The 48,957-nt window shown below is 40.7% G+C and carries 44 protein-coding genes, 1 tRNA gene and 2 pseudogenes; 31 read left to right on the top strand and 16 right to left on the bottom strand.

The features are described from left to right. Window positions 1–53: 53 nt before the first annotated feature. The 5 genes from OGM63_RS12745 to trmD all read right to left on the bottom strand — a co-directional run bounded on the left by OGM63_RS12745 (window position 54) and on the right by trmD (window position 4,339). Complete coding sequence (locus OGM63_RS12745; RefSeq protein ID WP_263745944.1) at window positions 54–1,841, bottom strand: ABC transporter substrate-binding protein; 1,788 nt, start codon at window positions 1,839–1,841, stop codon at window positions 54–56. A gap of 20 nt (window positions 1,842–1,861) precedes the next feature. Next, entirely contained in the window at window positions 1,862–2,467 is a 606-nt protein-coding gene (locus OGM63_RS12740) for a PIN domain-containing protein (protein ID WP_263745942.1), read from the bottom strand. Window positions 2,468–2,470: 3 nt separating this feature from the next. Beyond that, a complete protein-coding gene (locus OGM63_RS12735) occupies window positions 2,471–2,941 on the bottom strand; it encodes a hypothetical protein (protein ID WP_263745941.1) in 471 nt (156 codons plus the stop codon). Window positions 2,942–3,023: 82 nt separating this feature from the next. After that, a complete protein-coding gene (gene ispF / locus OGM63_RS12730) occupies window positions 3,024–3,503 on the bottom strand; it encodes a 2-C-methyl-D-erythritol 2,4-cyclodiphosphate synthase (protein WP_263745940.1) in 480 nt (159 codons plus the stop codon). A 155-nt stretch (window positions 3,504–3,658) separates the two neighbouring features. Continuing rightward, window positions 3,659–4,339 carry a tRNA (guanosine(37)-N1)-methyltransferase TrmD gene (gene trmD, locus OGM63_RS12725; protein ID WP_263745939.1) on the bottom strand — a complete coding sequence of 227 codons (681 nt, stop codon included), beginning with the start codon at window positions 4,337–4,339 and terminating at the stop codon, window positions 3,659–3,661. Between the two features lie 657 nt (window positions 4,340–4,996). Here trmD and OGM63_RS12720 point away from each other — a divergent pair. Further along, the gene (locus OGM63_RS12720) at window positions 4,997–5,860 is read left to right on the top strand and encodes a cyanophycinase (protein ID WP_263745938.1); all 864 of its coding nucleotides are present in this window, start codon (window positions 4,997–4,999) and stop codon (window positions 5,858–5,860) included. Window positions 5,861–6,042: 182 nt separating this feature from the next. Next, window positions 6,043–8,745, top strand: coding sequence for a cyanophycin synthetase (cphA, locus tag OGM63_RS12715; RefSeq protein WP_263745937.1), 2,703 nt, complete (start codon window positions 6,043–6,045; stop codon window positions 8,743–8,745). Window positions 8,746–8,796: 51 nt separating this feature from the next. Here cphA and OGM63_RS12710 read toward each other — a convergent pair whose 3' ends face one another. Next, window positions 8,797–8,973, bottom strand: coding sequence for a Sec-independent protein translocase subunit TatA/TatB (locus OGM63_RS12710; protein ID WP_263745936.1), 177 nt, complete (start codon window positions 8,971–8,973; stop codon window positions 8,797–8,799). Window positions 8,974–9,448: 475 nt separating this feature from the next. Between OGM63_RS12710 and OGM63_RS12705 the strand changes: the two genes are divergently transcribed. Then, window positions 9,449–10,339: a phytanoyl-CoA dioxygenase family protein gene (locus OGM63_RS12705; RefSeq protein ID WP_263745935.1), complete on the top strand. Its 891-nt coding sequence runs from the start codon at window positions 9,449–9,451 to the stop codon at window positions 10,337–10,339. 108 nt (window positions 10,340–10,447) lie between these two features. Here OGM63_RS12705 and OGM63_RS12700 read toward each other — a convergent pair whose 3' ends face one another. After that, a complete protein-coding gene (locus tag OGM63_RS12700; protein WP_263745934.1) occupies window positions 10,448–11,452 on the bottom strand; it encodes a zinc-dependent alcohol dehydrogenase family protein in 1,005 nt (334 codons plus the stop codon). A 177-nt stretch (window positions 11,453–11,629) separates the two neighbouring features. On the opposite strand from OGM63_RS12700, the gene OGM63_RS12695 reads away from it, so the two are divergent. The 3 genes from OGM63_RS12695 to OGM63_RS12685 all read left to right on the top strand — a co-directional run bounded on the left by OGM63_RS12695 (window position 11,630) and on the right by OGM63_RS12685 (window position 12,935). Further along, a complete protein-coding gene (locus tag OGM63_RS12695) occupies window positions 11,630–11,971 on the top strand; it encodes a type II toxin-antitoxin system RelE/ParE family toxin (protein WP_263745933.1) in 342 nt (113 codons plus the stop codon). Continuing rightward, a complete protein-coding gene (locus OGM63_RS12690) occupies window positions 11,968–12,276 on the top strand; it encodes a helix-turn-helix domain-containing protein (protein ID WP_263745932.1) in 309 nt (102 codons plus the stop codon). Before OGM63_RS12695 ends, OGM63_RS12690 begins: the two co-directional genes overlap by 4 nt. Window positions 12,277–12,464: 188 nt before the next feature. Further along, a complete protein-coding gene (locus OGM63_RS12685; protein WP_263745931.1) occupies window positions 12,465–12,935 on the top strand; it encodes a hypothetical protein in 471 nt (156 codons plus the stop codon). Window positions 12,936–13,032: 97 nt separating this feature from the next. Here OGM63_RS12685 and arsS read toward each other — a convergent pair whose 3' ends face one another. Next, window positions 13,033–14,028, bottom strand: coding sequence for an arsenosugar biosynthesis radical SAM (seleno)protein ArsS (gene arsS / locus OGM63_RS12680; RefSeq protein WP_263745930.1), 996 nt, complete (start codon window positions 14,026–14,028; stop codon window positions 13,033–13,035). 53 nt (window positions 14,029–14,081) lie between these two features. Continuing rightward, the gene (arsM, locus tag OGM63_RS12675; protein ID WP_263745929.1) at window positions 14,082–15,050 is read right to left on the bottom strand and encodes an arsenosugar biosynthesis arsenite methyltransferase ArsM; all 969 of its coding nucleotides are present in this window, start codon (window positions 15,048–15,050) and stop codon (window positions 14,082–14,084) included. A 245-nt stretch (window positions 15,051–15,295) separates the two neighbouring features. Here arsM and OGM63_RS12670 point away from each other — a divergent pair, with 245 nt between their 5' ends. The 3 genes from OGM63_RS12670 (at window position 15,296) to OGM63_RS12660 (ending at window position 19,040) form a co-directional block, all read left to right on the top strand. Further along, window positions 15,296–15,655: a papain fold toxin domain-containing protein gene (locus OGM63_RS12670; protein WP_263745928.1), complete on the top strand. Its 360-nt coding sequence runs from the start codon at window positions 15,296–15,298 to the stop codon at window positions 15,653–15,655. A 38-nt stretch (window positions 15,656–15,693) separates the two neighbouring features. After that, a complete protein-coding gene (locus OGM63_RS12665; RefSeq protein ID WP_263745927.1) occupies window positions 15,694–16,104 on the top strand; it encodes a hypothetical protein in 411 nt (136 codons plus the stop codon). A gap of 518 nt (window positions 16,105–16,622) precedes the next feature. Beyond that, a complete protein-coding gene (locus OGM63_RS12660) occupies window positions 16,623–19,040 on the top strand; it encodes a phosphoketolase family protein (protein ID WP_263745926.1) in 2,418 nt (805 codons plus the stop codon). 83 nt (window positions 19,041–19,123) lie between these two features. Here the strand turns inward: OGM63_RS12660 and OGM63_RS12655 are convergent, their stop codons facing one another. Together OGM63_RS12655 and OGM63_RS12650 are read right to left on the bottom strand one after the other, a co-directional pair. Next, a complete protein-coding gene (locus OGM63_RS12655) occupies window positions 19,124–20,272 on the bottom strand; it encodes a 5-(carboxyamino)imidazole ribonucleotide synthase (RefSeq protein ID WP_263745925.1) in 1,149 nt (382 codons plus the stop codon). Next, the gene (locus OGM63_RS12650; RefSeq protein ID WP_263745924.1) at window positions 20,260–20,793 is read right to left on the bottom strand and encodes a pentapeptide repeat-containing protein; all 534 of its coding nucleotides are present in this window, start codon (window positions 20,791–20,793) and stop codon (window positions 20,260–20,262) included. Before OGM63_RS12650 ends, OGM63_RS12655 begins: the two co-directional genes overlap by 13 nt. Before the next feature lie 820 nt (window positions 20,794–21,613). Here OGM63_RS12650 and OGM63_RS12645 point away from each other — a divergent pair. The 10 genes from OGM63_RS12645 (at window position 21,614) to OGM63_RS12605 (ending at window position 28,748) form a co-directional block, all read left to right on the top strand. Then, entirely contained in the window at window positions 21,614–21,934 is a 321-nt protein-coding gene (locus OGM63_RS12645) for a slr1957 family protein (protein WP_263745923.1), read from the top strand. 293 nt (window positions 21,935–22,227) lie between these two features. Then, window positions 22,228–22,380, top strand: a complete 153-nt coding sequence (locus OGM63_RS12640) for a hypothetical protein (protein ID WP_263745922.1) — start codon at window positions 22,228–22,230, stop codon at window positions 22,378–22,380. A 109-nt stretch (window positions 22,381–22,489) separates the two neighbouring features. After that, window positions 22,490–23,959 carry a glycolate oxidase subunit GlcD gene (gene glcD, locus OGM63_RS12635; RefSeq protein WP_263745921.1) on the top strand — a complete coding sequence of 490 codons (1,470 nt, stop codon included), beginning with the start codon at window positions 22,490–22,492 and terminating at the stop codon, window positions 23,957–23,959. A gap of 346 nt (window positions 23,960–24,305) precedes the next feature. After that, window positions 24,306–25,538, top strand: a complete 1,233-nt coding sequence (locus OGM63_RS12630) for a glycoside hydrolase family 10-like protein (RefSeq protein WP_263745920.1) — start codon at window positions 24,306–24,308, stop codon at window positions 25,536–25,538. Window positions 25,539–25,543: 5 nt separating this feature from the next. Continuing rightward, window positions 25,544–26,113, top strand: a complete 570-nt coding sequence (locus OGM63_RS12625; protein WP_263745919.1) for a hypothetical protein — start codon at window positions 25,544–25,546, stop codon at window positions 26,111–26,113. Window positions 26,114–26,545: 432 nt separating this feature from the next. Next, window positions 26,546–27,481, top strand: a complete 936-nt coding sequence (locus OGM63_RS12620) for a sensor histidine kinase (RefSeq protein ID WP_263745918.1) — start codon at window positions 26,546–26,548, stop codon at window positions 27,479–27,481. Between the two features lie 215 nt (window positions 27,482–27,696). After that, window positions 27,697–27,768, top strand: a tRNA-Lys gene (locus OGM63_RS12615). Window positions 27,769–27,938: 170 nt separating this feature from the next. Continuing rightward, on the top strand, window positions 27,939–28,082 hold the full coding sequence (locus tag OGM63_RS29810) for an Arm DNA-binding domain-containing protein (RefSeq protein ID WP_375340482.1): 144 nt from the start codon (window positions 27,939–27,941) through the stop codon (window positions 28,080–28,082). Between the two features lie 106 nt (window positions 28,083–28,188). Next, window positions 28,189–28,566 (top strand): hypothetical protein, encoded by a 378-nt coding sequence (locus OGM63_RS12610; protein WP_263745917.1) that lies wholly within the window; start codon window positions 28,189–28,191, stop codon window positions 28,564–28,566. 44 nt (window positions 28,567–28,610) lie between these two features. Continuing rightward, the gene (locus OGM63_RS12605) at window positions 28,611–28,748 is read left to right on the top strand and encodes a hypothetical protein (RefSeq protein ID WP_263745916.1); all 138 of its coding nucleotides are present in this window, start codon (window positions 28,611–28,613) and stop codon (window positions 28,746–28,748) included. 71 nt (window positions 28,749–28,819) lie between these two features. Here OGM63_RS12605 and OGM63_RS12600 read toward each other — a convergent pair whose 3' ends face one another. The 3 genes and pseudogenes from OGM63_RS12600 to OGM63_RS30100 all read right to left on the bottom strand — a co-directional run bounded on the left by OGM63_RS12600 (window position 28,820) and on the right by OGM63_RS30100 (window position 29,720). Beyond that, entirely contained in the window at window positions 28,820–29,086 is a 267-nt protein-coding gene (locus OGM63_RS12600) for a hypothetical protein (RefSeq protein ID WP_263745915.1), read from the bottom strand. After that, window positions 29,076–29,471, bottom strand: a complete 396-nt coding sequence (locus tag OGM63_RS12595; protein ID WP_263745943.1) for a transposase — start codon at window positions 29,469–29,471, stop codon at window positions 29,076–29,078. Before OGM63_RS12595 ends, OGM63_RS12600 begins: the two co-directional genes overlap by 11 nt. 21 nt (window positions 29,472–29,492) lie before the next feature. Then, window positions 29,493–29,720: pseudogene (locus tag OGM63_RS30100) on the bottom strand (DUF5895 domain-containing protein). A gap of 530 nt (window positions 29,721–30,250) precedes the next feature. Here OGM63_RS30100 and OGM63_RS12585 point away from each other — a divergent pair. The 5 genes from OGM63_RS12585 to OGM63_RS12565 all read left to right on the top strand — a co-directional run bounded on the left by OGM63_RS12585 (window position 30,251) and on the right by OGM63_RS12565 (window position 39,827). After that, a complete protein-coding gene (locus tag OGM63_RS12585; protein ID WP_263745913.1) occupies window positions 30,251–32,836 on the top strand; it encodes a GTPase family protein in 2,586 nt (861 codons plus the stop codon). Window positions 32,837–33,153: 317 nt separating this feature from the next. Further along, window positions 33,154–36,108, top strand: a complete 2,955-nt coding sequence (locus tag OGM63_RS12580) for an acetate and sugar kinases/Hsc70/actin family protein (protein WP_263745912.1) — start codon at window positions 33,154–33,156, stop codon at window positions 36,106–36,108. Window positions 36,109–36,200: 92 nt separating this feature from the next. Continuing rightward, window positions 36,201–37,298 carry a hypothetical protein gene (locus OGM63_RS12575; RefSeq protein WP_263745911.1) on the top strand — a complete coding sequence of 366 codons (1,098 nt, stop codon included), beginning with the start codon at window positions 36,201–36,203 and terminating at the stop codon, window positions 37,296–37,298. Between the two features lie 192 nt (window positions 37,299–37,490). After that, on the top strand, window positions 37,491–38,978 hold the full coding sequence (locus OGM63_RS12570; protein WP_263745910.1) for a DICT sensory domain-containing protein: 1,488 nt from the start codon (window positions 37,491–37,493) through the stop codon (window positions 38,976–38,978). Window positions 38,979–39,005: 27 nt separating this feature from the next. Further along, on the top strand, window positions 39,006–39,827 hold the full coding sequence (locus OGM63_RS12565; protein WP_263745909.1) for an SAM hydrolase/SAM-dependent halogenase family protein: 822 nt from the start codon (window positions 39,006–39,008) through the stop codon (window positions 39,825–39,827). 11 nt (window positions 39,828–39,838) lie between these two features. Here the strand turns inward: OGM63_RS12565 and OGM63_RS12560 are convergent, their stop codons facing one another. Both OGM63_RS12560 and OGM63_RS12555 read right to left on the bottom strand, forming a co-directional pair. Continuing rightward, window positions 39,839–41,053 carry an RNA-guided endonuclease InsQ/TnpB family protein gene (locus OGM63_RS12560; RefSeq protein WP_263745908.1) on the bottom strand — a complete coding sequence of 405 codons (1,215 nt, stop codon included), beginning with the start codon at window positions 41,051–41,053 and terminating at the stop codon, window positions 39,839–39,841. Between the two features lie 324 nt (window positions 41,054–41,377). Further along, window positions 41,378–42,787: a sensor histidine kinase gene (locus tag OGM63_RS12555; RefSeq protein ID WP_263745907.1), complete on the bottom strand. Its 1,410-nt coding sequence runs from the start codon at window positions 42,785–42,787 to the stop codon at window positions 41,378–41,380. A 541-nt stretch (window positions 42,788–43,328) separates the two neighbouring features. On the opposite strand from OGM63_RS12555, the gene OGM63_RS12550 reads away from it, so the two are divergent. From OGM63_RS12550 to OGM63_RS12525, 7 genes and pseudogenes are all read left to right on the top strand, one after another. Beyond that, a complete protein-coding gene (locus tag OGM63_RS12550) occupies window positions 43,329–44,489 on the top strand; it encodes an iron-containing redox enzyme family protein (protein ID WP_263745906.1) in 1,161 nt (386 codons plus the stop codon). Between the two features lie 201 nt (window positions 44,490–44,690). Beyond that, window positions 44,691–45,386 carry a class I SAM-dependent methyltransferase gene (locus OGM63_RS12545; RefSeq protein ID WP_263745905.1) on the top strand — a complete coding sequence of 232 codons (696 nt, stop codon included), beginning with the start codon at window positions 44,691–44,693 and terminating at the stop codon, window positions 45,384–45,386. A gap of 789 nt (window positions 45,387–46,175) precedes the next feature. Then, window positions 46,176–46,970 carry a dienelactone hydrolase family protein gene (locus tag OGM63_RS12540; protein ID WP_263745904.1) on the top strand — a complete coding sequence of 265 codons (795 nt, stop codon included), beginning with the start codon at window positions 46,176–46,178 and terminating at the stop codon, window positions 46,968–46,970. A 119-nt stretch (window positions 46,971–47,089) separates the two neighbouring features. Beyond that, entirely contained in the window at window positions 47,090–47,284 is a 195-nt protein-coding gene (locus OGM63_RS12535; protein WP_263745903.1) for a hypothetical protein, read from the top strand. Window positions 47,285–47,601: 317 nt separating this feature from the next. Next, on the top strand, window positions 47,602–47,754 hold the full coding sequence (locus OGM63_RS12530; protein ID WP_263745902.1) for a hypothetical protein: 153 nt from the start codon (window positions 47,602–47,604) through the stop codon (window positions 47,752–47,754). A gap of 12 nt (window positions 47,755–47,766) precedes the next feature. Continuing rightward, window positions 47,767–47,847, top strand: a pseudogene (locus tag OGM63_RS30030) (hypothetical protein); the annotation flags it as partial. Between the two features lie 13 nt (window positions 47,848–47,860). Then, complete coding sequence (locus OGM63_RS12525) at window positions 47,861–48,052, top strand: alpha-hydroxy-acid oxidizing protein (protein ID WP_263745901.1); 192 nt, start codon at window positions 47,861–47,863, stop codon at window positions 48,050–48,052. The last annotated feature ends 905 nt before the right edge of the window (window positions 48,053–48,957 follow it).

The raw sequence follows: 48,957 nt of genomic DNA, 5'->3' as shown, positions 1-48,957 counted from the left end.
CTCCCCATCCCCCCATCCCCACTCCCCATTCCCCACTCCCCATTCCCCATTCCCTAATTAGTAACTTTCAATTCGTAGAGGTTCCAGAATGGACCACCAAGAGCAGTGTACTTCACACCAGAGAAGCGATCGCGTACTGCTTCTAGATTCAACCGTTCCACCAAATGAATAAACGGCAATTGTTCTGAAGCAATCCGCTGATATTCGTAATAATATTCTTTGCGCTTGTTTTCATCAACTTCTTGCGCTCCCTTAATATAAAGGCGATCAATTTCCTTTTCCCAGTCAGCAGCTTCCCAACCAGTTATTTTCGATCTTCCCGGTTGTGGAGCAATATTAAATGCGTGGGATGCACCGTTAAGCCTCCAGATATTACTTGCACCATGAGGTTCAATTCCCCCTCCAGCAAAACCACCAAGGTAACAATCCCAATTTTGAGCGACTTTCAGTTTATCTAAATAAGCGTTGAAACTGAGGATTTGCAAATCAACTCTAATGCCTAGGCTAGCCAAATCGCGTCTAATTTGCGCTGCCATATCTCCTCTAACTTTCCTTTCAGCATTAGTTAGCAAAGTAAATCGTACTTGATTTCCGTCAGCATCCACTAATTGATTTGCCGAATTATATTTAAATCCAGCTTGTAAAAGTAATTTTTTCGCTTTTAAAGGATCGTGATTGTAGACCTTTAACCCTTTTTCTGGTGGTAAATAAAAAGGACTTTTTACATAAACAAAAGAATTTTGCAATACACCCAATCCCCGAAAAGCGTTTGTCTTCATTGTTTCGCGGTCAAGAGCATAAGCGATAGCTTGCCTAAATTCTTTTTTATTAAACCAGCGAGATTTGATTGGATCTACAAAAGGCTGACCCTTTGAATTTTTAGCTTTACTGAGGTTGAAAGAAATAAAAGTTGTACCTGTATCTGGTCCACCATTATATATTTGAAACTTCGCTCGTTTTTCCTCTTGCTTCAGCAAACTAAATCCTTCTGGAGCAACTTCCAAATCATCAAGTTGCCCAGAACGAAAACTAATTAACTGGTTATCAGTAGATTCAATAATTTGGTAAACAATTCGCTCAATATAAGGTTGAGGATTACCTTGAGCATCTTTGCGCCAATAGTATGGATTGCGCTTAAAAATCACCCGCTGACTAGGAGTATAGCTTTCCATTACATAGGGACCGTTACCGACAATTTCTTTGAGATTGGTTCCTGTCGTCCACATTGAGAGAAACTGGAGATTGCCATCAGAACCCTTGGTTTGGGTAGATTTTTGGAGAATATGAGCAGGTAAAATTTCTATTCCACCTACCAAGTTCAAAAAAGGAGCAAACGGTTCTGGTACTCTAAATTCTACTCGGCGATCGTCGAGTTTTTTTACTGTTGGCAATTTGCCGCTTTCACCAATTTTCAAAGCATCTTTGCTGGGTGCAGGGATCTTTGGGTTGAGGTAAACATCGTTGTAGGTAAAAAGAATATCATCAGCCGTCATTGGTTGACCATCTGACCACTTAAGTCCTGGTCGTAGGGTAATTACAATCCGCTGTCCATTATCAGTAACTTGCCAAGATTCAGCTAAAGCAGGTTCTAGCTTAGTGGTGAGAGGGTTTAGCGAAATCAATGAGTCAAAAATAAAACCAAAAACGCTATATGCCGACTCATTCAGCGCTGGGTTAAAAGTTGAAGGCTCACCCAACGCAGCGCTGACAAGTTGCGGCACCTGAGCTGCTGCGGTTCTGAAATTAGCCGGGTTACAGGCAGTAACTGTCAGGGCTGCAATCATCAGAATTACGAGTAACCAAGAACGTCTAATTGTGGGAAAAAGACTAGGAAATTTCATAATTTGAATATTTGCTTTTGCTAAAGTAATTGAGATTGTAGCCAACCAAGGAAGTTTTGAGTTTTGTTAAAATACTGAATACCAGTATTTTGTAATATTTCTACAACTTCCCGTTTCCCAAATTCTTTGGAGTTGCTACTTAAAAATACTTTTGTTTCACTAAAATGTAAGCGGGCATGGTGAATTATACACTCTAAAATTAATTTGTCTATCAGATGTTTTTGAAGAATATTTCTTTCCAAGCTTTCTTGAAACATCGCCGGATTTAATGTAATGATTTCTGCTTGGCTTGAAAGCTGATTAAATGCTATGTAAAATCGTTCCTTAATATCATTTGTGCGCTCCACAAAACTAACTTTAGATTGGTCTAGCAAAGAACGCAGCAATTTTGCATTTTGTGAAGTTTTATCTCGTTCTGCTTCATTGATTTGGATATCTAATCTGCGGATAAAATCTAGACTGTATTTATCTTCTTGCTCTAATGTAGTCAGAGCTTCTACATAACAAATGCTTGGCATTGTTAGACGAACTAATATGGGCGTATTTTGCAGAAAATTTTCTGCTTGGGAATCTTGACCTTTAGCAATACCCATCAAAAAATTAGTTTCAACGTAAAGTATCACCATTAATCAATAATATGCTTGAGTAGTTCCGTCTTTTAATAGTTGTAATAAACCAATATCTGTCATCTCTTTTGTAAAAGGCGGTATTTCTGAGTACCAATGATAAGCTAAATCACGCAACCAAGCCTCTGTTAAGGTTATTAGGTAAAGTTTAAATATTTGTTTACTACGGAATTTTGGCTCGTAATGACTCAGCACATCGGCAGTGTTAAAGCAGATGATTGGTTCTGATAAATTATTGCCATCCCATCTAAAAATGAGAAGGTTGTCTGAGTCAACAAACATAGCAAAGGGAATTAGGAATTTTTCAGCTTGCAAAAACTCAATAATTTGCCAGATAGCATTTTCTTTTGTCTTTTCTCTATTGGAATCGAATGGATTACCTTTTACTTCGGCTATGAGAAGAATTTTTCCTTCTTTGTCTAATGCCACAAAATCAGGACGGTCTACTTCTGGTTCTAAGTTGATAGCTAACATTGCTCTTATTTCCTAACAAGTTTAGGTTGGTTGTGTGCGATCGCCTAATAATTCCATCCTAATTACTATTAAACAAAGTTACTCAGCAAAAGAGCAAAACAACAGCATAAGCACAAATACCTTCTTCGCGTCCCACCGGACCTAATTTTTCATTAGTGGTGGCTTTGATACCAACTTGATTCGGTGAAAGATGCAAAACACCTGCTACTTTGTCACGCATTTTCTCAATATGTGGTTTTAATTTTGGACGTTCTGCGACTACTACCGAATCAATATTGCCAATTTGCCAACCGCGATCGCGTATCAGTTTATCTACTTGAGCTAATAACATTAAACTATCAGCCCCTGCCCATTGAGGATCGTGTGGTGGGAAATAATGTCCAATATCCCCCAAAGACAAAGCACCCAACATCGCGTCCATAATCGCGTGTGTCAAAACATCAGCATCACTGTGCCCCAACAACCCAACTTCGTGAGGAATCTTAACACCTCCTAAAATCAAAGGGCGATCGCTTACCAGTCGATGAATATCATAACCGTTACCAATACGAATATTAGTCATTTGTTAGTTGTTGGGTAATGGGCATGGGGCATTGGGCATGGGGCATGGGGCAATTTTGTTGAGGGGGAAAGGGACTTATGGAAAAGGGTAAAGGACTCATGGTAAGAAAGAAGAAATATTTTCCCCCTGCCCCCTGCCCCCACTCCCCTACTCCCCTACTCCCCCGAATTCAATAAATCGGGACGACGTAAGCGTGTTCTTTTGATTTGTTGTTCATAACGCCATTTCGCGATCGCTGCATGATTACCGCTAAGTAGCACATCAGGTACTTTCCAGCCGCGAAAATTTGCTGGACGGGTATACTGAGGATAGTCTAATAATCCTTGCTCAAAACTTTCTGATTGTAAAGACTCGGCTTTACCGACAGTTCCCGGAAGTAGCCGCATCACCCCGTTAATCAAAGCCATTGCGGGAATTTCTCCGCCGGTGAGAACAAAATCACCCAAAGAAACCTCGCGGGTAACTAAATGCAGCACTCGCTCATCAACTCCTTCATAATGTCCGCAGATGACAATTAACTGGTCATAATTTGTTGCCAGTTCTCGCAACAGTGGTTGATTAATTGTTTGACCTTGAGGACTCATCAAAATAACCTCTCTGCGAGGTAAAATCGGCAGCGACTCCACAGCCTTAAAAATGGGTTCTGGCTTCATGAGCATTCCCACTCCACCGCCATATGGTTCATCATCCACCTTTCGGTGCTTGTCGGTGGTAAAGTCTCGTGGATTAACCAAATTAATTTCGGCAATTTTTTTGGCTAAGGCTTTACCCAGCAGCCCAGAACTGAGAACAGAAATAAACGAGTCAGGAAATAGCGTAACTATATCAAAGCGCACAGTAATTCGTATTCAAGGACACTAATCTTAAATTGGCATGTCTGGGAAAAGAGGGGGAAAGGGTAAAGGGTAAAGGGTAAAGGGAAAGAAAGTTTTTTTATTATTTACCCCTCCTTGCCCCTTACCCCTTGGACGACTGATATCGCGTACAAGACTTATGGAGCTTCATCAATAGTATCTAAAAGTACCAGACAAGATTGGATTTTCTACACAGCAAAAGTTTTTCTAATTACTTAATTTATGTTTAAATATTGTGACAACTACATTTAAATTAATAATCGAAGCAAGTTAACAACTTCCAGGATGCATCAAGCCAGCCTCAGAAAAAAGTGTGCGCTCGACCTGCTTTCCCCAAGCAGTATTTTGCCAGTCTGGAAAATTAGGACAGGTGAAAAACGCTCTTCTTTGCGCTCTCGGAACGGCAAGAGACATTCAAGCTCGTTGAAGTACGACACCTGCTGAAGGAAGCATAAATTTTCTCCATACCTTCAGCGCGTGTCAAGCACGTCAAGCACGTCAAGCAACAGAGCAAAGTTTCACACAAAAGCCTTTACCAGAGCGTTTGTTGAAGTGTCCTCCTTTGAAACGAAGCGGGAACATGATTACAACTACTGAACCTTGTTTTATTCACCCGAAGTTGTTGACAGGAGAAACACAATGCCGCAATTAAAAGCTAAATCGCTGGAAATGAGGACACCTCAAGTAACTAAGACCGCCGTTCTGGTTATCGGAGGCGCAGAAGACAAAGTTCATGGACGTGAAATCCTCAGAACTTTTTTTGGACGTGCCGGTGCTAGCAATGGCTATATTACAATAATTCCATCAGCCTCCCGCGAACCTGCCATCATTGGTGGTCGGTATACCCGGATTTTTGAAGAAATGGGTGCTAAAAAGGTTGAGATATTAGACATTCGGGAACGCGATCAGTGTGAAAGCGCTGAAACAAAAGCATCGTTAGAAGCCTGTAGCGGGGTGTTTTTGACAGGAGGCGATCAATTGCGCCTTTGTGGTGTGTTGGCGGATACGCCAGCGATGGAAATTATCAGGCAACGAGTGAGGGCAGGGCAGCTAACTCTGGCAGGTACTTCGGCAGGAGCAGCAGTGATGGGGCATCATATGATTGCTGGCGGTGGTAGTGGTGAGACACCAAAACGTTCTCTAGTTGATATGGCAACAGGTTTGGGATTTATTCCTGAGGTGATTGTCGATCAACACTTTCACAATCGCAATCGGATGGGAAGGTTAATTAGTGCGATCGCCGCACATCCCGATCGCCTGGGCATTGGCATTGATGAAGATACTTGTGCCATGTTTGAAAGGGATGGTTGGCTGCAAGCTATGGGCAAAGGCAGTGTGACAATTGTCGATCCCACAGAAGTGACACACACCAACGAACCCCATGTTGGAGCCTCAGAACCGCTAACGGTGCATAATTTGCGACTACATATCCTCAGTCATGGCGATCGCTTCCACCTCTACCAACGCACCGTCCTACCCGCTGTACACCGTATTTCCAGCTGACGGAATAGAGTATCTGAGGTTACACTGTGTTGACCGCTAACTTATCGCTAGCTGGAGAAAGATGTCAACAGTACCATGTAAAAAGAAAAAACTGTTTGTGATGAACAGTTTAGCGGTCAATTCCAGTATGAAACTAGTAAGAAACTAGAATTAAGGTTCCGAATCTCCATCTACCTATTCCCATGAGAATCCTCAAGATCCAGACATTACGCGGCCCCAATTACTGGAGCATTCGACGCCACAAGCTCATAGTCATGCGTCTCGACTTGGAAAATCTCGCCCTTGCGCCCTCGAATGAAATTCCTGGCTTCTATGAAGGATTAGTTGAGGCACTGCCAAGTTTGGAGGGTCATTATTGCTCCCCTGGCTGTCGTGGTGGCTTTTTGTTACGGGTTCGCGAAGGCACAATGATGGGTCACATCGTCGAACACGTAGCCTTAGAACTCCAGGAATTATCCGGAATGCAGGTAGGTTTTGGTCGGACTCGCGAAACCGCGACACCTGGGGTTTACCAGGTAGTAATTGAATACCTGAATGAAGAAGCCGGACGCTATGCTTCCCGCGCAGCCGTGCGGTTGTGCCAAAGCATAGTTGATCGAGGTCGCTATCCTAAAGCCGAATTAGACCAAGACTTACAAGACTTAAAAGAATTGTGGCGCGATGCTTCCTTAGGACCCTCAACAGAAGCAATTGTCAAAGAAGCCGAAAAAAGAGGGATTCCTTGGATGTCTCTGCCGGCACGCTTTTTGATTCAGCTGGGCTACGGCGCCAACCAAAAGCGGATGCAAGCCACAATGACCGATAATACCAGCATTCTGGGGGTAGAACTCGCTGGTGACAAAGAAGCCACCAAACGCATCTTAGCTGCGTCGGGCGTGCCAGTTCCCAGAGGGACGGTAATCAACTTCTTGGACGATTTGGAAGAAGCGATTGAAAATGTTGGCGGCTTTCCCATCGTCATCAAGCCTCTAGATGGCAATCATGGACGCGGGATCACTATTGATATCCGCACCAGAGAAGAAGCTGAAGCTGCCTACGATGCGGCAAGACAAGTTTCTCGCTCAATCATTGTTGAGCGCTATTATGTCGGGCGCGACCATAGAGTACTGGTGATAGATGGCAAAGTAGTAGCAGTAGCTGAACGCGTGCCCGCTCATGTAGTTGGTAATGGCAGATCCACCGTAGCCGAACTAATTGACGAAACCAATCAAGACCCAAATCGCGGTGAAGGACATGATAATGTCCTGACAAAAATTGAACTAGACCGCACCAGTTATCAGCTGCTAGAAAGGCAAGGCCACACTCTCAATAGCGTGCCAAATAAAGGTGAAATGTGTTATCTACGGGCAACTGCTAACCTAAGTACAGGTGGTATTGCCGTAGACCGTACCGACGAAATTCACCCAGAAACCGTTTGGCTAGCACAACGAATAGTCAAAATTATCGGTTTGGATATTGCCGGACTTGATGTTGTCACCACCGATATTAGCCGTCCCTTGCGGGAAGTTGATGGCGTGATTGTTGAAGTTAACGCGGCTCCTGGTTTCCGGATGCACGTTGCCCCCAGCGTTGGCATTCCCCGCAACGTTGCCGGCGCGGTGATGGATATGTTGTTTCCCAACGACCAATCCAGCAGCATTCCCATCCTCACTGTGACGGGTACGAACGGCAAAACCACCACTACTCGGCTGCTAGCACACATTTGCAAGCAAACAAATAAAGTTGTAGGTTATACAACAACTGATGGAACTTACATCGGTGATTATTTAGTGGAAACGGGAGACAATACAGGTCCCCAAAGCGCTCAGTTAATTTTGCAAGACGCAACTGTAGAAATAGCAGTGCTGGAAACGGCTCGTGGCGGTCTTCTGCGCTCTGGATTGGGTTTTGAAGCGGCAAATGTAGGTGTGGTATTAAATGTTGCCGCCGATCATTTAGGCATAGGCGATATTGATACTATCGACCAATTGGCTAATCTTAAGAGTGTGGTAGCCGAATCTGTGTATCCTGATGGCTATGCAGTACTCAACGCCGATGATGTGCGAGTTGCGGCAATGGCAGAAAAAACCAAAGCGAATATTGCTTACTTCACCATGAATCCCGATTCGGATCTGGTGCGAAAGCACATCCAAAAGGGTGGAGTCGCAGCAGTGTATGAAAATGGCTATTTGTCAATAGTCAAAGGCGATTGGACGCACCGCATCGAAAGGGCAGAAAATATACCTTTGACAATGGGCGGACGTGCACCGTTTATGATTGCTAATGCTTTAGCAGCTTGTTTGGCGGCTTTTGTGCAAAATGTGACAATTGAACAGATTCGTGCTGGGTTGAAAACCTTTCGTGCTTCGGTGAGTCAAACACCGGGACGAATGAATTTGTTTAATTTGGGGAATCACCACGCTTTGGTAGATTATGCCCATAACCCGGCTAGTTATGAAGCTGTGGGTTCATTTGTCCGCAACTGGAATACAGGACAAAGAATTGGTGTAGTTGGTGGACCAGGCGATCGCCGTGACGAAGACTTTGTTACTTTAGGTAAACTGGCAGCAGATATTTTCGACTACATCATCGTCAAAGAAGATGATGACACAAGGGGGCGTCCACGAGGTTCAGCTGCAAGTTTAATTACCCAAGGCATCAACCAAGTTAAGCCTAATTGCCGTCATGAAGTCGTTATGGACGAAACCCAAGCAATTAATAAAGCTTTAGATACGGCTCCGGATAACAGTCTGGTGGTGATCTTACCAGAAAGTGTCAGTCGCGCTATTAAGTTAATTAAACTGCGCGGTCTAGTTAAAGAGGAGTTGCATCAACCAAATACTACAACTAATCCTGTAGATTCCCAAATTGGGGTGACATATTCTGTTTTAAATAAGCTGTTATGAACAAAACTCATAACTCCTAACTCCTAACTCCTAACTTTTGACTCCTAACTCCTAACTTTTGACATCTTCTTCCGGACTGGTTTCGTCACTGGGATTTTTCATTTCATCTTTAAACCCCCTGAGGGTTTTGCCCAGTGCGCTTCCTAGTTCCGGAATTTTTTTTGGTCCAAAAATTAAAATAGCAACTATAGCGATTACAGCCACTTCCGTCCATCCCAGTCCAAACATACGTTTCTCCCGTCAACTCTTCTTTATTAACTATAGACGTATTATTAAGTAACCCGGCGTTACGGGTTACTTAATACAAATATATAGCGCTTCTCGGTTGTGTGCTATACGCGGTGTAGAGACTATTCTGTGCTACGTCTCTACATTTATTTTTTGAACATGTATGTGATTCAAATGAGAACCGCTATAGTATTGAATGCGATCGCGCACTCTAAAGTATTGCCAACCACTACTTTGACTCAATCAAAAGTACAAGTATGGAATCAGATTAAAGTATTAAATTTAGCTCATTCGACAAATGCTTTTTTAAGAGTAATGTCAAGAGAAATGCTTGTATTTTAAGTAAAAACCCATCAGACATCACTGCATGAATAGATTTAAAAGACGTAGTGATACTACTGAAGACTGTTTCAATATAGTGAATGAACAAAATTTTGACTGAATGGTTAATGGTCAATTTTCCGCAAATAATATTATGGATGATTCCCAACATCTAAACCAGGAGCAGTTAGCGCTTTTACCAACAGATGAAGATGTTGCTTTTTATGAGGAACACGGGTGGTATATCTCTCAAAAAGTGCTTGCTGAGGATATTATTGATGAGGCAATTCAAGGTAGTGAAAGATACTATCGGGGAGAGCGAGATACACTACTTACTATCAGCAGTGGTTATAGCGATTGGCAGCCTAAAGATGGATACGATGTTATTCGTAATAACGAATTTGTTTCTTTGCAAAACAAGCAATTGCGCTTTTTGGCATTGCAACCAATCATCGGTGCGATCGCTTCACGATTAGCCAAAACTAAGCAAATTCGACTATTAGACGACCAACTCGTTTACAAACCACCTCAAGACAAAAATGGTAAAACTGCCGTTGGTTGGCATAGTGATCGCGCTTATTGGTCTACTTGCAGTTCACACAAACTACTCACCGCTTGGATTCCCTTTCATGACTGCGACGAGTTGAATGGATCTTTGGTTGTGCTAGACAAAAGTCATAAATGGTCAGATATCGAAAATACACGCTTTTTTAATAACCACAACTTAGAAGATATCGAAAAGCAATTTTCTCAGCAAAAACGAGAAATTATCAAAGTAGCGATCGCATTAAAAAAAGGTCAAATCAGCTTTCATCACTGTTGGACAATTCATGGAAGCTACCCCAACTACAGCAACTCCTTTCGTTTGGCAATTGCAGTACATCTACAAGATGAAAGCAATTTTTATCAACCTTTTTGGAATCATCAAGGAAAACAGATTCATATCATTGATGAGTTATTATGTCGAAAATTGCCTAATGGTGAACCAGATTTCCGCGATCCATCTGTATTTCCTGTTTTATGGTTAGAACATAATCAAGTTTAAATACTTTAGGAATTACAGCATATCCAGTAGAGACGTTCCGGTGGAACGTCTTTACACAAAGTAATTTTTCTGGGCTACGAGTGCGTTTAAAAAATAATTTATCCAAACCTAATCACTAATCAGCAAAACAATTTTACCTGTCACAGACCCACTTTCTAATAATTGATGAGCTTTCACCGCTTTTTCTAAAGTCCAAGTTTGACTAACATGAATTTTCAACTTGCCCTCATCAATCCAAGTAGCACACTGTTCTAAAATCTCTGCGTGATGCTTTTGTGCTTCCACTATACCTTGCAACATTGGTGTCAACATTAATTCAAAACCAATGCGAAGATTACGCAGTCGTGCAGCTTTCCAAACAGTATTTGCATCAGGTTCCAAAATCGTCACAATATCCCCATATACCCGCACTGCGGGAAAGGTTTTGTGAAAAGTTTCTCCACCCACAGTATCAAAAGCTAAATCTACACCTTCACCATTTGTCCAATTTAAAACAGCTTGGACAAAGTCGGTTTGTTGGTAAAAAATTACTTCGTCAGCACCTAATTGTTTCACAAAATCAGCTTTTTCCTGAGAACTAACAGTTGTGCAGACATCAGCACCCTTCAGTTTCGCTAGTTGAATTGCTACATGTCCAACACCACCAGCACCCGCATGAATCAAAACTTTTTCCCCAGGTTGCAGTCGTCCTCGTTCATACAACGCTTCCCAGGCTGTAATTAAGACCAAAGGTGCAGCAGCAGCTTCTGCAAAGGATGCTTTATCAGGTTTCCGGGCAACAAATCGCTCATCGACAACAGTATATTCTGCATAATTGCCTGGATGTGCGCCCAAACCACCATTGCAAAAATATACCTCATCCCCTACGCGAAAACGCTGAACTGCCGCACCGACAGCTTCAACCACACCTGCACCATCACATCCTAAAATGGCAGGCATATTATCTGGGTAAAAAGTGCCGCGTTTGCGAAGTTTTGTATCAATCGGGTTAACGCCGGCTGCTACCAAGCGTACCAGAAGTTCCCTTTCTCCTGGGGGGACGGCAGGTTTTGCTATAGACTGCATTTGCAGAACTTCGGGATTACCAGGTGCTGTCATTAAGACTGCTTTCACGATTTGTTCCTCCGCAAGCTAGATGCACGCTTTTAAAGCAACTTTAGCGTAACTCTGTAGAAAGAAAGTAATTGAATTCACCTAAAAGATATGAAAAAATTCAGTGTTGACTAAATGTACCTATTATGGTACGTTAGTAATAATATCAGGTCTGACTAATTTAAACAGATTTGATATATGACAGAGAAACGAATTCCAGCAAAGTTCTATCAAAATGAAAATGGTAAGGAACCAGTTCGTGATTGGTTAAAAAACTTAGACCGAGAAGAACGTCGGTTAATCGGTGCGGACATTAAAACAGTGGAATTTGGTTTTCCAATTGGAATGCCGATTTGTCGTCCAATGGGTGATGGACTTTTTGAAGTCCGTACAAATTTACCTCAAGGTATAGCCCGTGTGCTATTTTGTATCCATGAAGGTGAGATGATTTTACTTCATGGATTTATTAAAAAATCTCAAAAAACTCCTAAACAAGAGTTGAATTTAGCGAAGGAGCGGAAATTAGAGGTAAAAGGATGAACAAAAACTTATATATTGGTTCGTCTTTTGATGATTTTCTAGAAGAAGAAGGCATACTTGAAGAGATTAATTTGATTGCCATCAAGCGAGTTATAGCTTGGCAAATTAAACATGCGATGGAAGAGAAAAAACTAACAAAGTCAGAAATGGCCAAACAGATGAAAACTAGCAGGTCATCTCTTGATAGACTTTTAGATCCAAACAACGCATCCGTAACCTTAGACACTATTGATCGTGCAGCAAAAATTATTGGTAAGCGAGTACGTCTTGAATTAGTAGATGCAATGAGCGATCGCCAAAATTAAAACTAAAGCACCCTTATAAGCTTTATACACGGGTGCTTTTTTATTGAACTGAGGGCTATTGCGCTTACTGTAGACACTTCTACTAATAATCACATTAACTGACTTGCGTTATCTTTGAGCCAAAAAAACAGTGGGAACTCACAAAAATAACCCAGTGTCTACTCTCAGAGTTATTGAAAAATAAACACATGAAGAAACTATTATTAATTAATTCAATCGTTTCTCTTTCTCTTTTTTCGACAACAATAGCTGTTGGGGAAGAATCTCCATTTGATAAGTGGACTACACTAGGGAAGACAAACGATGGTGAAGTTTTAGTTTTGAATGATGCAAGCGTCGAAATCATTGATATACAGATAGACGAGTCCATTAATAATGAAGATGGATTTTATCAGAATTTACCGATGACAAAAGCAGTACAGTTCGATTACCGCATAGGGGGAAGAAAGCGTCGCGCTTACACAAAATCTTGCAAAAATGGTGTTGTTATCGGTAACTCAAATTGGAAAACCTACACTACCGCTATAGACTACAAGTTTCAGTATTTTTTAGTGGAAGCGGATAGTGAGGCTAGCAAAAAGATGATCCGACGTGTTTGTTCGTTGTCTGCTTACAAAACCAAATTGCAAAAGTTTTATGAAAAAGCCGCGAAATATTGACTTTCGCAGCTTCGGTGTGGTGTGAGGAATTTAACTCATCTCATATTAAACTTATGTGACCAAAAGCAACGCGCTTGTTACAGTTTTTGTAACGAAGTTACTCTAACACCAAAGCACCACCACAACTCGAACCACATCCAGCGGTGCAACCATAGCAATAAGCAGCAGTTTGTACCTCATCAATTAAGTCTAAACTCCCAGCTTCTAGCAACTTAGCAACTGTCAAGGTTTCGCGATCGCGAGTTTTCGCAGGTAGATTCATCATCTGATTAAAGTCACAATCATAGACATTACCTAAATAGTCAATTGAAAGTTCATCACGACACATCAAATTTTCAATTGTACTACCATTAAAATGCGACTCTAAAAACTGCAAATAGGGTGCGTAAAGCTTCTTACGTTCTAAATGCATTTTAGTTCGACCTACTGGGATATTTGTGATTGTGAATAGGTTGTTAAACGCAATGCCAAAATGTTCTTGCAAGAACATTTTATAATCCTTTTCCAACTGACTCTGTTCGGGAGTTAAGGAGAAATTTTCGGTTGTAGGTAATTGGGGATTATACACCAAATCTAAAATTAAATCTGGCTCTTTTCCATAACCGACTTTATTCAGCCATTGCACAGCAAGAATTGAATCATCAAAAACACCAAGACCCCGCATTTTATCAACATTATCTGCTAAATAGCAAGGCAGAGAAGCAACAACTCTCACTTGATGTTTCGCAAAATATTCTGGTAAATCACCAAAACCATCTTCAAAGAAAATTGTCAAATTAGACCGGACAATTACCTGTTTCCCCGTTGCTTTTGCAGCTTCTACTAGTAGCTTAAATCCATAATTCATCTCAGGGGCACCACCTGTCAAGTCAACAATTTTAATTTCGGGGAATCTGTGAATTACTTCTATTAACTGTTCGCAAATTTCCGGGGTAAGTTCTTCTGTGCGTTTGGGTCCCGCTTCCACATGACAGTGCGTACAAGCGAGGTTGCAGCGCTTACCCAAGTTTATTTGCAATACATTAATTCCCTTTTTTGTCAAGGGATAACTTAGTTTTTCTTTGAAAGGTGTTATTGTTAATTTGGTTTGCATTGGCTAAGACTTTATTAAAATTGCGAAAATTAAGCCATTTTTTGACCCCTACTTTAACAACAACCGCCGCCATCATAATACCATGTAGAATCAGTGATTATTATCTCTCGTGGCATTGATTTATTAAGTTTCGCGGCTGTTTTATCGCACACTGCTGCTGGAACTCCACGTTGAAGAATATGTCCGGCATTATCATCAAAAATTTCTTGTGTCCCCGCATAAATTGCTGTTTTGCCTGTAAAAATACAAGCACCATCTTCGGGAATGATAACTTTAAAAGAGACAGAATCGAGACTTTCTAAAAGTAAATTATCTTCTAAATTGTAAGTTTGAGAATCTAAAAGACGATAAGGACGACGGGCACGAATTTCCACTTGACCAAAGCCAGCATTGATGATACGTTGAGTATACTCTTCATAAGTGAGTGCGCCTGATAAACACATCGCTCGTAACCGTTCATCTTGTTGTAAATGAAGGGGAATTGGAGAAGTAGCGATGGGGTCACTCATTTGCAAGCGTCCACCTGGTTTTAATACCCGATATGCTTCTTTTAAAGCACGAGTTAAATCTTCTGGTTCAAAGATATTAAAAAGGCAATTTTGCGCGACGACATCGACAGAAGCATCATCAACTGGTAAGTTGAAAGCATCCCCTTCACGAATTTCTACAAAGCTAGTATCAAACCAAGAGTTTTCTTTTGCGGCAATTTTTAAATTGCGTCTAGCAGCTTCACGCATCGCAGCAACCGGATCGACTGCAATTACAGCACTTTGACGACGAGAAAAATAAGCAAATTGCAACGCTTCTAACCCACCACCAACCCCAACATACAAGACTGTAGGTTGGTTTGCAAGTTCAGTAGTGTGAACGGTGGTGCCGCAACCATAGTTCATTTCCTGCATTTGCAAGGGAATATGCAATCCTGGCAATTGCAAGGATGAACTTTGGACACAACAAAGTCCAACTTGGGGTGTTTGTGCGACTTCGCTGTAGAATTGCGCTGCTGCTTCTAAATAGGTCATTGTCGTTGTGAAGTTTAGGGTTCGCTTTGTGAATAGTAATACAACTAACTTTATGTAAGATTAATTTTTGCTGAGTATTGTGTTTTGAAATACATTAAAGGCAAGCGATCGCACTTTTTCTATATTACAGCAGACTGCGTTCTAATCGAATACGCGTAGAGACGTAGAACTGCTACGTCTCTACAAGCTTTTGGGTTTGATATATCATTTATCTGAAATCTGCTGTATTTTATATTTGTGGTGAGATGAGTCAATTATCGGATGATGACATTTATCAAGAAGTCGGTAAGATAGTTGCCAACTTTAGAATCCTTAAATGCTACGAATGTGCTCAAGCTGTGATGCAATGGTTGGCAGAAAATGGTATTGAGGGCAGAATTATTAAAATTCAAACTGCATATGGTGAAGATTATATAATTAGTACACGCTTAGAAAGTCAGGGAATAATCGATTCAATTACACTCAATGGGATTCATTACGGGGTAGAGGTTAAAGAAAGAGTCTTTGATAATCTCTCAACGGAAGGATTGCCTACAGAGGATTGGTTAAATGATTTTCAATGTCCCAGTGAAGAGTTTTTGATTGACTATTTGAATGAGTTGTAAAATAAATTAGTAACTTAGAACAAAGTGAAATAAGTAATATGAGTAGATTGTTTGATATTTTGCAAAAAATTAAGGCGAAACCAGGTATGTATATAGGACGTGCTTCAGTTAGCGACCTTTTTATGTTTTTAGTAGGTTATAAAACTGCTTTAAGAGAATTAAAGATTGAATCAACTGAGGATGAGATGGATTTTTATCGTGAGTTTCAACCTTGGTTACAACAAAAGTATCATGTCTCAACTTCTAATTCTTGGGCAAAAATTATTATGCTCTACTGTGTTAATGAAAAGGAAGGATTTGAAAGTTTCTTTAAGTTACTTGATGATTTTTTGGCGCGGGATAAAAATCTAGAATCTCATAGAGTTGATAAAATGATAGTTAACGCGAACAAAATTGTATTAAGAAGCTTGAATGATGAATCCAACCTTCAGCAAGAAGACGCAGTTTAATGCGGTCAGATGTTTATTTGACAGTAAAGGAATGTTTGGCAACAAAGTAATCTGCATCTACGTTTTTCCAGATTAAACAGATAATACAATGTCAAGTTAGTATGATTTGCTATCCGTATATAAAGCATCTAGTAAAAGAAATATTTTAATTAAGCATAATTAATTCTTACGCTTATGTTAAACAAGATTTAACTTTTAACCATTATACATCTCCAAAAATTCAATATGCGTTATCCAGAACCCTTGTAGAGACGCGAAATTTCGCGTCTCTACATTCTTTTTCGGAGATGTCTATTAAATAATATCCATGTTTGATATCCTATCATAAAGGTTATTAATCTTTATTTTTCGATATTTCTTTGAGATTCGATCAAATAACCGACTAGCAGTAACGGTTATAACTGCACATTTTTTAGGTAAAGAAAAGACTGGTCATAAGTAAGATGACTATCATTTTCAAGTTAACTAAACTTGCATACTTGTAGGTTAGTCAAAATCCTCTTGTAATGGAGTTCGGTATGATATTAGCGACCCCGACCCAATCAAAGCCTTTAACTGATGAAGAATTGCGTAAAATCAACGCTTATTGGTGTGCAGCGAACTATCTTTCAGTTGGACAAATCTATTTATTAGACAATCCACTACTCACTGAACCGCTGAAGCAAGAACATGTCAAACCCAGACTTCTGGGTCATTGGGGGACAACTCCGGGTCTTAACTTTATTTACGTTCACCTCAACCGAGTTATCAAAAAGAATGACCTGAACACAATTTATATTGCAGGTCCTGGTCACGGTGGTCCGGGATTGGTCGCTAACACTTATCTGGAAGGGACTTACAGCGAATATTACCCGAATATTTCCCCAGATGCCGAGGGGATGAAAAAGCTCTTCAAACAGTTTTCTTTTCCTGGTGGTATTCCCAGTCACGTTGCACCAGAAACTCCCGGTTCGATTCATGAAGGTGGTGAACTCGGCTATTCTTTATCTCACGCTTACGGTGCAGCTTTTGATAATCCTGACTTGATTGTTGCTTGCGTTATCGGTGATGGTGAAGCAGAAACTGGACCTTTAGCAGCTAGTTGGCACTCGAACAAATTTCTCAATCCGGTGCATGATGGTGCTGTACTGCCGATTTTACACCTGAACGGTTACAAAATTGCTAACCCAACAGTGCTAGCACGAATCAGCCATGAAGAGTTAGAAAGTTTATTTGTCGGTTACGGCTATAAACCTTACTTTGTCGAAGGTTCCGACCCAGAAATTGTACATCAATTGATGGCGGCAACCCTAGATACTGTAATTCAGGAAATCAAAGAGATTCAAGAAGATGCTCGGAGTAATGGCTTTACAGAGCGATCGCGTTTTCCAATGATTATTCTGAGAACTCCTAAAGGTTGGACTGGACCAAAAGAGGTTGACGGCAAAAAAACAGAAGATTTTTGGCGATCGCATCAAGTTCCTTTTGGAGAAATCGCTACCAAACCAGCACACCTCAAACTCCTGGAAGAGTGGATGCGAAGTTACAAACCAGAAGAACTCTTCGATATTAATGGTACACTAATTCCCGAACTCGCCGAACTCGCCCCGAAAAAACAGCGTCGCATGGGAGACAATCCCCACGCTAACGGTGGTATTTTGCTGCGTGACCTGAAAATGCCTGACTTGAAAAATTACGCTGTTGAAGTTGACAAACCGGGTGCAGTTGTTGCCGAAGCTACCAAGGTAATGGGTAAATTCCTGCGGGATGTCATGAAACTCAACTCCCAACAGCGCAACTTTCGGATTGTTGGACCAGACGAAACTCAATCGAATCGGCTGGACGCTGTATTTGAAGTTACACAACGAGCTTGGGATGCCGAAATACTCCCAGAAGACGAAAAGCTCTCCCCCGATGGACGAGTGATGGAAATCCTCAGCGAACATACTTGTCAAGGTTGGTTAGAAGGATATCTCCTCACCGGTCGTCACGGCTTCTTCTCTTGCTATGAAGCGTTTATCCACATAATTGACTCGATGTTCAACCAACACGCAAAATGGTTGAAAACTACTCGTCATATTCCTTGGCGCCGAGCGATCGCTTCTCTCAACTATCTCCTAACTTCCCACGTTTGGCGACAAGACCACAACGGCTTTTCTCACCAAGACCCAGGTTTTATCGATCATGTAGTCAACAAAAAATCTGAAGTCATTCGGGTTTATTTGCCACCCGATGCCAATACGCTGCTATCTGTCACAGACCACTGTTTGCGAAGCCGCAACTATGTCAACGTCATCGTCGCTGGCAAGCAACCCGCGTTGCAGTATCTTGATATGGAAGCTGCAATTAAACATTGTAGCAAAGGCATCGGGATTTGGGAATGGGCAAGCAATGACAAAGGCTTTGAACCGGATGTGGTGATGGGTTGTGCGGGAGACGTCCCGACGCTGGAAACTTTAGCGGCAGTAGATATTCTCCGCCAGAACTTCCCTGACTTGAAGGTGCGCGTGGTCAATGTGGTAGACTTGATGACACTACAACCACAAAGCGAGCATCCCCACGGATTGAGCGATAAAGATTTTGATAGTCTCTTTACGACTGACAAACCTGTAATTTTCGCCTTTCATGCCTACCCTTGGTTAATTCATCGCCTCACTTATCGTCGCACTAACCATAATAACTTTCATGTGCGCGGTTATAAAGAGGAAGGAACGACTACCACACCGTTTGATATGGTTGTTCTTAACGAATTAGACCGCTTTAGTTTAGTGGATGATGTGATTGACAGAGTGCCAAAATTAGGGTATAAAGCTGCTTATGTCAAGCAGATGATGCACGACAAGTTGATTTCACATAAGCTTTACATTAACGAACATGGCGATGATATGCCAGAAATTCGCCACTGGAAATGGCAGGACTCAGGTGAGAACACTGATGTCGGTCATGAGGGAAGTTAAATTTAGTAAGGACGAAGAGTGCTTAAAATGAAATAGCGATCGCCTTCATGATTTGGGGAATACTGAAATAAGAACACCAACCATCAATTAGCAGTATTTGGATACCAGATAGATTCTATGGTGTGAGCGACATTCATTGCTTCATTTTGATTATCTAGCAAAACCGTGACGTGTCCTAATTTCCGCCCCAAACGCGATTCAGTTTTCCCATACCAGTGCAAGTGCGCTCTGGGAATCTGCAACAAGTGCGATCGCTTTTTTTGGTAGTCGAAGAGAGAATCTTCATATCCCAAAAGATTAACCATTACAGCACCACCGCAGCGCAAAACCGGATTACCCAAAGTCATACCACACACCGCTCTTAAATGTTGCTCAAATTGCGAGGTTTCGCAAGCATCAAGGGAAAAATGCCCAGAATTGTGCGTTCTTGGAGCAATTTCATTTACCAGCACTTTTCCATCTGCGGTGAGAAATAGCTCAATCCCAAAAACACCTACTACTTGCAGGCTATTTAATATAGTGTGAGCGATCGCTTCTATTTCTGCTGCAAGTTTTGGTGTAATCTCTGCCGGGGCAATTACCCGACGACATACTTGTTCTTCTTGCTGAGTTTCCACCACTGGGTAGGTTACAACTTCCCCATCAACAGAACGCGCTCCAATTATCGCTAGCTCTCGTTCAAAAGGGACAAATTCTTCTATTAAAAATGCACTTTCTGTGATATCATAATCTAACTTGGGTTGTAAACTAGCAAAATCTTTAATAATGAAAGTACCTTGACCGTCATAACCGTGACGTCGGGATTTGAGAACTAAGGGAAAACCCAACTTAGATGCAAATTTTTCGTGATCTTGATGCTCGACGGCGAAAAATTCCGGTACAGGTAAACCCAAGTCGCGTAAATAGCAGCGTTGATGATATTTATCTAAAAGGGGAGTTAAAGCTTCTAACCTAGGGCGGAAGCAAACGCCTTGATGTGCCAGGATTGATAAAGCGTCTAAGTCAACAAATTCGTTTTCAAAGGTGATAATATCGCATAATCTTGCTAAAACAGCGGTGGCTGTGGCATCATCAATTTTCGCGAAAACTGTATCAGATGCGATCGCTACAGCCGGATCTTGTTTGTTAGGAGTCTGCACCACCAATTCTAATCCTAGCTTTTGGGCTGCGTCTCCCATCATCCAGGCAAGTTGTCCACCACCAATCACACCAACCCGCTTCAAAGTTGACATCCTAAAGAATCACGAGTTTCTATGCCAGTTTGGGAATTTACACCGCTGGCTTTTGTACACAGTTCTTTGATTTGCACTTTATCCAAAATCGCATCGCTAAAATCTGCACCTTTGATATTTACATTAGTAAAGATAGAGCGAAGCAAAAGAGCTTCTGTTAAATTGGCATCGCTCAAATCAGCCCCTGTTAAGTTTACCTGATCGACGAGTGCATTGCTTAAGTCTGCTTGATGTAGATTTGCTTGTGTCATCGTGCTTGCACTCATTACTGCTCCCCGCAAGTCAGCACCAGCAAAGTTAGTTAGTTCCATATTTGCGTTAGAAAATTCAGCCGCTTGCAAACTTTGCCCGGAAAAATCCCGTTTTGTCAATTGTGCATTGCTAAATGACAATGGATGAGTCCAGTCTGCGAGTGCTGGTGTTGCCCAGTTCAAGCAAAATACAATCATCAAGATAATAGGGATAAACCCCGTCTTTAAAGACGGGGTATTCGTTAACGCTAACTTTTGCTGCAAAAACATATTCGCTTGCTGGTTGTGTGTTCTCAGAGCGCGATCGCACAATAGACCGGTCTATTGTGCGATCGCCACGGTTCAAGTTTTAGCTTACCGCAAGTCCCTGGTGTTTTATTCGTTAACTTTTAGGTTTCGGTCTTGACAAAGGCAACTTGTAACAGTTTGTTAAGGTTGATAGCAGCAAACTATGATGTGTGGAAGTTATTACCAAATACCGATGATAATAATCAAGCCTTTGCTAAATAAATATTAGACCTCTTGGATAAATAATTTTTTGTCTCACGCAAAGGCACAAAGGCGCAAAGAAGAACGGAAAGGAAGGACTTTTGCAAGAGGTATATTGTTCATCTGCTGCACAATTAGACAAGCGCAAGGTTTTACACAGTAACCCTAAAATGCGAAGATTTTCTGGTGTAAGTCTTACTAGCAAAGGGTTATAGCTTTTCACAACCAAGGGTTAGCAACACTGCTTTATTTACAATTCTTTATTTATAAATATCTTTTAAAAGTTTGTTATCCTTGATATCAAATGACTATATATTTTTGGAAATCGAAGCAAATATTCACACGTTCATTTACAATTCTTTATATATTAGCTGTTTAAGTAAAGTTTATTATCTTTTAACGCCAAGAGGCTATAGATTACTGTTAGTCTTGTAATTAATAAAAGGTTAGTTTGAGCTTTATATAATAAATGTTTCACATGCTTAACCATTAAAAAGAATCGTTCATTGACAGGGCGATTGGTGGGCAGAGCAGAAACACTCAAGTAGCTAATATTTAACTTCTACATAAATTTCCTAAGTCCAAATTCCCAACTTTGATTATGAAACATTACTCAATTGAATGGATCGAAGAATGGTGTCAAGAAAATGGCTGGACAGATTTATTTGTTGAACGGCGTAATAATTTCTGGGCTTTTCCACCAACAGCGGTAATGCCCGAACCAATCCCTGCTAAAGTTTTGAATGTGATTAAAGCAGAAAAGGGATTAACCTGCGAGGAAAGATGGTTGTCGATCTCAGCAGTAGTGACAACAATCGCTGCCGTAGTTTCAAGTTATTTATTAAAATGCCCAATGCCATTAGTTTTGGCGTTTGCTTTTGATGCGGTAACGATGGCTCAACTGGAAGTTGAAGATATTTAGTGAGTCGGTTCAGGAGATTCGCTCATCCATCAACGCAACTTGACTTGAAGAGTCTCGAATTGCAGATTACAGCACGGGAAAAAACACCCAAGCGCAAAAACAGTTCGCACTTGTCGGCAATTACCCTCTCTTTGAGTCGGCGATAGAATAGATATGGTTGTTTGTCACCTGTGAGGGTGTTGATCCGACTAACAATGCGGCAAAAAGGGGTATTCGTCCTGCCGTAATTTGGAGACGGACTAGTTTTGGTTCTCAAACTCAATCGGGTAGTCATTTTGTGGCTGTAATGCTCAGTGTGGTTACAACGCTCAAGTCCCAAAAGCGCTCCGATTTTAGAGTTGATGACTCAGGCTGTTGTTGCTGCTCGTGGTGGTACAGCCACTCCTTGCTTGGTTCCAGAAACTACTACTTGTTCTGATGATTCTGACTTGTTGAAAGCTGCTTAATTTTATTGCTTAATTTTGGGGTTGTTTTTCGTCTTCTTTATACCCCCTGAATGACGATAAATCTTGTAACAATATTTATAAACTCATTGAAAATTAGTGCATTTCACCCATGCTTACCCAAGAAAAACAACAACGCAATTGGAAACCCATAATTAAGGAATTTGAGGCTGTACTGGGCAAAAATGGGGTAGTACAACGTCGTGAAGAACTCATCACCTATGAGTGCGATGGTTTGACTAGCTATCGTCAACGTCCAGGGGTGGTAGTTTTGCCAAGAACTACAGAACAAGTTGCCCAATTGGTGAAGATATGCGATCGCAATTCTATCCCGTTTATCGCCCGTGGCTCAGGCACCGGTTTATCTGGTGGTGCTTTGCCAATTGAAGATTCTGTTTTAATTGTCACTTCTTTAATGCGGCAAATCCTTAGTGTTGATTTAGAAAATCAGCGCGTAATTGTGCAGCCTGGGGTAATTAACAATTGGGTGACACAAACAGTTTCTGGTGCTGGATTTTACTACGCTCCCGATCCTTCCAGTCAAATTATCTGCTCAATTGGTGGCAATGTCGCAGAAAATTCTGGGGGTGTGCATTGCTTGAAGTACGGTGTCACCACCAACCACGTTCTCGGATTGAAAATTGTCACACCTGATGGTTCAATTGTCGATATTGGCGGACAAATTCCGGAAATGCCTGGTTATGATTTAACAGGTATATTTGTTGGTTCCGAAGGCACCTTAGGAATTGCTACAGAAATTACTTTGCGAATTCTCAAAAGCGCAGAATCTATTTGCGTGCTCTTAGCAGATTTTACCACAGTTGAAGCCGCAGCGGAAAGTGTTTCTGACATCATCAGCGCCGGAATTATTCCCGGTGGGATGGAAATGATGGATAATATCAGCATTAATGCTGTGGAAGATGTTGTGGCTACAAATTGTTATCCCCGCGATGCTACGGCAATTTTGTTAGTAGAAATCGACGGTTTAGAAGTTGAAGTTGCAGCAAATAAACAGCGTGTAGCAGAAATTTGCCTAAAGAATGGTGCGCGTAACATTACATCTGCTAGTGACTTAGAAACGCGATTAAAATTGTGGAAAGGACGCAAAGCTGCTTTTGCCGCAGCGGGACATTTAAGTCCAGATTATTATGTCCAAGATGGCGTAATTCCCCGCACGCAATTACCTGAAGTTTTGCAAGAAATTGAGAGATTAAGTCAAAAGTTTGGTTATCAAATTGCGAATGTATTTCATGCAGGAGATGGCAATCTTCACCCACTAATTCTTTTTGATAACTCCGTTGAAGGAGCATTAGAAAAGGTGGAAGAACTCGGAGGAGAAATTCTTAAGCTTTGTGTGAAAGTAGGTGGAAGTATTTCTGGTGAACATGGCATTGGTGCAGATAAAAAATGTTATATGCCAGATATGTTTAGCGAAATCGATTTAGAAACTATGCAATGGGTGCGGCAAGTTTTTAATCCTCAAGGTTTAGCAAATCCTGGAAAGATTTTTCCCACCCCCCGTACTTGTGGAGAAGCTGCTTCTGCAAGTAAGCAGCAGTTTGAAGGTGTGGAACTGTTTTAAATTTTGCGCTAAGATGCATTTTTAAACAAGATCCCCGACTTCCTCAGAGTTGTCGCAATACGGTTCGGTTAAAAATATTTGTGAACCCAAAACCCTTGTATAGACGTTGCACTTGGTAGTCTCTACATACGTTAACCGAACCGTATTGAGAGTTGTCGGGGATCTAAAGTTATCAATTTTCGCAATTCATTTATATTATATTTATTGGCAAAATCTACTTTAAATGTATTTTTAACCACAGATAAAGTTGATTTTTTTTACTTGAGAAAAAATTGATAAAAATCCGGATTTAGAAGATTTGAGTTTGTAGTTTACAATAGCCGAGAACAGTTAGTCAAAGCCACAAATGAACCGCTTTGCTCGTTATTGCCTATTTTACTTATTATATTTAGGATTAATACTCAAGTTAACAGTATTTTCGCTACCTGATTTACCTGTTAATACTCAAAGTATAAATTCCCCCCAAATACCAGAAATTCGTGGGGTTTGGCTGACTAATGTTGCAAGTGGTGTGCTATTTGTCCCTTGGGGTATCAATCGCGCTTTAAATCAACTCTCAGCGCTGAATTTTAATACAATTTATCCTGTAGTTTGGAATCGAGGATATACTTTTTATAAAAGTCTCCTTGCCAAACAAATAACAGGTTCAGATTCTCAACCTTTGCTAAAATTCATGCACGGGGGAAGAGATGCTTTCACAACCTTAGTCAAGCTTTCTAATGCTAAAAAATTGAGTGTCATTCCTTGGTTTGAATATGGGTTGATGACACCCCATAATTCACAATTGGCAAAAAAATATCCGGAGTGGTTGACAATTGGGCAATCGGGTATTAAATCTATTAAAGAAACTCCTCCAGAAGAAATCAACAACCGCTTTGTAAATAAGGTGGCTTGGCTGAATCCTCTTCATCCGCAAGTTCAAGAGTTTATGAAAGCGTTAATTCTGGAAATTGTTAGTAATTACAATGTCGATGGCATTCAGCTTGATGACCACTTTGCAATGCCTGTACAGTTTGGTTATGATGCTTTTACTGTGGAAGTTTATCAACAAGAACATCAAGGTAAAAGTCCTCCTAAAGATATTTTTAACCCAGAATGGATGCGTTGGCGAGCCGATAAAATTACAGATTTCATGGTGTCCATTCATCAAGCAGTCAAAAAAGTTAAACCGAATGCCAAAATATCTCTATCCCCGAATTCTCAAGCTTTCGCTTATAAATATTACTTACAAGATTGGGAAAGTTGGGTAAAAAAAGGTTTGGTGGATGAGTTGATTTTGCAGGTATATCGAGATGATCCAGACAGTTTTATGGCAGAAATCAGCGCACCATCGGTACAATTTGCGCTTAGTCAAATACCTGTAGTCATAGGAATATCAACCGGTACTTTACGCGATTCTGTGGAAATTGCCCAAATTAAAGAACAAGTGAAAATGGTACGCGATCGCCATTTTGATGGTATCTCTTTTTTCTATTGGGAAAGTTTATGGGGTTACATCGCACCCGAATCCCCTAAAGAACGACGTCTCGCTTTTAGTGAAATTTTCAACCCCACAGCCAAAAAAGTATTGCAGCCTTAAAAATAATGCTACCAAAACCTGTAAAATCTGAACTAGGGTTCACTTTGCTGTGGACTGTAACTACTGTTAGCGGCTTTTTGTTCAGTTTGCTTTTTATTGAAATTGGCGAAAAGGCAGATGTGGGAATTTTACAAGCTGCTATCGGCTCTTTCGCGATCGCACTTCCTCAAAGTTTGATTCTCAGAATTCGCATCTTCTCTTTGATGTGGGTGTTATCAACTGTTTTGGGTTGGGTTGTCATCACGGCTATCAGTGTTGGTGCTATGGGCTGGATCGTCTCCACAAGTCAATTTTTCCCTTTTCGAGTCGTTTATGGCTCAATTTATGGAGCAATTGGCGGTTTTGCAATCGGATTCTTCCAATGGTTGGCTATTTCTCAGGGAGTTCCCTTAGCTTGGAGATGGATATTAGTAAGTTCCCTCAGTTGGGCGATCGCTATACCTGTAGGTTCTATCGTTGGTATGTTTTTGTACTTCATCTCACGGCTATTTTTAGGCGAAATTGTCGGTTTAGCTATTACTTGGCTTTTAGTTGCTATTATTACAGGTATAAATGCGGACAAAATTTTGGGGTAAGTTTGAAGCTAAAATGTTGTTATCAAAAAAGATTAAGAATTGTAAAGAATTATCAGAATATAATTGATTGATCATTAAGTATATGCAAAGATTTTCAGAAAATATTAACATTACAGCAATTTTCAGGTAAATGAACCAGATTATTTTTAGCAGATCGCACTCGGAGCAAAGCCGCAAAGGAAGAAATACAGAAAACATGAGTGTGGTCTAAATACATGAAAACTGCTGTAAGTAAGTTTAGGTGAACGTGCAAATACATTTTCGGCTTCAAAAAGCAGGATTTTTCCAACTGATATCAATTAGGCTTCGGGAGCTAAGGCAGGAAAAGTCGAGAAAGATATAAACATTGATGAGCGAATGCGCTCGAATAGATTGTTTCCGGGGGAGTGAAAAATTTATCCAAATATTATATATACAATAGAGCACTGTGAGTTGAAGAAAGCAAAACTAGACAAAGATCGCATGAATATTAATCCCTTAGAATCAACCGCAGAGTTGAGACAAACATCACCATCGAGTGCGATCGCACTTGATGAGGGTGGAATTGACCCGCAGCGGGAGGAACTTTTAAAAGGGATAGCCGAGAAAATTCACTCTGGTGTAGAATTACAGATAATAATCAATATTTGTCAAGCACGACTTGAATTAGCTGCACAAGCACAAGTTAAAGAACAAGACAAACTCAAACATCTGAAAAACGACTTTTTGCGAACCCTTTCTCATGAATTGCGAACCCCCATAACCAGCATCAGTCTTGCAGCTCAAACATTAGAAAGTCTTCTCCAGCAAGAAGGAGTATTAGAAATAGAATTAGTTCCGCAACTCTTCCAGATACTTGAAAACGAATGCGAACGAGAAAGCAAATTAATTAACGATTTGCTCACACTTGCATACCTCGAAGCTGACATTCAGCCAATGACTTTAATAGCCATTGACTTACAAAGTTGGCTTCCTTCTATCGTCGAGCCTTTTCGAGAACGCATTTCCTGTCAGCAGCTACAATTAAATTTAAGTATTGCTAAAGAACTGCCTTCTTTACAAATAGATATCACAGATTTGGAGCGTATTATCACAGAATTGTTAAATAATGCTTGCAAATATACTCCTGGTGGTGAAGCGATCGCAGTTTCAGCTTACTTGAAAGCAAACACAGTATGCCTTAGCATTAGCAATACTGGCGTTGAGATACCCGACGATCAACTTTCACGCATCTTCGATCCATTTTACCGCATTCCCAATCATGAGAAGTGCAAATATGGTGGAACTGGATTAGGATTAGCATTAGTGAAGAAAATGGTCAGACATTTAAAAGCCACAATTGATGTAGAGAGTGCTGATAATAAGACCATCTTTACCATCCAATTTTAGCCTAACTCACTAGACATAGGAGTAGAAATTAATTATGCGTTGTCCGAACCCCAAGAGACGTAGCACAGAATAGTCTCTACGTATGACTCTGCACCTATGTCTACTTGTCATTCTGCTTTTCCTCAATCCACACAATCTTCAAACTTGACTAAATTTGATTTCCTTGCAAATGCTGGCATATGCTTAAAAAGTATGCTATGATATTAAGACTATAGGGGTGACTAGCTCAATGGTAGAGCATCAGACTCTTAATCTGTTGGTTCTGGGTTCGAGCCCCAGGTCACCCATACCTTGAAAACACATCAAAACCCTTACATTAAAAAAATTCCAGAGATATGATAGAGGATTCGCTAAACAAATTTTTGGGTCTTTTTAGGTCAATTTGAAAGCAAAAGTGGTGTAAAGATGGTGTAAATCCTGCTGTAATCTAAAAAGGTATTTACACCATTAATTAGCCATGACTACTAAGACACCAACAGGTCGGCTTACTAAGGGTTCTGTCTCGGTTATCCTTTCAAATAATCGCATTCAGCTTCGCTTCCATTTTGCAGGTAAGCGCTATTATATTTCAACGGGTTACCCTTATACGCCACAACATTGAAAGCTAGCGGAAATTAAAGCAAAGGAAATAGAGAAGGATATATTGTACGAGCGCTTCGACCCAAATAATTTGGGCAAGTACAATCCACAAATGACAAGGCTATTTCATGATTTCCAAGCATGATGCAGCAATTGCGATCGCCAACAAATTAACGGGTAGTCAATGGGGATTTACCCTTATACATCAACGATTACAGGGGAATCGATGTTTTAGGAATTGCTTCCGAGTGCCACAAAATTCAATGCTGACATTCAATGATGCTTTTATACCTGTTGAATTTAATTTATCAATAAATTCACTTGTAGTAATTCCTGACTCGGTTGAAAATGCGATCGCATCTTGGATTTTTTCCACGGCACTTTTCTCCACAGGTTTTGTTCGTATTCCTCCTTGTAATTCTTGTCGTTCTCTTTTCATCCGTCGCTTTTGTCCCGTGCTTGGTGCTGTTGAAAGGAGTGGAGGAGTGGTTAGTTTGAAGAATTAATGTTGAAAAACCAGGATTGGAAATTATGATTGCAGCTACGTTCGATGGAACTATTGAGCGGATACAAGAATAAATTCAAATCGACGATTTTGGTCGGGGAAAAGCAAGTATTCGGGCAACTGCAAGATTGGCTGGGGTATCTCACGTTTACGATGGTTACCGTCGGTATTGAACGTTATTGATTAGCACCATAATAATTTTGGATACTCGATCGCCGACTAAAACTGTCTCCTTATGGCAAGTCTCTGGAAATTTAATTGTCTTTGTCTGTGAAAATTTCCTCCAAATTTAATGGCTTACCCGCTAACTCAGAAGCTAGCTCCTTCAACTTAAATAGCGTTTCAAAATGTCCTCGATCGAGATGACCTTTCTTTGCCGCTGACAAAGTTCTTTTATCCAAGCCTGTTTTCTCATTGGCTTTTTGAATGGACATATTTTTGTCGTCTGTCCAGTAAGGTGAAAGGTCTACATACTTAGAGGATGTCTGAGAAGTTTCTGATAGGTGATTTTCATAACGCAAGTTGCTTGAGCATTAAACGAATCATGGCAATATAAATGAATGTTTCTGTCGTCTGAGGTAAAATTTCATAATCTTTACTTAATCGTCGGCACCAATTAAACCAACCAAAAGTTCTCTCAACAAGCCAACGTTTAGGTAAAACAACAAAACCTTTTTGTTCCTCATGGCGTGTCACAACACTCCAGAGCCAGCGATAAACATCAATGAGCCAGTGCGTAAAATCCTTTCCACGATATCCCCCGTCAACCCAAATTTTAATCAACCGATTCATGCGATCGCGTACTTGATTAAGTTTAAACAAAACTTGTTTTGCGCCTGCTTGTTCACTCACATTTGCCGCAGTGATTACGACAACTATAAGCAAGCCTAAGGTATCAATAAGTATGTGCCACTTACGTGGGCTTTCTTACTTTTCAGACATCCTCTTAACAGCTTTGAACTGGCAATCGATAACCCCCAATGAACGCCATTTGTCATTTTTACCGATAAATGGTACTTTGAAGAAATCTGAAAATGTTTTTTCAAGTAGTCAATAAAACTGGTCACGAGATGCTTTGAAGCTCCACAGTGCCACGTTTTTAAAGCGGATCACAATGGGAGTTGAATGCATTGGACGATTATGTCTAGATTGCATTGTGCTGTCGAGGATTTAGTAATTTCTCTGATTGTCCGATACCTGGAAAGTAGACGACCCATATTTATCAATTCATGATTTTGTTATTCTGTCAATGCGTAAGTCCTATAAACTATATCGACTAGGGTTATCTCATTCTTGGCAAAACCCGTCCGGAAATAAATAGACATCTGTTGGAAAACATAGAGACGTAGCACTGCTACGTCTTTACAACCCTTGTAAAGACGCGATCAAAGGACATCTCTACATTGTTTTCCGGAAATAAATTACTAGCTCATATTGACATATTGCACCATTTGCAATTAGCTTCATAACCCGCCGTAGAATTAATTCCACGGCTTATAGCTCAAGTCCATTAAAATGGACTGGAACCTTATACAGATGTTTCACTTGATGGGTATTGACATTTTCCGGTTTTGTGGCTAGTAAAGTATCTGCACCACGTACCCAAATTACTTTGCTAGTTGTAACTTCCCACTCTCACAAACCTATCTGCGTTGGATCTGCCTATCTTTGGTGAGACAAATTACATGCAATTTAAATCAGTAGAAAACTTCGCTATGGAATCAGAAAAACTGGATCGTTTTCAAAAGTATGGTGAATCGATTCTCCGGAAAATAGACTCAGTACCGCAACAGCCTTCAAAACAAGAAGATTGGGTTCCAGCTAGCTTAGATGACTGTCTGATTCACCTCCGGGAAGCTGCCCAGAAAACTGTAGAACTTGCTACATCAAGTGTGAAAATCGGTGTGATGGGTGAATTCAGCAGTGGAAAAACTTTGCTTTTAGGCAGTTTGATCGGTTATGCAGATGCTTTACCAATTAGTGAGAATCCTACCACAGGCAATGTTACCGCCATTCACCTCAAACTGCAAGAAGACTTTGCAACTACGCAAGTGAGTAATTTTACTGTGGAATATTTGACTCAGGACGAGGTGAATGAGTGCTTGCGCTTTATGCTGGGGGAGGCAAATCGAAGAACAATCGCAGCTGGATTGTCTTCTATACCCCAAGAAAAGCTGAAAACGTGGAATGATATCCTTAGCTGGTGTGAAGAAGCGTGGAACAATAGTAAAAACTTGGAGTTGCGTTATTTGTTGCGGGAGTTAGTATCTTTCGTTCGCGCTTATAACTCTTATGGTGCGGCGATGTGTGGTAGACTCTACAATATTGATGCTACCACTGCCCGTGATGGACTGACCCTAGCCGATCAGCCGATGGCAATTCAGACTCTCAACTTTAAAGATTTACCACCAACGCATATTAGATTACCAAATGCACCTCAAAGATTGCCCGCAAAGTTATTACAAAATAGCTTTCCGTTGATTCGTCGGGTAGATATTGAGGTAAAAATATCAAAAGATATTTGGGATGTTTCCGGAAATAATGGAACATCAGAGTTTATTTTATTAGATTTTCCCGGATTGGGTGCTGCTAATTCGGGGGTGAGAGATACATTTTTGTCGTTGCGAGAATTGGCAGAAGTACAGACTATTTTAGTGTTGCTAAATGGCAAATCTCCGGGAAGCGATCGCGCTAACAAAATCTTCACGATGATGCAGCAGCAACGTCCCGGACAAGACCTCAAAGATTTAATTTTAGTAGGGGTCGGACGCTTCGATCAACTACCCTTAGAAAGTGAAGGTGGGGAAAGAGAACTTGATAATTTAATTGACGATAAATCAGATAACAATCCTTTAAAAGAAAGCACCGTTTGCCAACAAATCAAAGTTTTGCAAACAACTCTTGGAGGTGCATCAGCATTTACCAGCCAAAAAGAGCGAATTCTTCTACTATCACCACTTTTAGGATTAGCTGATTTAGCCAAACGTTCTAGTAAAGTGAAAGCAGGTTCACCAGAGTTTTTAGCTAACTTAGATTATCCTGATTATTTAGATCGGTCTAAGCGATTGCAATTAAAATGGGGACGTTTAAGCGAACGTTTGTTAGAATCTGATTCCCGCAGTCATCTAGGCAGACAATTGAGTTACTTCGCTCAAGATGGCAGTATTAATAAACTGCGAGAATTGATTCAAAGTCACGTAGCTACTCACGGTTTCAAGCAACTTTATGAAGACACTCGTCGAGCTGCTAATGCTTTGCATCAACAACAAGATAAGTTGAAAAATATCTTAGAAGAAATTAAACAACAAGGCATACCAATGGCAGAAAGTCAATCTTTTCTTGATTTGCGCTTTGCCGTTGAAACCTTAGATAAAACCTACAGAAAATTCCAAAAAGAATTAAGTAAAGAACCACTCAAAGACAAACGAGGAATTACAGTTAGCGATGTGGTGAAAGACGAACTAACTTATAGAATACTTAATTGGAGTCAGTGGACTTTGCTTTTCAACAAAGCAAACAATGGGATGATATCATTAACAGAATCAAAAGGTGCGGCAGGGAAATTATTTGATAGAGGAAATAAAATTAATAGTTCCCTCCCGACCAAAAGCGATGATTTTTATCCGGCATTTGAAAAAACAATTAAAGAACTAGAAGAATTTGCACGCGATCGCCTGAGTCAAGCAGTGGTAGACTCGTTGAGTAAGCTATCAAATCAGATAGCCAAAGAACGCGATCGCTTGCGAGAAATTCTCCATCCCGAACAAGAACAAGACATTCAACAAAAATTTGGTGATGAAGAAGCAGATTTATATTACAAACTGCTTTTAGGATGCGATCCCAATCAATGGAAAGAAGCGATAATTTCCGAAGTCAGTAGCAAAAATAAAACCAGCGTCCCCGCTAAGATGTTCCCCCTAGCGCGTCAAGACGATAAACACAACATCGGACAAATCTTTGATTGGGCGCCAGAAAGAAGCCAAAATAACCCCAGAACCGCTAATCACCAACTTTTAGTGCTGCGACTGCGAGATGAAATTACTGCTAGTGCCAGTTTACATCTTGTGCAGTATGTTAGTGAAGTGAATCAGCAAGTTAATGCCGAATTAGAAGGAATTTTGGATCAGATTGTTCCTTGTTTACAAAATATTTCTAAAAAGGAAGCATTATTAAGATACATTGCAGCGGAAGAATCGCAAATCAATGCGGAAATTCCTACTTGGTTGCAGATTATTTTAGATATTGCTAACTTTGAAAGCAATTCGATTTGATTGTTTTAAACGAACCGCAGAGACACAGAGGACACAGAGGAAGAAAAGAGGAGAGAGGAATTAGTTTAGAAATTAGGTTAATTACTTACAATGTAGAGACGTTCCAGACCGAACGTCTCTACCACGGTAGTTCCAGACCGAACGTCTCTACCACGATAGGTAGATTTTTATTACTGTTAATTAAACGGACATGATATTACTCTCTTTTCTCTGCGTTCTCTGCGTCCTCTGCGGTTCGTTTCTCTTAATCCAAACTCCCTACAAATATGAACCCTTTCCAATCCAACAACAATAAAGAATTAACCGAATTATTAACAATGAATTTTGAACAACCTAACAACAAAACCGAGAAACCAAAAAAAAGATTTCCCGGATGGTTTGCTATAGATTTTGGCACATCAAATTCTACGGTTACATTATTCGACCCGATTGAAGTACCTATCGCGGAAATTCTTCCCAGAGAACAAGAGATACGTTTGCGCGATCGCATGGCACAATGGTTGAGTTCTCCAGCTACAATTGCTTTACCAGATATTAGCGCAAGTGATTGGGATAAGTTCATCGCGGAAATTAGCAAAAATCTGGAAATAGAACCAAGTCAGTTAAGTGAAGTTTTTGAAAGTGATAATAAGGAGCGATTTTTAGAAGCAATTCGTCAAATTGAATTATGTTTGGGAACAAGCGATCGCTTTCGTCGTGCAGTCAGCAAAAAACTTTACCAAATATATCATGAAGTGTTTCGCGTTCCTACTTTAGAGTCGCAAAATCTCATCCCGGTAGTGTTAGATATTAACCGTCGAGATACAGAAATTCCTAGTGAGTTGGAAGTTTCTAGTTTGACTGCTTTAAAACTGAAGATGGGTAGAGAAGCGAGAGACAACAGAAAAAAGGCGATCGCTCAAGGAACCAGCGGTTCTTTAAAGGAAATTATTAGCAAGTTTCATCATTCACCTAAAAGATATTTTGGTCAAGAGCGGTCTTTTGGTGTTATTTTAGATGGGGAAGAAACTACAATTACTGTTAATCAGTTAATTCAAGCTGCTTGGGGACATCTTGTTGAGTTAACTGAAGATTATCGACAACGTGCACGACGCAAATTTTCGGAAGGGGATTTGTTGACAGCAGTTGTGACTTATCCAACTGTTGCCCCACCAGTTATTCGCAAGGAAATTAAAGAACTTGTGGAACAACTTGGTATTGATGATGTGCAAACAGCTTATGATGAAGCTGTTTCTGTGGCAATATTTTTTTTGTGGCGAGAATTTGGTGGTAATTTGAATATAGGAATTGAATCTTTTAAAACTCGCTGTCATCAAGAAAATAATAAATGGTCGCAAAATGTGCTTGTTTTAGATATTGGTGGGGGAACAACTGATTTAGCTTTAATTGAATTAACTTTAGAAGATAAAACTCCCTTTTTTGCGGATAATGAAGATAGAGGACTTGGGGGACGCTACTATAGACTTACTCCCAAGCTGTTAGGTTCATCTGGTCATTTGCAATTAGGTGGTGAGTTAATTACACTGCGAATGTTTCGGCTTTTGAAAGTAGCGATCGCTGATTCTTTGCTAACTGCAATTACTCTCGGTGCTTTAGAAAGCGATAAATTAGAAGATTTAATTAATTCCGAATTAAACGAGCGCTTTTTAGAACAAGGAAAATTTAAAAGCGGCAGTCTTTTGAAATGTGTAGACAAAGAAAATCCTGAAGGTGACGCAGCTTACAAAGATGCTTTAGATACTGCTGAAAAAGTGCTACCTACTCGTTGGCAACAAGCACCCCAACGCTTACAAACATTTTACGCCCTTTGGGAACTTGCAGAAGCCGCCAAACTCAAATTAGGGCAAAAGTCACCAGCAGATGGTTCTACTTTCACCTTCACCGTTTCTGAACAACAAATCTCGGAATTATTAACACAAAGTAGCATTAAGTTCAACATCCAAAATGCTCATAATATTAACGTCACCTTAGACAGTCATCAATTTGAAAGAACCGCAAGTACAGCAATTAAAGAAGCAATTGGTATCGCTAAAGGATTGATGGAAAGTCGCTTGCAAAGTAGTGGCAAAAAAGTTGATTGGTTAATTCTATCTGGTAAAACTTGCAATCTTGATTTAGTCCAGCAAGAAATTTACCAGGAATTTAGTAAATCACAATATTTTGTCTGGAATCCAGAGCGAATTACCTTTGTTCTAGAGTTTACCAAATTAGCTACCTCTGCCGGTGCTTGCTACGCTGAAAAATTGCGAAGACTCAGATTCGATCCAGAAGAATCTAAAGGATTGCTACGTAAGGGAGCAAACCAACTAGAAATAGATGTCAAAAATTTATTTTATTATTTACCCTGCAACTTTAAACGCAAAACTCAAAGCAACGAATTGCTACCAATATTTCAAGCAGGACAAGAACTTTATCAACTAGCTGATGGGGAATCTGTAGCGAAAGTTCGTACTAATTGGCAAGGGATACAATTAAGCAACATCATCTATCGTCAAGATTACGAAGATGGAGATTTGCGACTTTGGGGTAGCTTTGATGGCAAAACTTTGATGGAGAAATTGAAGATAGAAGAAGCAGAATTTCTCCAAAAAATTAAAGTTCAATTTGAAATTGATCAAACACTACAATTTAACGTCCTACTTTGTCGAGTAAATCCGCATTATTTAATTGATGTTCCTGGTATTGATGTCGGAATAGCAATCTTAGCGCATTTCCCCGCTGCCGAAAGCTCAAAGCTATTTTATGATGGTAAATTGAATTGGAATATTGCCATTGAGCGTCCCCATAAAAAGCTGAATAATGGTGATATTGCTGTGAATGTTATCGAGTCAGCAACAGTCGATCAACCAGATGCTTATCATTTGGTATTTGTGGCAGAAAGTGATAATAGTAAATCTATTAAAGAATTTCGTTATGTACGCGATCGCTTACAAGAAACAGGAACCGGTTTAATTAGTAAACCCTTACCTCCCTTTCCCCAAAACGGTCAGCACACCTTCTATATTTATCAAACAGATGCCCAAACAAATAGCAAAAAATGGATAAGAATTGGTTCACTCGGCAAACCAGAATTAACAACAGATTATCCTTGCCAATATCATGTCACCCTTGATGACAAAGGCATTCTGCGGATGCACGCAGGGAAAGTCCCTTACTGGACATCAACAAATGAAGAATGTCTCAAACAAGAAGGATGTGTTTTTCGCGCTGAATTAGAATTGCAACCCAACGAAGTTGATAAAGAACGCGATCCATTTTGTGGCATTCATTAATAGTGAGCAGTGAGGAGTTGTAGAGACGCGAAATTTCGCGTCTTTACTTAGGAGGAGCGGAGTGAGGAGTTAGGAGTGAGGAGTTAGGAGTTATGCAGCACTTACGGCAACTTTTAGAAGTAGAAAACTCAGAATTAGCCCGATTATTGCGATTTAGTCTGTACGGACTAGAAGCATCTCTGAAAAAAGCTCAAGCCGAATTATCTGACGATCCAGGAGCGAAAATATGCGACGAAGTGCTGCAAGAACTTTGTCATCTTTTACAACCTTCAAGTGTCGCGCCTTTAAATAATATCACGTCCACAAATGAGTTAAAACTAACACGCCTCCGGGATGAATTTGATGATGACAAAGAGCTAGCTTTATATTTAGGAAATTCACCACTGCAAAGCCAGACTGACTCAGATTTGTGGAACGAAATTCAACGAAAGCTATTAAGAATTCCTGAGGATATTGCTACATATTGGCGTCAACATGCTTTGAATCTTGCTGAAGAAGTTGGTGCTATTGAGGATAATTCAAATTTATACCAACTTCCTTTTATCCGCGATGAAATTATTTATCCAGGACTCAGCGGTAGTGTCAATGTCCAAGGTTTGCAGTTGTCTCAAAAAGAACTTTTAAGTGATGAAATTATTCATGGAGAAGAATCGAATGATATGCATTTACTTGCATGTATGCTGATTTTGTTGATAAAACTTATCGATATTGAACCAGATTTACATCATGCTTTAAAGAGCGTTTTTAGCTTTGATGTTGTATCTTTGCATTCCAAACCAGAACAGCGTAACCAATATATTGAAGCTTTAAGCGATCGCTTTCAACGTACCCAAAAGAGTAACGAAAATGCATATCCCTTATTAACTCTGCGTGCTTGGATTGATATCGACGAAGCAATACACTCCCTAATCTTCGTTCCTCCAGCGGAACGCTATTCGTGGTGGGGCAAATTACAACAAGAATCGCGACGCATCCTGAAAAAAGTGGCTGATAGGGTAAACAACGCAGGCTATGACGTGCGAATTCGCCAATTATCCGGACTTTACGCCGATATATGTGCTTTTTCCAAAGATGATTTACAACTAGATTGCGGGGGTACACCCGGAGAAGTGTTGACCTGTCTGCGGGTATATGCGCGAATTAACCAAGAAGATTATTTAGGACGCGTCATTTTTCGCACATTAAGGTAGTTTTCTCGCTAGCCTTAGATTTAAACCTATGTTAATAAATTTAAATGTAGGTTGCGGACTTCTGCTTTGAGTACGGCACCGTCAACAATTCAAGCTGCGATGGATGTATTGTGGGAAAAATGTGCTCATAACGCGAAAAATCGCTCTTCGTAACTATTTGTTTTTTATCCTTGTCCTTCTTGTGCTTGCAAAATGAATGTTTCTCTAGCTCAGGATCTGTCGATATATCAATTAGCTTTGAGCGTACAAACGCCTCCTCAAACACTACTTATTAGTGCTGCTACTCTCCTGTCACTGCTGCGATCGCAAATTGACTTATTAATTGAGCAGAAAATTCCAGCCATTTTATGGGTGAAGCTACCACCACAGAAAATTTGGCAATCAGAATTAGCGCGTTATGACTCGTGGGTAAAAGTGTCTGATGTCATCTATAGTTGTGACCTGGGTCAGGTTCAAAGCTGGAGAGAAGTCCGAAGTTCAGATGACTCAAATGCACACTTGGCTTCTAGTCAGGAAAAAGACATCATTCCATCATATCAGCCCCAAGTGCAACTACTGCCACAAACAAGCCTTCTGCGACGAGAATACTTTTTAATGGTATTGTCACCGCAGTTTTGTAGTTTAATTTTGGCACAGCGATCGCACAAAATAGACAAAACCCCTGCCGGAAAAGTCAAAGGCAATAAAACCCCAGCCTTACTAACGATAAATACTTTTGAGGGAAGAATAATTCAACGAGTTTTAGATGGTATAAAACAAGCAACTACGCCAGATTCATTTTCTCCTGTCCCGGCTGATTTTATTTGCCCAACTATGCCGGATGCAACATTGATGAGTTGCCTGCTGGTAAAACAACTTCAGCGACAAGAAGAAATAAATCGGCAAATGGCTGTTGAACGATCGAGCAAAGTTCAGCAGCAAAATCAAAAATTGCACAATCAAGAAGAGCTTAAGGATGAATACTTAAACAGTGTGTGTCAAGAATTGCGTACACCCCTAACGCAAATGAAGACAGCACTTTCATTGTTGAATTCCCCTAATCTAAAACCACCGCAAAGACAACGTTATTTACAAATGTTGAATGGTTTGTGCGATCGCCAAAGCTCCCTAATTACTGCTTTACTGGATTTGGTAGAATTAGAGCGCAATTTAGGCTTAACTACTTTGGAATCAGTACGCCTCTCGGACATTGTACCTGGAGTAGTCAGTACCTATCAACCTCTAGCCCAAGAAAAAGGCATTATACTTGCCTACACCATACCCAGTGACCTGCCTGCCGTTAGATGCGTTACTGCTGGTTTAAGGCAAATTGTCATTAATTTATTACATAACAGCATTAAGTTTACACCTAATGGTGGTCAAGTTTCAGTGCGAGCATTGATTGGCGAAACTACCCATCATGAAACTTTCCAAAAAGCATCTACCCTAAGGCGGGTTCAAAACAATTATATTCAACTAGAATTTCGTGACACAGGTATAGGTATTGCCGAAAATGAGATTAAGAGAATCTTTGAGCGCTTTTATCGCGTGCGTTCAGGTGCTACAGAAGACCTCGGAGGTGCCGGTTTAGGATTAACGATTGTTCAGCAACTGCTGCGGCATTGTGGAGGCTCTATATCTGTCAAAAGTAAACTGTCTGAAGGTTCTATTTTTATCGTGCAGTTACTGGTTAGTAGATAGTAGATAGTGGATAGTGGATAGTGGTTAGTGGTAAATCTTAACAACCAACAACTATCTATGTTCATCACCTTAATTGCAGACTACGGAAACGGCGATCCGGCTTTTGCTGAAGTGACGCAGCGTTTATTAACGGAATTACCGCATTCTCTAATCAATTTAGTTTCAGTTCCGGCTTTCAGTACCCTCGCTACTGGCTTTTGGATTGCTCAACTCGGTTTGAACCCAGGTCCCGAAGAACGTTTAATTTATCACAATTGCGCCCCCCGCCAAGATGATAAACAAGCAAGACGGGACAATGAAGGCGAGGGATTAACTTATGCTCTGCTTTCCAATAATGTTAAGGTAGTGGGTGTTAATGCTGGTTACACCCTCTCGTTTATCAAAGATTATTCACAAGTGCTGCATATTGTCAACGTTTCTAGAGGCGGTTCGCAATTCCGCTCGCGTGATGTATTCCCCAGTGCTGCCGGCGCAATTGGCAGAGGTGATTTAAGCGTTTTGGGAGAAGTTTTGAACAAAAGTGATGTTCCCGATGCACCCAGCGATCGCGTAGCCTGGATTGATGGTTACGGTAACATCAAAACCACCATCCCAGCAGATAGCATTAACCTCAAACCCGAAGCCAAAGTAATTATCCGCGTTGGTGATGTAGTTAGTGATGCAATATATTCCGACGGTAGCTTTAAAGTGCCAGAAGGAACACTAGCTTTTTCACCGGGAAGTTCTGGTTGGTTAACACCTGATGGGACGCGACCAATGCGTTGGATGGAATTATTTCTGCGTGGTGGTAACGCTTGGGAACGCTTCGGTAAACCGCGTGTGAATCAGTTAGTTACTTGTATTGGTTGACACTCCGCGCATTAAAATGACGCGGATTCTTGGTTCATAGGGATTCCAATGAATTTACCCTCCCCAAGCATCTTGACCGTGTATCCCACGGCTGCAAGTCCTCGTTGACAGACTACTTGAGCGGCTGCCACATCTCGATTTGTGGTGTAGCCGCAATTAGAACAAACATGAACACGCTCAGAAAGCGCCTTTTTGCCCGTTTCTGTTTGGCAGTTCGGACAAATCTGGCTGGTCTTTCTGCCGTTGACTTTCTGGAAATACACACCGCGCTTAAAACAACACTGTTCAAGGATTTGAAAAAACTGCCCCCATCCTGCATCTAAGCAATGTTTGCCTAGCATCCCGCGAGATAGTCCGACAAGGTTCAAGTCCTCAACAAATATCATTCCAACTTCGTTACATATTCGATGTGCCACTTTCCAATGAAAGTCTTTTCTAGTATTAGCAATGTGTTCATGAAGTCTCGCTACTTTGTATTGAGCTTTGCGCCAATTGCTAGATCCTATCTTCTTGCTAGACACTCGTTTTTGTAGCAATTTAAGCTTACGTTGAAGGTCTACAAAGAATTTAGGGCGCTTGACGTTTAGCCCGTTAGAGGTAGCTACAAAATCAATTAAACCCACATCCACTCCTAGAGGTTCGCCGTGAGGCATGGGGGATGGTACAGATACACCCCATTCAAGAGTTAGCATTATGTACCAACCTGAGGCGCGTTTAACAATACGAGCTTGCTTAAGAACTCCACCTTCAGGTATCGGTCTGGATGGTCTGAAAATTACCCAACCTATTAACGGCAACCTAACTTGGTCTTCGTCTAAGTCTTCTGGCTTTAATTGAGGAAACAAGAAAGAACGCATTGCACCCGGTTTTTTGAACCTGGGGAACCCATGATTTTGCTCCCACATTGAAGTGAAAGCTTGTTCCAATCTTCTTAATGTTTGCTGCAAGACTTGTGACTGGACACGACGAAGTTCAGGGATTTCTTTTTTAGCAATCGTTAAAGATTTGCACTGCGCTGAATAAGTAGGTCTAGGAGCATCGGCAGGGATGATATATTCAGAGTGAAGAGAACAAGCGTTAATTTGACAGCTACGTGATTTAAACCAAGCTTTGCGCTCTGACAACGCATAGTTATATACTTTGCGGTTGATCTCTAACCAATCTTCAAAGATTGCTTTTTCGCGATTATTTGGCTTTAATTTGTATTCGTAGGTCAAAATTAACATTGTTTTCTCCTCCTTAACTACATTGGACAACGTCCTTTAGCTAAGGTCGGGACGTTTCTTAATGTCTTAAAGCCAAATAAATTTGGCACATCCGCTTATATCCCCTGCCTGAAGGCGAGGGGCTTTACGCATCACGCCTCGTAACATCAGCAATACCCTTATCGGGTATCGCGTTGTGCGTACTAAATCTTTGAAGCCCACCTTTGTGGGCTTTGTCCCTATAGCCCAGGCTTCTAGCCTCCCTCCGGGCATTTTTAATAATTGAAGTAGTCAGGTTTTTCAAGATTTTTGGGTAATTCGATGACTTGTGTATACACTGTAGCCTTAATCCTTCAGCGGCAGAAAAATCGTTAAAACTTCGCCGTGTTGCGGACGCTGACGGACAATGAGTTTACCCCCGATCGCTTGAAACAAATGCTTTGTCGCAGAAAGATTCAAGCTAATTACACCCGTCTCTGGTTGGAACATCAATAATTGACCTAAAGCCTTACGAATTGGTGGGGTTACGGCTGCAAAGGAGTTTTCACTGTCTTTGCATTGACTATGGGGAGATAATTGTAACTTTAATTGATCGCCAGCAAGAATTACGTGTACTTGAATATGGCTACCAGCTGGTAAGCTGCGGGTAAAATTTTCTACCAAACCGGTGAGTACGCGATCGAGCATTGAAGGATTGCTTACCACCGTTGGTAATTGCTGCGGTAAGATAACATCCAATGTCAAGTTACGCCGATTTGCGGTTTGTTGCCAACGGGGAATGCTCTGCTGTAAAACTTGATCTAGAGAAGTTGGTGTCAGTTGAGTGTTGCTCGATTTTGCGGGAGCAGAAGTTTCTAATTCTGCTGCTTTAAAAAGCAACTCCATGCGATCAATTTGCTCTGTACACTCGCGATCGATAACTTGCAAGCGCTTAATAACGTTTGCTGGCAAGGCTTTCTGCTTCAACAGCAGACGTGTCATAGTGCGAATTGTTGTCAAGGGTGTGCGGACTTCGTGAGCAAAAGCTTGAAGCAATTCTACATCGGGACGGGGCGAACGGTGAGCAGAGGCAGAAGAAGGGCAATTTTCTTTATCGTGTCGGTTCGTGCCTTTTTCTTCTTGGGGTAATTGGGTTAACAACAACTGACTAAACTGCATCAAAATGTGGTAATCTGGCGCAATTGGTTCGTATTTTTGTACTAAAGAATTCAGTTCAGCGTAAAAATCTGGATTGTTTAGCATGACTCTCGCACCTAGCGATCGCCACGCCATCTGAACCACTTCTGGATCAAAGGAAAACGAAAACCTTTTTTTACCGCAACTATCTTCTGCTAAAACTAGTACTAATCTAAATTTTTCTGTAAAAATTAAGCAAAACTGCTCAGTTCCCAGCGGATCGGCAGCTAATAAAGGCAATACCGATTCATGAGGAGCAATTTCATTTGACATTACTGTAGTCCCAGTCGGCATCTGAAACGGCATCAATGCCAATGGGTTAAATGGTTTTGCTGTAAAAGTTATTGTCTGCAAGCTGTGAGTTAATCTTGGGTCACTGAACAAAGGTGCCGGTGCAGCTAAAACTAATCCTTGGATGATATCAGTCGAAGTAGTTGCTAAAGTATTTAATAGCAACTGTTCCGTTGCGGCTAAACTGACGCACCACTGCCGGTCTGATGCAGCAGGTGAACATTCAGCCACGCTTAATTGACTTTCGGCTAAAATTTCACTCAGACTTGGCAAGATCCATTTGTACACAAGTTTTAACCTCTTAGTTCACTCAAGGGCTGACAGCATTTATAAAAGACATTCCACTATGAGGTTATAGTTATTTGTGTACTAGCAACAGTCGTAGAACCGAACACTCTTAGGCGCAATTTCCCCTAGAACACTTATTCTGCATTGATTCTGGTGAATTGTACACTCCCTCTGAATTAGCGCAGCAAAGATTCTTCATTCCCTGACTTGCCTAAGAAGTGCAAGCTTGCACCAACTGCACTCCCAAGACCAAATCACGCCTGCACGACGTTGTCGGGTAGGGTGGAATCGTGAGCAGATTTTTTCCCCCCTAAGAACCGGACGTGGTAATTTCTCATCATCCAAATCAAGCTATCTACAACGCTTCCCATAAATTTGTTGGTGACAAAAAAGATGAACCCCCTTCCAGGTGGTAAATATCTTTTTCACTTGCTGACTTACCAGATACTTTTGACAGAATCTTTTATCAAACAGTTAAGTTTTCTTTATATCCTGGGGGAGAGGTAGATAAACCTACTTGGAGCGAATGTAGGTAGAAGAGGTGAAACTTCTGTTGACACCGCTTTTAGCAAGCAGTAATTCCATGCAAAGCAATTTAGTTAGGTTCCCCATCGCTGAGGTGTCGGGAAACAGTGAACAAACACTTAAGACAGCATCTAGCAAGTACGATTGTGCAGAGCAGCAATTTCAATATTTGCTGGCAACTGAGGACTTGGATAATAAACTGGATGCACAAGTATCTATAGTTAGTGAGTTTGAAGCTACACTAAGATCGGCAATTAGTGAGACTTATGAAAAAGGCTATGGTGAAGATGATGCTCACCTTTTTCTACAGCGAATTCTTTATGGCATCAATCGGCTGAAGCTGTTTTGGTATGACGATTTGCGGCACTATAGTAATGAGCGATCGCTTTATTTATCGAAAGTCCGTCAGCAAATTGAAGCAGCTTGGCAAAATTGGGAATTAGCACAAATCGATGTTGCGGCACTGCAACTATTGGATGTCAAAGACGCATTAATCAAACGTGCTGCTGAAGACTTAGATCCACCGTTATCGTCGGAAAGTCGCTATATCCGTGAGGAAATGAGCATTGAGGGCTATTGTCACTTGTTAGCGATCGCTTCGTTTGATGGTTTAGTCGAAGGTAGTCGGCTTTCCCGCATTTTAGGTGGTGCGGCAAATGAGGTGCAATGTACCCTCATACGGGTACTGCTAGAAGAATATGGCAACGGGCGCTTATCTCGCAAGCATTCTACATTTTTCAAGGCAATGATGGCTGAGTTTAGTATGAATACCGTGCCAGAAGGATACTTCGATTTAGTGCCTTGGCAAGTACTAGCTAGCGCTAATCATAACTTTTTGGTGACGGAGCGCAAGCGTTATTTTCTGCGTTATGCTGGGGGGTTAACTTATTTTGAAGTGGCAGGACCCGCAGCTTATAGAAATTATCTCACGGCGGCGCAACGATTGCAACTGTCGGAAGCGGCAATGGGTTATTGGGAACTGCACATCAGGGAAGACGAACGCCACGGACGTTGGATGCTGGATGATGTCGGTTTGCCTTTGGCAGAACAATATCCCTCCGATGCGTGGGAACTGGTGCTGGGGTATGACCAAGAGAAATTGATGGGCGATCGCGCTGCTGCTGCTGTCATGCGATCGATACGCAGGGCTGAACATTCGGCTTCACTCATCAAATAAATGGAACAACTTAAAAAATAAAAATTAAATGTGGCAAGTTTTTTCTTGCCTTTTGAATTTTATTTCTTAATTGTGTTAGTGAAACGTGCTTATCAAAACATTCCTTTAGTTACTAATTATTAGCTAAAGGAACAGTTTCTGGTTTTTTTTTTTAGCTAATAGCTAATATTTACGCTAATTATATCATAAAATTCAACTCCCATGAAAGACATTTTTGTTTGTCCCGAAGAATCTAACTTTTACTCCAACTGTTTGGAAAACCTTGTCATCAGAAATTGCCAAAATGACGAGTCTGTCGTTGAATTTGGCTCTGGAGATGGCAGTCCCGTTATCAATTCATTATTAAGAAACAAATTTGATGGTGTAATACATGGATTTGAATTAAATACTTCTGCCTGTAAAGTCGCTAATTCGACAATTGATGAATATAATCTTGCGAAAAAATACGTAATCAATAATTCATGTTTGTTTGAATCCTCTAAACCTCAAGCTGAGTATCTAATTGCTAATCCCCCATATTTGCCTGCACCAGACAAAGATATTTATATGCCATTGTTATTTGGTGGTCTAGATGGAGCTGCAATTACTAACGATCTTTTGTTATTAGGTTATGACAATGTATTACTTTTACTATCTAGTTATTCTAATCCCATAAGTACAATTGAAAATGCGAAAGAAAACGGCTATAGTGTTAATAACTTTGTCCTATTGCCGTTGAAATTTGGGTACTATAGTTCTGAGCCAAAAGTCAAAAAACACATCGAAGAATTAAGAAAAAATAAAATGGCGTTTTATTCTGGCGATTATTACTTTTTAGCTGGAGTTTTATTTAAGAAACGGCATGAATGTGATGTTGATTTATCTAGTGAATTAGCTCATGTGATGACGAGTTTATAAGTACCCAACACCCACATTTATGGTGCGGTGTTCTGCTTTCGTGGTTCGCACCATAAATGCGGATAAGCGCGAACCACGGGAGCGGACTTCGTTTCTATAGCCCCAGGCTAAAGCGCCTGAGGGCATTATGTTTATTTAGGTTTATAATTTAAGGTTAGCCAGAGCGATCGCCTATTTTTTCTGAGGGCATCATGTTTATTTAGGTTTGACAATCCTTTATAATTTTGGGTTGGGCAAGAGCTGCTTATTTTTTCTGAGTACTTTAGTACTCACTACGAAATAAAAACATATTTGAAGTTGAATAATGCTTACTTACCACGCTTCCCTTTTTCCACACTTGCATCTTGACTCACCTCAAACACGGCGACAATATTTTAGTTCCCGTGAGCGGCAACTCTCTACGTTCCATCATCATCCAATTCCACCATCTCAGCGAACACAAAGTGACAAATCTTAAACTTGTTGCCGATATTCCAATTATTTATGTATGACGTTGATGCCGCAGGACAACTAAGCAATAAAATCATTCTTATCTGATAGCGGTTGCTGAGGTTTGATACCGTCTTCATCTCAAAATATATAGAATTAGCCCACCCAGGTGAATTTATATCATATAGTCCCAAAATTGTCGGGTGTGTTAGCGCCCTACACTGATTTTATATTTGTTTACATACATTGAATTTTTATCGCCCACTTACTTATCAAGATAAAAAAGAAGTGCCCACCCAACAGTCCTTTTAAATAATCTTTTTTTGCCATAAACTACCCTAAAGGTATTTTGCAGCAATTATGAAATTCTTGTTTTCTGTTTTAGTAGCACCTGTGGTTCTATTATCAACTTCTGCACAGACACTGGCAGCCATTCAAACGAAAATGGTTGAGTACAAACACGGAAATGCAGTTTTAGAAGGTTATCTGGCATACGATGACGCTATTCAAGGAAAACGCCCTGGTGTATTAGTTGTTCATGAATGGAATGGATTGCAATCTTATGTGAAAAAACGCACAGAGCAATTAGCTAAACTTGGTTATGTCGCTTTTGCGATTGATATGTATGGCAAAGGAATTCGACCAAAAAATCCCCAAGAGTCGGCAGCACAAGCAACTATTTATCGTCAAGATAGAAAATTGATGCGCGATCGCGCTACTGCCGGGTTACAAGTTTTACAACAAAATTCCTTAACTGATGTTAAACGCATTGCGGCCATAGGTTACTGTTTTGGAGGTGGTACAGTATTAGAACTTGCTCGTAGTGGTGCGAATATTGCAGGAGTAGTCAGTTTTCACGGCAACCTTGATACCCCTAACCCCAGCGATGCCAAAAATATTAAAGCGAAAGTATTAGTATTGCATGGTGCTAACGATCCCCTTGTGCCAAAAGAACAAGTTAAAGCTTTTGAAACAGAAATGCGACAAGCTAATGTGAAGTGGCAACTTGTATCTTATCCACAGGCAGTGCATAGCTTCACCAATCCAGAATCAGGTGACGACCCCTCCAAGGGAGTAGCTTATAACAAAAATGCAGACGAGCGATCGTGGCGAGCAATGAAACAGTTTTTTGCCCAAATATTTCAATATAAGTGAGTTTTATATCATCCTTCCGACAGATGGAGGAATCAGCCAGAATTACATTTTAGAGAGATGAAATTGCACTTCCTATCTTCTTAAAATGATCGTAAAGAATAAACAAAAGGAATGTAATTATGTCTTCTGAAGAAAAGTCCAAAACTCCAGATAACACAGCAGATGCATCAGGTGGCTATCAAACCACCATCGAAGAGGAAACCCGCAAAACTGGTGTTGCCGCTGAGAGTGATGCTAAACCTACAGCTAAACCAGAAGCACCCGGAAACGATTCTGTAGTAGGTAGCCCAAATCAGGGAACTGAATCGCGTTAAATTTAGCTGTAACTGTGTGAATTTGAAGTAGTCTGATTGGCGAAATTACGAGTGGAGATGCGTTGCAATAGCGACAATCATCCACTCGATTTTTATAAGTGCGATCGCCTCATAATATATTTTCGGTCGTTGGGATATCAAGAAACATCTCCATAAATTAATTATGCGTTGCCCAAAACCTTTGTAGAGACTACCAACTGCTACATTTGTGCGTCTTTGATGGAGATGTATAAGGAACCAGATTATTGTGTCTGTTAAATAGCAGCAGCTTTACAATTATCCTAATTTGAAAGTAGTTGCCTAAAATGATCAAAACGATGCATGACAATTTTTACAGACACAATATTGAAGACACCAGTACCCAACTCAAACCGATTAACTTATTTGAATACGAAAAGCTAGGAACTAACGCTTTATCTCAAAAAGTACTTGACTATTACAGCAGTGGTGCATGGGATGAAGTAATTTGACGAGATAATCGAGCTGCCTTTGAGCGATTCAAGATTAGACCCCGGGTACTACTAGATATAAGTTCAATTAACCTGAGTACGAAAGTTTTGGGACAGTTTATTACAAATGCCACTTTTGATTGCTCCAATGGCATTTCAGCCTCTTGCTCATCAAGATGGAGAACTTGCTACTGCAAGAGGTGGTTCAATAGCAGGTATTGGTATGGTTTTGAGTACGATGGCAACTTATAGTATTGAACATGTGGCAGCGAAGAGTTATGAAAACACTCCTGCTAGTCCCCAATGGTTTCAACTTTGATCTTCATCGTGACCGAGGACTAACCCACGCTCTTGTAAAACGTCCCTAGGCTGCTGGCTATCAAGCGCTTTGTCTGAGGGTGGATGCTTTTGTCTTGGGTCAGCAGGGTCCAAGACAAAAGCGCAACGAGTTGACTTTACCACCTGGGTTAGAATTTGCGAATTTTTGAACATTGTCAAATTGAAAAATTCCTGATGAAGAGGGGGAACATGGTGAATTTAGATATTTTGCTCAAGAATAAAATCCAGGCAGAACTTGGAAAGATTAGGAATGGGTGGAGTCATAGTGAGGATAGGCTTTAGGGATGAAAGGCATTGAACGTGGGGATGATGCTTTGGCTTGGAGTAGAAGAGAAAGCGAAAGCAGCGATGGTTTCTAATCATGGTGTCAGACAAATCGATATAGTGCGATCGCACTATATTGATGCACAGTGGTGAAGTCGGATGGGTGGTGGCTTCGACATTCTTAAAGCTTTGACACCCATTGCCAAAGCTGTATTTTGAGGAAAGGCTATCTACTGGGGACTGGCTGTAAGAGGAAAAGTAGGAGTGAGTGAGGTCACATGGAACTAGTACGCTCAAAGCTAGATATAGGGATTGCAGTGAGGGGTTGTGCGGATCTAGAAGATATTGATCGTAGTTTGGTAATACCCCAAAGAAAGTAGAAGATAGTTTGTGGAGGCAACAGTCAACTTGATCAAAAGTGGAGTGCGATGGGATCACTCATCAAATCTAGATGACGACTGAAAAATCACGAGCTTAGTAATCCTCGAATTTTTGGATGGGTTAATTCTAGTGGGTTAAAAGGGTTGTGGGGAGTAGGATTTGGGTGGTTTAGGAAAAGTCCCAAAATATTTTTTGAGAAAACAGTTGACAAGAAGTTGTGCACTCGCTATATTGAATAAG

The sequence above is a fragment of the Plectonema radiosum NIES-515 genome (genome assembly GCF_025753815.1).
GTDB lineage: Bacteria > Cyanobacteriota > Cyanobacteriia > Cyanobacteriales > Nostocaceae > Hassallia > Hassallia radiosum_A.
Note: the sequence above shows the minus strand (reverse complement) of the source record. Positions and strands in the feature narration are given on the sequence as shown.

Coding starts and splice junctions, on each gene's coding strand:
- OGM63_RS12745 (WP_263745944.1), bottom strand. CDS start 1,841: ATGAAATTTCCTAGTCTTTTTCCCACAATTAGACGTTCTTGGTTACTC.
- OGM63_RS12580 (WP_263745912.1), top strand. CDS start 33,154: ATGAATTTTGAACAACCTAACAACAAAACCGAGAAACCAAAAAAAAGA.
- OGM63_RS12545 (WP_263745905.1), top strand. CDS start 44,691: ATGAAAGACATTTTTGTTTGTCCCGAAGAATCTAACTTTTACTCCAAC.
- cphA (WP_263745937.1), top strand. CDS start 6,043: ATGAGAATCCTCAAGATCCAGACATTACGCGGCCCCAATTACTGGAGC.
- OGM63_RS12540 (WP_263745904.1), top strand. CDS start 46,176: ATGAAATTCTTGTTTTCTGTTTTAGTAGCACCTGTGGTTCTATTATCA.
- OGM63_RS12605 (WP_263745916.1), top strand. CDS start 28,611: ATGGAACTATTGAGCGGATACAAGAATAAATTCAAATCGACGATTTTG.
- OGM63_RS12670 (WP_263745928.1), top strand. CDS start 15,296: ATGAGTCAATTATCGGATGATGACATTTATCAAGAAGTCGGTAAGATA.
- OGM63_RS12560 (WP_263745908.1), bottom strand. CDS start 41,053: ATGTTAATTTTGACCTACGAATACAAATTAAAGCCAAATAATCGCGAA.
- OGM63_RS12630 (WP_263745920.1), top strand. CDS start 24,306: ATGAACCGCTTTGCTCGTTATTGCCTATTTTACTTATTATATTTAGGA.
- ispF (WP_263745940.1), bottom strand. CDS start 3,503: ATGACTAATATTCGTATTGGTAACGGTTATGATATTCATCGACTGGTA.
- OGM63_RS12665 (WP_263745927.1), top strand. CDS start 15,694: ATGAGTAGATTGTTTGATATTTTGCAAAAAATTAAGGCGAAACCAGGT.
- arsM (WP_263745929.1), bottom strand. CDS start 15,050: ATGACCTATTTAGAAGCAGCAGCGCAATTCTACAGCGAAGTCGCACAA.
- glcD (WP_263745921.1), top strand. CDS start 22,490: ATGCTTACCCAAGAAAAACAACAACGCAATTGGAAACCCATAATTAAG.
- OGM63_RS12695 (WP_263745933.1), top strand. CDS start 11,630: ATGACAGAGAAACGAATTCCAGCAAAGTTCTATCAAAATGAAAATGGT.
- OGM63_RS12525 (WP_263745901.1), top strand. CDS start 47,861: ATGCCACTTTTGATTGCTCCAATGGCATTTCAGCCTCTTGCTCATCAA.
- OGM63_RS12535 (WP_263745903.1), top strand. CDS start 47,090: ATGTCTTCTGAAGAAAAGTCCAAAACTCCAGATAACACAGCAGATGCA.
- OGM63_RS12575 (WP_263745911.1), top strand. CDS start 36,201: ATGCAGCACTTACGGCAACTTTTAGAAGTAGAAAACTCAGAATTAGCC.
- OGM63_RS29810 (WP_375340482.1), top strand. CDS start 27,939: ATGACTACTAAGACACCAACAGGTCGGCTTACTAAGGGTTCTGTCTCG.
- OGM63_RS12710 (WP_263745936.1), bottom strand. CDS start 8,973: ATGTTTGGACTGGGATGGACGGAAGTGGCTGTAATCGCTATAGTTGCT.
- OGM63_RS12610 (WP_263745917.1), top strand. CDS start 28,189: ATGATTTCCAAGCATGATGCAGCAATTGCGATCGCCAACAAATTAACG.
- OGM63_RS12705 (WP_263745935.1), top strand. CDS start 9,449: ATGGATGATTCCCAACATCTAAACCAGGAGCAGTTAGCGCTTTTACCA.
- OGM63_RS12660 (WP_263745926.1), top strand. CDS start 16,623: ATGATATTAGCGACCCCGACCCAATCAAAGCCTTTAACTGATGAAGAA.
- OGM63_RS12690 (WP_263745932.1), top strand. CDS start 11,968: ATGAACAAAAACTTATATATTGGTTCGTCTTTTGATGATTTTCTAGAA.
- OGM63_RS12650 (WP_263745924.1), bottom strand. CDS start 20,793: ATGTTTTTGCAGCAAAAGTTAGCGTTAACGAATACCCCGTCTTTAAAG.
- OGM63_RS12585 (WP_263745913.1), top strand. CDS start 30,251: ATGCAATTTAAATCAGTAGAAAACTTCGCTATGGAATCAGAAAAACTG.
- OGM63_RS12645 (WP_263745923.1), top strand. CDS start 21,614: ATGAAACATTACTCAATTGAATGGATCGAAGAATGGTGTCAAGAAAAT.
- arsS (WP_263745930.1), bottom strand. CDS start 14,028: ATGCAAACCAAATTAACAATAACACCTTTCAAAGAAAAACTAAGTTAT.
- OGM63_RS12685 (WP_263745931.1), top strand. CDS start 12,465: ATGAAGAAACTATTATTAATTAATTCAATCGTTTCTCTTTCTCTTTTT.
- OGM63_RS12720 (WP_263745938.1), top strand. CDS start 4,997: ATGCCGCAATTAAAAGCTAAATCGCTGGAAATGAGGACACCTCAAGTA.
- OGM63_RS12740 (WP_263745942.1), bottom strand. CDS start 2,467: ATGGTGATACTTTACGTTGAAACTAATTTTTTGATGGGTATTGCTAAA.
- OGM63_RS12655 (WP_263745925.1), bottom strand. CDS start 20,272: ATGTCAACTTTGAAGCGGGTTGGTGTGATTGGTGGTGGACAACTTGCC.
- OGM63_RS12570 (WP_263745910.1), top strand. CDS start 37,491: ATGAATGTTTCTCTAGCTCAGGATCTGTCGATATATCAATTAGCTTTG.
- OGM63_RS12735 (WP_263745941.1), bottom strand. CDS start 2,941: ATGTTAGCTATCAACTTAGAACCAGAAGTAGACCGTCCTGATTTTGTG.
- OGM63_RS12530 (WP_263745902.1), top strand. CDS start 47,602: ATGCATGACAATTTTTACAGACACAATATTGAAGACACCAGTACCCAA.
- OGM63_RS12625 (WP_263745919.1), top strand. CDS start 25,544: ATGCTACCAAAACCTGTAAAATCTGAACTAGGGTTCACTTTGCTGTGG.